71 protein-coding genes, 3 tRNA genes and 1 pseudogene (1 of these 75 cut by a window edge) are annotated in these 53,919 nt (G+C 54.5%); 22 read left to right on the forward strand and 53 right to left on the reverse strand.

The genetic code is table 11. From position 1 onward, the window contains the following. The first annotated feature begins 47 nt into the window (after window positions 1–47). On the forward strand, window positions 48–671 hold the full coding sequence (locus PHACT_RS12475) for a hypothetical protein (protein WP_070118537.1): 624 nt from the start codon (window positions 48–50) through the stop codon (window positions 669–671). Between the two features lie 8 nt (window positions 672–679). After that, on the forward strand, window positions 680–862 hold the full coding sequence (locus PHACT_RS16265) for a hypothetical protein (RefSeq protein ID WP_139141575.1): 183 nt from the start codon (window positions 680–682) through the stop codon (window positions 860–862). Between the two features lie 14 nt (window positions 863–876). Here PHACT_RS16265 and PHACT_RS12480 read toward each other — a convergent pair whose 3' ends face one another. Next, entirely contained in the window at window positions 877–1,506 is a 630-nt protein-coding gene (locus PHACT_RS12480; protein WP_139141576.1) for a hypothetical protein, read from the reverse strand. On the opposite strand from PHACT_RS12480, the gene PHACT_RS12485 reads away from it, so the two are divergent. After that, entirely contained in the window at window positions 1,489–2,229 is a 741-nt protein-coding gene (locus tag PHACT_RS12485) for a hypothetical protein (RefSeq protein ID WP_070118541.1), read from the forward strand. The genes PHACT_RS12480 and PHACT_RS12485 overlap by 18 nt on opposite strands. A 125-nt stretch (window positions 2,230–2,354) precedes the next feature. Here the strand turns inward: PHACT_RS12485 and PHACT_RS12490 are convergent, their stop codons facing one another. The 42 genes from PHACT_RS12490 to PHACT_RS16275 all read right to left on the reverse strand — a co-directional run bounded on the left by PHACT_RS12490 (window position 2,355) and on the right by PHACT_RS16275 (window position 31,932). Continuing rightward, window positions 2,355–2,606 carry a hypothetical protein gene (locus PHACT_RS12490; RefSeq protein ID WP_070118542.1) on the reverse strand — a complete coding sequence of 84 codons (252 nt, stop codon included), beginning with the start codon at window positions 2,604–2,606 and terminating at the stop codon, window positions 2,355–2,357. Between the two features lie 61 nt (window positions 2,607–2,667). Continuing rightward, window positions 2,668–3,048 (reverse strand): hypothetical protein, encoded by a 381-nt coding sequence (locus tag PHACT_RS12495; protein WP_070118544.1) that lies wholly within the window; start codon window positions 3,046–3,048, stop codon window positions 2,668–2,670. A 2-nt stretch (window positions 3,049–3,050) separates the two neighbouring features. Next, window positions 3,051–5,438: a phage head spike fiber domain-containing protein gene (locus PHACT_RS12500; protein WP_070118546.1), complete on the reverse strand. Its 2,388-nt coding sequence runs from the start codon at window positions 5,436–5,438 to the stop codon at window positions 3,051–3,053. Next, the gene (locus PHACT_RS16370) at window positions 5,410–5,598 is read right to left on the reverse strand and encodes a hypothetical protein (protein ID WP_070118548.1); all 189 of its coding nucleotides are present in this window, start codon (window positions 5,596–5,598) and stop codon (window positions 5,410–5,412) included. The genes PHACT_RS12500 and PHACT_RS16370 overlap by 29 nt, the downstream gene beginning before the upstream one ends. Next, on the reverse strand, window positions 5,595–5,888 hold the full coding sequence (locus PHACT_RS12510; protein WP_070118550.1) for a hypothetical protein: 294 nt from the start codon (window positions 5,886–5,888) through the stop codon (window positions 5,595–5,597). Before PHACT_RS12510 ends, PHACT_RS16370 begins: the two co-directional genes overlap by 4 nt. 13 nt (window positions 5,889–5,901) lie before the next feature. After that, complete coding sequence (locus PHACT_RS12515; protein WP_070118552.1) at window positions 5,902–7,059, reverse strand: hypothetical protein; 1,158 nt, start codon at window positions 7,057–7,059, stop codon at window positions 5,902–5,904. Beyond that, window positions 7,056–10,634, reverse strand: coding sequence for a host specificity factor TipJ family phage tail protein (locus PHACT_RS12520; protein ID WP_070118554.1), 3,579 nt, complete (start codon window positions 10,632–10,634; stop codon window positions 7,056–7,058). Before PHACT_RS12520 ends, PHACT_RS12515 begins: the two co-directional genes overlap by 4 nt. Beyond that, on the reverse strand, window positions 10,621–11,034 hold the full coding sequence (locus PHACT_RS12525; RefSeq protein WP_070118556.1) for an NlpC/P60 family protein: 414 nt from the start codon (window positions 11,032–11,034) through the stop codon (window positions 10,621–10,623). The genes PHACT_RS12520 and PHACT_RS12525 overlap by 14 nt, the downstream gene beginning before the upstream one ends. Then, window positions 11,031–11,537 carry a DUF1833 family protein gene (locus PHACT_RS12530; protein ID WP_070118558.1) on the reverse strand — a complete coding sequence of 169 codons (507 nt, stop codon included), beginning with the start codon at window positions 11,535–11,537 and terminating at the stop codon, window positions 11,031–11,033. The genes PHACT_RS12525 and PHACT_RS12530 overlap by 4 nt, the downstream gene beginning before the upstream one ends. Continuing rightward, entirely contained in the window at window positions 11,534–11,947 is a 414-nt protein-coding gene (locus PHACT_RS12535; RefSeq protein WP_070118560.1) for a hypothetical protein, read from the reverse strand. Before PHACT_RS12535 ends, PHACT_RS12530 begins: the two co-directional genes overlap by 4 nt. After that, window positions 11,947–14,118 (reverse strand): hypothetical protein, encoded by a 2,172-nt coding sequence (locus PHACT_RS12540; protein ID WP_070118562.1) that lies wholly within the window; start codon window positions 14,116–14,118, stop codon window positions 11,947–11,949. Before PHACT_RS12540 ends, PHACT_RS12535 begins: the two co-directional genes overlap by 1 nt. Continuing rightward, window positions 14,118–14,297: a hypothetical protein gene (locus PHACT_RS12545; RefSeq protein WP_083264623.1), complete on the reverse strand. Its 180-nt coding sequence runs from the start codon at window positions 14,295–14,297 to the stop codon at window positions 14,118–14,120. The genes PHACT_RS12540 and PHACT_RS12545 overlap by 1 nt, the downstream gene beginning before the upstream one ends. 16 nt (window positions 14,298–14,313) lie before the next feature. Then, window positions 14,314–14,802, reverse strand: coding sequence for a phage tail assembly chaperone family protein, TAC (locus PHACT_RS12550; RefSeq protein WP_070118566.1), 489 nt, complete (start codon window positions 14,800–14,802; stop codon window positions 14,314–14,316). 10 nt (window positions 14,803–14,812) lie between these two features. Beyond that, window positions 14,813–15,307 (reverse strand): phage tail tube protein, encoded by a 495-nt coding sequence (locus tag PHACT_RS12555; protein WP_070118568.1) that lies wholly within the window; start codon window positions 15,305–15,307, stop codon window positions 14,813–14,815. A gap of 18 nt (window positions 15,308–15,325) precedes the next feature. Continuing rightward, window positions 15,326–15,691 carry a DUF3168 domain-containing protein gene (locus tag PHACT_RS12560; RefSeq protein ID WP_070118570.1) on the reverse strand — a complete coding sequence of 122 codons (366 nt, stop codon included), beginning with the start codon at window positions 15,689–15,691 and terminating at the stop codon, window positions 15,326–15,328. After that, window positions 15,691–16,161 carry an HK97-gp10 family putative phage morphogenesis protein gene (locus PHACT_RS12565; protein WP_070118572.1) on the reverse strand — a complete coding sequence of 157 codons (471 nt, stop codon included), beginning with the start codon at window positions 16,159–16,161 and terminating at the stop codon, window positions 15,691–15,693. The genes PHACT_RS12560 and PHACT_RS12565 overlap by 1 nt, the downstream gene beginning before the upstream one ends. Next, the gene (locus tag PHACT_RS12570) at window positions 16,154–16,369 is read right to left on the reverse strand and encodes a hypothetical protein (protein WP_070118574.1); all 216 of its coding nucleotides are present in this window, start codon (window positions 16,367–16,369) and stop codon (window positions 16,154–16,156) included. The genes PHACT_RS12565 and PHACT_RS12570 overlap by 8 nt, the downstream gene beginning before the upstream one ends. Then, window positions 16,359–16,700 carry a phage head closure protein gene (locus tag PHACT_RS16800; RefSeq protein WP_070118576.1) on the reverse strand — a complete coding sequence of 114 codons (342 nt, stop codon included), beginning with the start codon at window positions 16,698–16,700 and terminating at the stop codon, window positions 16,359–16,361. The genes PHACT_RS12570 and PHACT_RS16800 overlap by 11 nt, the downstream gene beginning before the upstream one ends. Before the next feature lies 1 nt (window position 16,701). Continuing rightward, a complete protein-coding gene (locus PHACT_RS12580) occupies window positions 16,702–17,250 on the reverse strand; it encodes a head-tail connector protein (protein ID WP_070118578.1) in 549 nt (182 codons plus the stop codon). Between the two features lie 37 nt (window positions 17,251–17,287). Beyond that, window positions 17,288–17,548, reverse strand: coding sequence for a hypothetical protein (locus PHACT_RS12585; RefSeq protein WP_083264624.1), 261 nt, complete (start codon window positions 17,546–17,548; stop codon window positions 17,288–17,290). Between the two features lie 118 nt (window positions 17,549–17,666). Continuing rightward, on the reverse strand, window positions 17,667–18,959 hold the full coding sequence (locus PHACT_RS12590; RefSeq protein ID WP_070118582.1) for a phage major capsid protein: 1,293 nt from the start codon (window positions 18,957–18,959) through the stop codon (window positions 17,667–17,669). Between the two features lie 69 nt (window positions 18,960–19,028). Continuing rightward, complete coding sequence (locus tag PHACT_RS12595) at window positions 19,029–19,958, reverse strand: S49 family peptidase (protein ID WP_070118584.1); 930 nt, start codon at window positions 19,956–19,958, stop codon at window positions 19,029–19,031. Beyond that, window positions 19,946–21,214, reverse strand: coding sequence for a phage portal protein (locus PHACT_RS12600; RefSeq protein ID WP_070118586.1), 1,269 nt, complete (start codon window positions 21,212–21,214; stop codon window positions 19,946–19,948). Before PHACT_RS12600 ends, PHACT_RS12595 begins: the two co-directional genes overlap by 13 nt. Window positions 21,215–21,392: 178 nt before the next feature. Beyond that, window positions 21,393–23,105, reverse strand: a complete 1,713-nt coding sequence (locus PHACT_RS12610; RefSeq protein ID WP_070118590.1) for a terminase large subunit — start codon at window positions 23,103–23,105, stop codon at window positions 21,393–21,395. 6 nt (window positions 23,106–23,111) lie between these two features. After that, window positions 23,112–23,594, reverse strand: coding sequence for a phage terminase small subunit P27 family (locus PHACT_RS12615; RefSeq protein ID WP_070118916.1), 483 nt, complete (start codon window positions 23,592–23,594; stop codon window positions 23,112–23,114). 95 nt (window positions 23,595–23,689) lie between these two features. Further along, window positions 23,690–24,043: an HNH endonuclease gene (locus tag PHACT_RS16100; protein ID WP_083264625.1), complete on the reverse strand. Its 354-nt coding sequence runs from the start codon at window positions 24,041–24,043 to the stop codon at window positions 23,690–23,692. After that, window positions 24,043–24,243 carry a hypothetical protein gene (locus tag PHACT_RS12625; RefSeq protein ID WP_070118594.1) on the reverse strand — a complete coding sequence of 67 codons (201 nt, stop codon included), beginning with the start codon at window positions 24,241–24,243 and terminating at the stop codon, window positions 24,043–24,045. Before PHACT_RS12625 ends, PHACT_RS16100 begins: the two co-directional genes overlap by 1 nt. Then, entirely contained in the window at window positions 24,243–24,776 is a 534-nt protein-coding gene (locus PHACT_RS16705) for a lysis protein (protein ID WP_317622285.1), read from the reverse strand. Before PHACT_RS16705 ends, PHACT_RS12625 begins: the two co-directional genes overlap by 1 nt. Next, window positions 24,746–25,201 (reverse strand): lysozyme, encoded by a 456-nt coding sequence (locus PHACT_RS12635; RefSeq protein ID WP_070118598.1) that lies wholly within the window; start codon window positions 25,199–25,201, stop codon window positions 24,746–24,748. Before PHACT_RS12635 ends, PHACT_RS16705 begins: the two co-directional genes overlap by 31 nt. Continuing rightward, window positions 25,191–25,490 (reverse strand): hypothetical protein, encoded by a 300-nt coding sequence (locus PHACT_RS12640; protein WP_139141577.1) that lies wholly within the window; start codon window positions 25,488–25,490, stop codon window positions 25,191–25,193. Before PHACT_RS12640 ends, PHACT_RS12635 begins: the two co-directional genes overlap by 11 nt. 124 nt (window positions 25,491–25,614) lie before the next feature. Continuing rightward, window positions 25,615–25,890: a hypothetical protein gene (locus PHACT_RS12645; protein WP_070118601.1), complete on the reverse strand. Its 276-nt coding sequence runs from the start codon at window positions 25,888–25,890 to the stop codon at window positions 25,615–25,617. 135 nt (window positions 25,891–26,025) lie between these two features. Next, complete coding sequence (locus tag PHACT_RS12650) at window positions 26,026–26,610, reverse strand: hypothetical protein (RefSeq protein ID WP_070118603.1); 585 nt, start codon at window positions 26,608–26,610, stop codon at window positions 26,026–26,028. Next, complete coding sequence (locus tag PHACT_RS12655) at window positions 26,597–27,052, reverse strand: hypothetical protein (protein ID WP_070118605.1); 456 nt, start codon at window positions 27,050–27,052, stop codon at window positions 26,597–26,599. The genes PHACT_RS12650 and PHACT_RS12655 overlap by 14 nt, the downstream gene beginning before the upstream one ends. Beyond that, window positions 27,052–27,444 (reverse strand): DUF968 domain-containing protein, encoded by a 393-nt coding sequence (locus tag PHACT_RS12660; protein ID WP_070118607.1) that lies wholly within the window; start codon window positions 27,442–27,444, stop codon window positions 27,052–27,054. The genes PHACT_RS12655 and PHACT_RS12660 overlap by 1 nt, the downstream gene beginning before the upstream one ends. After that, on the reverse strand, window positions 27,434–27,925 hold the full coding sequence (locus PHACT_RS12665) for a hypothetical protein (RefSeq protein ID WP_070118609.1): 492 nt from the start codon (window positions 27,923–27,925) through the stop codon (window positions 27,434–27,436). The genes PHACT_RS12660 and PHACT_RS12665 overlap by 11 nt, the downstream gene beginning before the upstream one ends. Before the next feature lie 244 nt (window positions 27,926–28,169). Continuing rightward, the gene (locus PHACT_RS12670) at window positions 28,170–28,403 is read right to left on the reverse strand and encodes a hypothetical protein (protein ID WP_070118611.1); all 234 of its coding nucleotides are present in this window, start codon (window positions 28,401–28,403) and stop codon (window positions 28,170–28,172) included. Between the two features lie 2 nt (window positions 28,404–28,405). Next, entirely contained in the window at window positions 28,406–29,329 is a 924-nt protein-coding gene (locus tag PHACT_RS12675; RefSeq protein ID WP_070118613.1) for a helix-turn-helix domain-containing protein, read from the reverse strand. Beyond that, window positions 29,326–29,700 (reverse strand): hypothetical protein, encoded by a 375-nt coding sequence (locus PHACT_RS12680; RefSeq protein ID WP_070118618.1) that lies wholly within the window; start codon window positions 29,698–29,700, stop codon window positions 29,326–29,328. Before PHACT_RS12680 ends, PHACT_RS12675 begins: the two co-directional genes overlap by 4 nt. A gap of 396 nt (window positions 29,701–30,096) precedes the next feature. Further along, a tRNA-OTHER gene (locus PHACT_RS16375) sits at window positions 30,097–30,235 on the reverse strand. Between the two features lie 82 nt (window positions 30,236–30,317). Beyond that, on the reverse strand, window positions 30,318–30,653 hold the full coding sequence (locus PHACT_RS12685) for a hypothetical protein (RefSeq protein WP_070118622.1): 336 nt from the start codon (window positions 30,651–30,653) through the stop codon (window positions 30,318–30,320). 180 nt (window positions 30,654–30,833) lie between these two features. After that, complete coding sequence (locus PHACT_RS16270) at window positions 30,834–31,214, reverse strand: hypothetical protein (RefSeq protein ID WP_139141578.1); 381 nt, start codon at window positions 31,212–31,214, stop codon at window positions 30,834–30,836. Window positions 31,215–31,227: 13 nt separating this feature from the next. After that, window positions 31,228–31,932 carry a hypothetical protein gene (locus PHACT_RS16275; RefSeq protein WP_139141579.1) on the reverse strand — a complete coding sequence of 235 codons (705 nt, stop codon included), beginning with the start codon at window positions 31,930–31,932 and terminating at the stop codon, window positions 31,228–31,230. A 379-nt stretch (window positions 31,933–32,311) separates the two neighbouring features. On the opposite strand from PHACT_RS16275, the gene PHACT_RS12705 reads away from it, so the two are divergent. The 5 genes and pseudogenes from PHACT_RS12705 (at window position 32,312) to iteS (ending at window position 38,052) form a co-directional block, all read left to right on the forward strand. Continuing rightward, window positions 32,312–33,061 (forward strand): LexA family protein, encoded by a 750-nt coding sequence (locus PHACT_RS12705; RefSeq protein ID WP_070118631.1) that lies wholly within the window; start codon window positions 32,312–32,314, stop codon window positions 33,059–33,061. Window positions 33,062–33,203: 142 nt separating this feature from the next. Next, window positions 33,204–33,284: pseudogene (locus PHACT_RS16805) on the forward strand (YHYH domain-containing protein); the annotation flags it as partial. A 138-nt stretch (window positions 33,285–33,422) separates the two neighbouring features. Next, the gene (locus PHACT_RS12710; RefSeq protein WP_245730795.1) at window positions 33,423–34,295 is read left to right on the forward strand and encodes an HNH endonuclease family protein; all 873 of its coding nucleotides are present in this window, start codon (window positions 33,423–33,425) and stop codon (window positions 34,293–34,295) included. A 349-nt stretch (window positions 34,296–34,644) separates the two neighbouring features. Beyond that, on the forward strand, window positions 34,645–35,754 hold the full coding sequence (locus PHACT_RS12715; RefSeq protein ID WP_070118917.1) for an AAA family ATPase: 1,110 nt from the start codon (window positions 34,645–34,647) through the stop codon (window positions 35,752–35,754). Window positions 35,755–35,763: 9 nt separating this feature from the next. Continuing rightward, window positions 35,764–38,052, forward strand: a complete 2,289-nt coding sequence (iteS, locus tag PHACT_RS12720; RefSeq protein ID WP_070118634.1) for a S8 family anti-phage peptidase IteS — start codon at window positions 35,764–35,766, stop codon at window positions 38,050–38,052. A gap of 322 nt (window positions 38,053–38,374) precedes the next feature. On the opposite strand, the gene PHACT_RS12725 is transcribed toward iteS, so the two are convergent. The 3 genes from PHACT_RS12725 to PHACT_RS12735 form a co-directional block, all read right to left on the reverse strand. Then, a complete protein-coding gene (locus tag PHACT_RS12725; RefSeq protein ID WP_070118637.1) occupies window positions 38,375–38,737 on the reverse strand; it encodes a hypothetical protein in 363 nt (120 codons plus the stop codon). Continuing rightward, complete coding sequence (locus PHACT_RS12730) at window positions 38,734–39,222, reverse strand: Panacea domain-containing protein (RefSeq protein WP_070118639.1); 489 nt, start codon at window positions 39,220–39,222, stop codon at window positions 38,734–38,736. Before PHACT_RS12730 ends, PHACT_RS12725 begins: the two co-directional genes overlap by 4 nt. A gap of 234 nt (window positions 39,223–39,456) precedes the next feature. Then, window positions 39,457–40,146 carry a hypothetical protein gene (locus PHACT_RS12735; RefSeq protein WP_070118641.1) on the reverse strand — a complete coding sequence of 230 codons (690 nt, stop codon included), beginning with the start codon at window positions 40,144–40,146 and terminating at the stop codon, window positions 39,457–39,459. Window positions 40,147–40,384: 238 nt separating this feature from the next. Between PHACT_RS12735 and PHACT_RS12740 the strand changes: the two genes are divergently transcribed. The 14 genes from PHACT_RS12740 to PHACT_RS12805 all read left to right on the forward strand — a co-directional run bounded on the left by PHACT_RS12740 (window position 40,385) and on the right by PHACT_RS12805 (window position 48,739). Next, window positions 40,385–40,831 (forward strand): helix-turn-helix transcriptional regulator, encoded by a 447-nt coding sequence (locus PHACT_RS12740; protein WP_070118643.1) that lies wholly within the window; start codon window positions 40,385–40,387, stop codon window positions 40,829–40,831. A 10-nt stretch (window positions 40,832–40,841) separates the two neighbouring features. Further along, window positions 40,842–41,171: a hypothetical protein gene (locus tag PHACT_RS12745; protein ID WP_070118645.1), complete on the forward strand. Its 330-nt coding sequence runs from the start codon at window positions 40,842–40,844 to the stop codon at window positions 41,169–41,171. A gap of 8 nt (window positions 41,172–41,179) precedes the next feature. After that, window positions 41,180–41,611, forward strand: coding sequence for a hypothetical protein (locus PHACT_RS12750; RefSeq protein WP_070118648.1), 432 nt, complete (start codon window positions 41,180–41,182; stop codon window positions 41,609–41,611). Continuing rightward, window positions 41,608–41,847, forward strand: coding sequence for a hypothetical protein (locus tag PHACT_RS12755; protein ID WP_070118650.1), 240 nt, complete (start codon window positions 41,608–41,610; stop codon window positions 41,845–41,847). Before PHACT_RS12750 ends, PHACT_RS12755 begins: the two co-directional genes overlap by 4 nt. 120 nt (window positions 41,848–41,967) lie before the next feature. Further along, window positions 41,968–42,312 carry a hypothetical protein gene (locus tag PHACT_RS12760; protein WP_211284407.1) on the forward strand — a complete coding sequence of 115 codons (345 nt, stop codon included), beginning with the start codon at window positions 41,968–41,970 and terminating at the stop codon, window positions 42,310–42,312. Further along, on the forward strand, window positions 42,296–42,931 hold the full coding sequence (gene tmk, locus PHACT_RS12765) for a dTMP kinase (protein WP_070118654.1): 636 nt from the start codon (window positions 42,296–42,298) through the stop codon (window positions 42,929–42,931). The genes PHACT_RS12760 and tmk overlap by 17 nt, the downstream gene beginning before the upstream one ends. Then, window positions 42,928–43,383, forward strand: a complete 456-nt coding sequence (locus PHACT_RS12770) for a hypothetical protein (protein WP_070118657.1) — start codon at window positions 42,928–42,930, stop codon at window positions 43,381–43,383. Before tmk ends, PHACT_RS12770 begins: the two co-directional genes overlap by 4 nt. After that, complete coding sequence (locus tag PHACT_RS12775) at window positions 43,380–44,300, forward strand: hypothetical protein (RefSeq protein ID WP_070118659.1); 921 nt, start codon at window positions 43,380–43,382, stop codon at window positions 44,298–44,300. The genes PHACT_RS12770 and PHACT_RS12775 overlap by 4 nt, the downstream gene beginning before the upstream one ends. Beyond that, window positions 44,297–44,584: a hypothetical protein gene (locus PHACT_RS12780; protein WP_070118661.1), complete on the forward strand. Its 288-nt coding sequence runs from the start codon at window positions 44,297–44,299 to the stop codon at window positions 44,582–44,584. The genes PHACT_RS12775 and PHACT_RS12780 overlap by 4 nt, the downstream gene beginning before the upstream one ends. After that, on the forward strand, window positions 44,581–46,515 hold the full coding sequence (locus tag PHACT_RS12785; RefSeq protein ID WP_070118663.1) for a DNA cytosine methyltransferase: 1,935 nt from the start codon (window positions 44,581–44,583) through the stop codon (window positions 46,513–46,515). Before PHACT_RS12780 ends, PHACT_RS12785 begins: the two co-directional genes overlap by 4 nt. Continuing rightward, window positions 46,512–46,793 (forward strand): hypothetical protein, encoded by a 282-nt coding sequence (locus tag PHACT_RS12790; RefSeq protein ID WP_070118665.1) that lies wholly within the window; start codon window positions 46,512–46,514, stop codon window positions 46,791–46,793. The genes PHACT_RS12785 and PHACT_RS12790 overlap by 4 nt, the downstream gene beginning before the upstream one ends. Beyond that, window positions 46,790–47,047, forward strand: a complete 258-nt coding sequence (locus PHACT_RS12795; protein WP_070118667.1) for a hypothetical protein — start codon at window positions 46,790–46,792, stop codon at window positions 47,045–47,047. Before PHACT_RS12790 ends, PHACT_RS12795 begins: the two co-directional genes overlap by 4 nt. Before the next feature lie 106 nt (window positions 47,048–47,153). Further along, window positions 47,154–47,459, forward strand: coding sequence for a thioredoxin domain-containing protein (locus PHACT_RS12800; RefSeq protein ID WP_070118672.1), 306 nt, complete (start codon window positions 47,154–47,156; stop codon window positions 47,457–47,459). Continuing rightward, window positions 47,459–48,739 (forward strand): site-specific integrase, encoded by a 1,281-nt coding sequence (locus tag PHACT_RS12805; protein WP_083264627.1) that lies wholly within the window; start codon window positions 47,459–47,461, stop codon window positions 48,737–48,739. Before PHACT_RS12800 ends, PHACT_RS12805 begins: the two co-directional genes overlap by 1 nt. A gap of 86 nt (window positions 48,740–48,825) precedes the next feature. Here the strand turns inward: PHACT_RS12805 and PHACT_RS12810 are convergent. The 7 genes from PHACT_RS12810 to kdsB form a co-directional block, all read right to left on the reverse strand. Beyond that, window positions 48,826–48,899 (reverse strand) — tRNA-Cys (locus PHACT_RS12810). A 115-nt stretch (window positions 48,900–49,014) separates the two neighbouring features. After that, a tRNA-Gly gene (locus tag PHACT_RS12815) sits at window positions 49,015–49,090 on the reverse strand. Between the two features lie 134 nt (window positions 49,091–49,224). Continuing rightward, window positions 49,225–49,779 (reverse strand): CDP-diacylglycerol--glycerol-3-phosphate 3-phosphatidyltransferase, encoded by a 555-nt coding sequence (pgsA, locus tag PHACT_RS12820; RefSeq protein WP_070118919.1) that lies wholly within the window; start codon window positions 49,777–49,779, stop codon window positions 49,225–49,227. Window positions 49,780–49,984: 205 nt separating this feature from the next. Then, window positions 49,985–51,934, reverse strand: coding sequence for an excinuclease ABC subunit UvrC (uvrC, locus tag PHACT_RS12825; protein ID WP_070118920.1), 1,950 nt, complete (start codon window positions 51,932–51,934; stop codon window positions 49,985–49,987). 89 nt (window positions 51,935–52,023) lie between these two features. Beyond that, on the reverse strand, window positions 52,024–53,061 hold the full coding sequence (gene murB, locus PHACT_RS12830; protein ID WP_070118675.1) for a UDP-N-acetylmuramate dehydrogenase: 1,038 nt from the start codon (window positions 53,059–53,061) through the stop codon (window positions 52,024–52,026). Then, entirely contained in the window at window positions 53,061–53,561 is a 501-nt protein-coding gene (locus tag PHACT_RS12835; RefSeq protein ID WP_070118677.1) for a low molecular weight protein-tyrosine-phosphatase, read from the reverse strand. The genes murB and PHACT_RS12835 overlap by 1 nt, the downstream gene beginning before the upstream one ends. Next, window positions 53,561–53,919, reverse strand: partial view of a 3-deoxy-manno-octulosonate cytidylyltransferase gene (kdsB, locus tag PHACT_RS12840; RefSeq protein ID WP_070118679.1) — the 3' portion only. Its footprint extends 385 nt past the window's final position; the window shows 359 of its 744 coding nt (coding positions 386–744); the start codon falls outside the window, past its right edge — the gene reads right to left on this strand; its stop codon occupies window positions 53,561–53,563. Before kdsB ends, PHACT_RS12835 begins: the two co-directional genes overlap by 1 nt.

Below are 53,919 nucleotides of genomic sequence, written 5' to 3' on the forward strand. Positions count from 1 at the left end.
TTCCCGTAATAGCCGACACTAACAGCCCAAGCACAGCAACGCTCGGCATGTGGGCTTCATGGGCAGCTGTTGTGGCGACCGCCGCAGGTGTATTGGTTGCCGCCGTGGCAGCCTATTATTTGCGTAAGACCCTTCGGGAAACACAGGAAGGCACACGCCTTATGCGAGAACAGCTCTGGTCCAATAGAGCATATTTAGCCTGCATAGATATCAAATGCAATTATCACGGTACTTACTCGTCAGAGGATGGTTCAGACGCCTCTGTAACACTGATATCCGAATGGGTCAATTTCGGACTCTCCCCCGCTAACGCAGTCACCTTTGGTTTCCACGTCTTCTCGCAAGGAAACGTATATCCAGCAGAGGTAGAAGCCAGTTTCGATAAAATTCCATCGGGGGCCATAATCGGGCAAGGGGAGAAGAAACCGCTTGAGCAAAGAATTATTATTCCGCTGATCAATCTATCAGTGGAGCCCGATATCAAAAATTATGTACCGATGGTAGTTATTCTGTGGGCAAAGTATCAGGATATTCACAAACGTCAATTTCAAGTTCAGCAGGGAGTCTCTGTACGCTTTCAATCTAACCTTTTTAGCGGTGCATTGGAGAGGGTAACAGTGGAGCCAGACGACCCATCAAACGTAGAGACCACCCTTCAACTCCCAGCATAGAGCTGAGAATGGAAATTAAAGAAATTAGTATCTTCTCCCTCCTCCATAGACCAATCACTCAGCGACATGAGGTAAAATTGAGTCAGCCGGATTTATATTTGGAAATTTTTGAGCAAAATCCGAATAAACCAGCCATCTCTGATCGCCCAAGAGCGCATGCAAAACAAGCAAACGCATCAAATTTCGATTGAGGCTAGTCTTTGCTCTACCTAAGACAAGCCTTCATTAGTGCAGCATATCCAAGTACATGTGCCCCCTGGTGCCATTTCTCAGGATTCTCCTCAACATACTTGGTAATTATCGCTGCAACTTGAATATTATTCATGGGCTTAATGCACTCCAAAAGAGCTTGTACCTCTACTTCTGCCGCGCCGAATAGCGGTGCTAGAAGCGCACCTTCAATTAAACCGATAACATATATGGCTTTCTGCTCCTCGGAATAAGCAATATAGGTGTTTGCATCGATAAACCCGCTTTGCACAGTCACAGTCCGTGTATCGCTTTGCGCGTGCCCTGTGGTTAAGTAGAAAGAAAGAATGATCAATGAGGCTGAATATGCAAATATTCTCATTGTGCTACCCTCGATTTGAGTAAATCTGATTTGACCGACAACCATCCGAATACGTCCAGCTGATATTCTGCCTGCTGCTTCTGGCTGATATTGTTGCAGTTTTAGATCTTCAAGACCACACAGAAACACAGCAACACAGAGAATAGCGTTAAACCAACAAAGATATCGACAAATTTTCAATGCCAATGTTGCAGCCGCTTGAGTTATCGAGGCAACATAGTTCTCCACTAAAAATTGGACAAGCGCATGCTCAAGTATAGTCACTGGATCTTTCTGGCACTGTTTGCCGGTATGGTATATCCCGCAGTGGCGAAAGCTATGACTGGGCAGAACATTACTGACTGGATATCCGCAATCGCCAGTGTAGCTGGCGTGATTGTCGCTTTCTTTGCCTTAGTATTCCTGCGAAAAACTTACCAGCAGACCCTTGAAGCAAACATGATTTTGCAGCGCCAGCTAAAATCGACCGAAGCGAGGATTTCCGCAACAAAACCATCGGTGAAGCCAGAACAATTCGATAGTGCGAATTCGGCATTTAATTATTATATCCGTTGGGTCAATTCGGGTTTATCGATGGCACTGCAAGTAAAAACTGACATAAGAATTTTCGCTTCTACGGAAGATATTGTTTCGTCTTTTGACGTGTACAGTAAATTAAAAGAGGAGGTTGGGCTAACGATCGGACCTTCAGACTCAATCGATAACACGCTTTCTTTGTCTTTTGACGACTTTCAACGACTAGCGAGTAAGTTCAAGCAAGACGGCCCACACTCTCATGTGTTAATCGGAGAGAGTTTAGTCTTATATTGTGCGTGCTCCTATAGAACTCCCACAGGCGAATATTTTGAGGAGTTCACCTTTGGTTTTGAGTTTGCTAATAATTGGGGCCGCGCTCCAGGCGTGCTCAAATACAATTTAGGAGACGTTGTCATAAAGCCTATTGGAGAGCGGAGCGGACCTGTAGATATTGAAGCATTATCAAGTTAGCCCCCGGCTTAGAAGGCCGTTGTGCAAATCAACCTTTTCAACGACTTAACACCCCTCTTTCCTAATACAACCACCCTGTAAAGGCCAGTTAATGGGGGTTTAGCGGGATTTATATTAGGAAGCAATCACGGCATCCAGAGCGCTATTATCTGCAGAGTGAACCCGACTGTAATTAGCCATATCCCGGAACCAGCCAGGCGTTTTTTCCATGTTCTGCGATCGCTCGAGGACCCTTGCCCAATCATGTGTTCGGTGCCATCAGAATTGAATACTGGAATTCCTTTACCTAGATCGAATTTGAAGATGAACCAAACCCCTGCAATGTCCAGCAGTAGACCAATGGTAGCGATGTAGGCCGGATTTATCTCGGCGATCATGCGGGGCTATCCTTTTCTGTGGATGATGACCGATGATAGCACCTGACGAATGACACCTATATCATTGAATCAACGCTAAGATAGCCCCCGTCAATTCTGCCGGGGTAGTGTCCGTAGTGAATTCATAGTTCACCGCGCAGTCGCCCGGATACGGCCCATCAATCCACTTGAAATTGATCAGATTAACCATGAAGTCGATGTCAGTTATCTCGGCCTGCGGGTGTGTTTCAGATTCAAGATCAATTATCCAGCCCCGGCCGGTTGACTCTATTTCCAGCGGTTCATCATCAAGGAATGCCTCGATAGCCTCAACAGCGGCAGCCAAGCTGAAGCCGGTAGTCCATTCAAATGGCACCAAACCGACGCTGGTTTCGATTGTGTCTCGCACAATGTCGCCGCGATAAATATCAATTGATTGCTCATTGGCGGTTACTGTCAGCATGATCAGGCCTCCGCGCTGTAGTAGATTGCCGTTACCGAGATTGTTCCGGTGTAACTGGCGGTGGGCTTGGCAGTCAGCTTCTTGTTCGTCCCGTCACAGAAAGGAGTCGATGTCAGGGACACCCTGTTTTTTCCTACGACGAGCGCCTGGGCCGCGACATACCGATCCTGGTCAGAGCCATCCCCAATATCAAAGCTGCCGGTGGCGCTGGCCTCGATGTCGATATACATGACAGCCGCATCGCCCGGGACAACAGCCTGATTAACTTTGGCCAGATATTGAATCTCATTGGTGGCAGTCCAGCTATGATCATTTGATTGCACTTTGCGCTGTCGCGCCTGAGGTACTCCAATAACCTTAGCCCCGCTGGCCGGCAATAGAGCGTGATTGCCGTGCGCCCTGTCTAGCATCTGCCCGGTGTCTGACTGGGCGTCCTCTGTAGAGAGATGAGTCGTGATGCCAACCACCACAGTTTTGATTTCTGTAACTGCCAAACCTGAAGTACCGTCACCAACAAAAGACGTGGGGCCAATAAAACCAAAATTCGGTCCAGATAGGTACGGCAGCGTTGACTCCACAGACAGGAAAACCCACCCGTCATCAAGAGCATAAATTGTTGGTATTATTCCCGCTGAGACACTGGAAGCGGCCAGTGTATTCAAGTTAAATACTGCGCCTCCAGCACCAGGTGTGAGATGAAAACCACCCACGGTCACTTGGTCATATCCTTCAGCTTTGACCTTGCATCTGGTTCTGTATTTCTTGCCAACCACTGGGGGGATCACGTAACGAATATCAGCTTGATCAACCCCTACAGCTGGAACTATCACGTCTGCGGGTGTTACACCATCAGGCCCTGTGACTGCGCCTGCATCGATAGTGCATTGAAACTTAGACCAGGAAGCATTCGTAAGGTCAATTGGCTCAGGTATTAGATTTACCTGGCTGCCATAAATATCAGATGCAGCAGGACCATTCATGTACAGCGACAAAACCTCGGACGCCGCCAGTGCTCGGTTGTAGAGTATGGTTTCTCCGGTGTTTCCAGAGTGCCTTACTGTTCCAGTGAATTGGCCCGATACATAAAGTTTCTCCGCAGTATCGATATCACCGATCGCACCTGCAGCAATAGCAACTGGGGCGCCCAAAGGCACACCATTGACGTAGAAAGTGATAGTGCCGGCCGCGGACACGGTTTCTCGTTTTACAGTCGCGCAGACCTCGAAAAACTCACCAGCACTGAAGTCACAATCAACAGTAGAATAGTATGGGTTTTCTCCAATATCACCAGATAAACCCATCCGCAATCGCCGATAGTCAGAAGCGGTATTGGTTAAATACAGCCCGAAACCACGATTGCCCCCCGATGTGGTGAATTTCGTCACTGCGGTTATGAAAGAAGTGAGGGCTGCCACCGAGCCTTTCCATACGACAGAGAAATCACCGGTGTTGAAGCTGTTTTGGAGATTGCTCGCCTGACTGATACCGCCAACACTCGCGCTCTCTGTCATTGCAACTGCCGGGGCGCGGGCAAGTGGGCTTGTAAACGTCTGCACCTCATCGATATTCACAATCTCAGCAGCAAGCTGAGCCTGGCCTGTGGCAATACCAGCCTGGGTGGTGGCGTCATTCTTTGCCGCAGTCGCAACGCCAGCCTGGGTGGTTGCTGTCGCGGCCGCTGTTTCGGCCCCTTCCTCTGCATCCTCGGCCGACTCCTTCAGAGCAGTAACATCAACAATGGCACCACTGGCAAGTTCATTCTTCTGCGTCGGGGTCAGGTCATCGTATGTGAATGCCTCGCCCTGCAGAGTGCCTGCAAAGTCACGGATATCTGCGATGCGTGAATCTGGTATCCCGGTTACATCGTCCTCGACATAGATTCGAGCAACCGGCATGACCCCCACCGGCAGCGCAGCGTCAGTTCCGGAGTCATAGGGTGTGGTTACCAGGCCATCGTTATCATAAGCAGTCTTGACACCTTCAGAGGGTGTGCCCGTGGCCACCGCGAAGCCGGGCCCTGCCGGACCATTGAATATGTAGGCGATGTCATAACGCGCCAGCCCGGTACCCGGCACAGCAGCCAGAGTGGCTTCAAGATCACCCGAGAAGAAACCACCAGACTTTGTGAATGCGATGTTGGCGTATTCAAATGGGTAAGCCGGTGTTGCTGAAAGGTCCGGATTCAAGTTGTCGGTGTCGCCAGAGGCCTCGCCTTCCAAGGCGACGATCATGTCCGTGTCGTCAGAGCCCTCTGTGACCTTGCAGCCATAGCTGATTCGCTCACCAGTGGCGGCCAACAGATTAGGATCTGGAGACAGGCCGGTCAGGCGAGACTGGAGGCCGTTTATGCGGCGATACAGATCATTTAGCTGTTCGGTTAGACTTGCCACTTGGCTTACCCTCTTTTTCATCCACAATGAGAGCTGCAGCATCTTCCAGCACGCAGGCCATCAGGCCGGTCGCCAGCGCAGGTGTTAGTTTGCTGCCCACGTTATCCCCGAGCTCTGATTTGAGCGTCGCTGCCAGTTTTTCGTAATCTGATTTCGTCATTTCGATCTGCTCCTGCCCTTCGTAGCGTGTTTTTTATCGATAACATTGAAAAGATCGTCTTTCCTGAACTCGCCTCGGGGCTTGCCATTGTCGCCAGCGGCCATGAGCTCATCGAAGTCAATCATCTCGTAGGTTGCCGTGGTCATGTCCGGTACGAACTCACCGTCGATGATTTCACCCTGGGCGGTACCGACTTCAGCCGTTTTATTCACATAGGAAATGCTCAGGGCTATGATGTCCTCGGGCACCTCCTTGCGCCGGCGCGATGTGATGATTTTGGTTCTGGGCATGATGTGTATCCTGTTATGGTGAGCCGAAGCGGTATTCGAATTTACCGACATAGGTACCGTCTGAATGGTTCCAAATCTCTATGACTTGATTTGTCACGCGCACTTTCGCGAGCAGTCCAACAATGGTCAGGGCCGTACCTCCGTTGCCATCTGCAAGGATTGCCTGGCTTCCACTTGAACCACGGCTGGCATACAGACCGCTGCCGCCTACAGCGCCGCAAATAGCATGCATCGCGGCGAGCTGGCCTGAAACAGTTTCCCCGCCGCTCGCAACGACTCGCCCAACAGTTACAACGTCACCCGAGAAGGTGGCGCCACCGCTGGCCGCCAAAACGAACGTGGGGGAGCCCGCCTGGTACCAGCGCAGGCCGTTGACATCGATAATCCCGCCGTTTAACGGATTGCTGCCGCTGATAGCGATCTTCTGGGTACCGAGCGTGCGGATGTAATCGAATGAGCTGTCCAGAGCGCTGAAAGCCCGCCCCGCACCGTTTAGCTGGTTGATGTTGGCCCTGAAATACGTCGAGCCGTCAGCTATGTCGTCCAGATCGCCAGAAACCTGCGTCAGCGATGTACCGTGAGGGTTACCACTGGCGCCAGCGTGACTGGCACCGGTAGCTGAGTTGCTTTTGATGGTGCCCATCTCAACGCCATCGACGGTGACAGTGTTGGCTATAACCGAGTCGGCAGTGATCGTTCCGGTCAGCGTCAGATCGGTGCCATCGTACTCAAATGTAGGGCTATCGCTGCCACCGATGATGATCGTGCCATCGTTGAGGTTGATCGCAGTGCCTGCACTGGTGCCCCAGTTGTTCGAGACAATCGTGCCAGTGCGAATCACATCGCCACGGATCTGGGTGATTGCCAGCGGGACATTGCCGGTGGTGGTTCCGTTCTGCTCATCGATGATGGCAGCGACAGTAAACGTGCCCAGCACACCGACGTCCTTCGCCTCCAGCAGGATGGACTCGGGGGATATCCTGATGGCGGATCGGAGGGTGTCGTTATCCGCTTTGCGCTCGACCAGGGTTTCGAGGTTTTGGAACCTGGCGGTCAGGCGTGCAACTTCATCTGCCAGTGTCGGTATCTGCTGAGGCAGCGGCAACGTGGGCGAAGAGGCACGGACGCTGCTCATGCCGATAGACGCATTGCCTCGACCGATAGTCGTCATGCTGGTCCCGCCTGAATCAATTGAACAATGTTGCTGCGGACGTACTGCGTACCTGTGCTTTCAGTAGCGCGCCGCGCCAGGCAACAGCTGACCGAACCCCATACCATCTCGCTGGGTATGCTTACTGGGATGGTGCCGCTGTAAACGAATCTACCGTCAACCAGCTGGAAATCGCTGGCCATAATCTCAACAGTATTCGTCAACGGGCCCAGTGCAGGATAATAGTGCGCCAGTTGCCCACCCTGGTCTGACTGGGTGGTACCCTCTGCCCCGCGCTGCTGCGCCACGACATAATACTGGCCATCAAAATCGATGCCGCCATGACGTATCACTTCACCGTTTACCCATAGCAGGCTGAACTCGGGCAGACGACTATCGGCATACTCGAGTTCAACCACCTGGATCGTGTCTCCAGGCGCTGGTATGAAAGGGAACTCATCGGCTGCGGCTAGTACAAATTCAGTGGTGCTGCTCTCAGCTATTTTGAAAAAGCGGGTGTTGCCGTTACCTGGAGACTCGATTGCAATCCACCACATCCCGGACAAATCGATATCAATGCCGGTGTTGCTGAATCTCACTCTCTTTGCGGTACTGCCGGCGACCACCGACAGACTGAACGTGCCTGCAATGCTTGCATCGGGGTCGATGTAGAGTTTGTTGCCATCGTCCGATGTTATTTGCAGGGTGGCCGGAGCCTGTGCAGCAGAATAAAACAGGAGGAAACGGTCAGGTGCCGCGCCCTCTCCCTCATACCCCACGCTGATACGAATATCTGCAGTGGACTTCTCGGTATCAGTGGTGATGAACAGAAGCGGATCCACTGGGTCAGGAAGGCCGACAGCAGCGATTGAGTCGAAGGTTCCCAGGCTAGTGATCTGCGCCTCCGCCCAGTCGCTGAAAACCTCCCCCTGGACATAAACCGAACGCACCCTGACTTGGTGCACGCCGATCTCGGCGCTCTGCCACTCCCAACGTGTTTCCAATGCGTTATACAAAGGCTTCCAGTCGGCGTGTCGCGCCAGCTTATACTGGGCCTCAAACGTTTTGATGTGATAGTCGTCTTCTTCAGGGCTAAACGTGAATACCAAGTTCGTCACGTAATCACCGCTGGTAGACAGGGCCAGCTCAGCTGTGAGACTAAGTCCCGTTGGGGAGTGGATGTCATACTCTCCGACAGTCCCTGACCAATACTTCCAGGGACCCCGGGCACGACCAACACCGGCAACGCGAACGCTAAGGTCGCCCGTTGGTGCTGGCAGTGTTATCTGCGTGTTGGTGGTAGTAGTCCACAGGCTCCACGTGTCCCCATCATCAAGGCTGCGCTCTATAACGTATTCGGTGGCACCAGGCGCTGGGGACCAAGCAATGTGGAGTATGGCCGGATTGCTGGCGTTCTCAACCAGCAACGTTCTGATTACGGGGCCATCCGGATTACCTGCGATGGGCCCAGGCGTATTGTCCGGCGGAACCTCGGCCTCATCAACGCTATGGACTGAGTCCACAACACCCAGGCATACCAGCTCTACCTCAAGCCTCCCGCGTGGCCGCATCTCTTTAATCAGGAAATCGCTGAGCGTCGAGCCCAAAACGCCAAAATGATAAAGAGTGCGCACCATTGTGCCGTCAGTTTGCGGCGTCCAGTCCAGGGCTTCATTGAGCTCCACCTGATTTGGGTTCGGCCCAGCAAGAGCAAGGTGCGGACCATCGACACTCCCGTCGGCCTTGCGAAGACGGATTGCATGCGCCACGGACGGAGTCCAGGTCAGCGGCTCTGACAACGTCAGCACCAGCCCATCTACCTCTACGACCTCTCCGCCTTGGTCGTACCGGAAATCCTCGTTTGCGACGGCAACAAGCTCACCCTGCTGCGGGATGTACCCTTCCAACTCAGTGGTGAATTTACAGGTTTTGCGCTGCTTGCGTTCGACCTCGGCATCATAGATGCCCTCTCGGAAAGCCTGCTCGCGATTGATGATGCCGTTGTAGCGCACGCGTTTTGGATTCGTGCCCGCGCTGCCCGGGGGCTGGCAAAGGACCTGATGCACTTGCCAGCCAAGGTCGGGGGCAACATATTCAGCCAACACACTGTCCGGTGATTCCTCGTTTAGAAATTGGTACTCGACTGTAAAATCGCGCAGGTTCTTTCTGTTGAATATCGTGGCCGGAACACTCTGCGGTGCGGCGCGCATGAAGCTGATCACCTGGTTATTCATGACAGGTATCGCGCGGCCGGCACGGGCGGCAAGCTTCAGCGACTCCCACATGGTAGTGGTCACATCGAAGCGATAGTCGAACATGTCTCCTCGGTCGCTCCAGGTGGCATCCAGAGCCAGCAGCTTCTGCAGGTCAATCAAGTCATCCGCACGGGCTGCTCCATACTCAGCGCGTATGATGTCAGCCAACGCCCACGCAATGGATCGGGTGGCCGTCGGGGCGGACCATTGTGAGCCATCCCATATTGGCAGCTTGCGCGTGCCAACCAGGTTGAAACGCCGGCTGCTGTTCTGATTCAGGTTACCGGTGGCCCGGGCACGCACTGCGAGAACCGTGAGGCCCTCGTATGTCTCGGCATCATCCTCCAGGTAGGCGCGCAGAGATTCCCAAACGCAGCGGGTAAACATCTTCGGACCGGTCTGGCTTATCTCACCGCGGCGCAGTCTCACTTCATAACGACCAGGCGTTACGGCAACTGCCCGGGTAAGACGCTTGGGCACGCGGGTGGTATCGGTGATCACCTCGTTTAAGAAGGTCGTCCAGGATCCGGTAGGTTCGCCTAGGTCATCGATGGCTCGGTAATCGGCTATCAGTGTCGTCGTCGCTGGATCCGTGTCGCCTTCTGAGCGAGCTCGGAAAAGCCCCTGATCCCACACAATGTCAATCTCAAGCCGGTTGGCCTGGGTCCCGCCAGCGGACGCGATGAACGGACCGGTGAAATCAGTACCAAGTTCCTGAGCGCCAACCTCACTGGCCGTAACAACGTTGGTCGGGAACAGCGTCACCGGCGTGTTGTAGTAGTACTCGTAGTCAATCTCACTGAAGTTCTCGACGACTGTGTCATCGATCTGCAGATCTTCAGTGTCGTACTCGCCGGCACCGACACAAAAAAGTTGGTACAGGTACTGATCGTTGCTGGCATAGGTGCTGAACGGCTGCGACAGGAGATCCGGCCAGATCCGGTGTCGACCATACTGCACGGGCACCACAGCGCCCAGGCGCGCTTCATTGGACTGGGCATTGATTGAATACGTCGGGCTTTCTTCTGGAGTGTTTGGAGCGTTTGGCCGGTTGACCAGGGAATAGACAACGGAGCCGATTGCCAAGGCAGTATTGATGACCGTGAATACTGTCATCGGATCGCCGGGCTTGAGCATTATGTGGATCTGCTCGCCTTTCAAATCATCGCGCCAGCGCTCACGCGCCAGCGGCTCTCCATCCAGCACGACCAGAGCAACGCTGTATTCTCGACCACGGTAGTGTATCTCGTACCAGTCAGCGAAAGTCGTGCCTGGGGCTGGGCTGTAAAACGCGCGATCATGCTGCAGGTCGAAGCCGTTCTGGTACTCAGTGATCAGCATGGATATACCGGTAGAAAGTGATGTGCTGAAAGTTCATGCGCCGCAGCCCCGCCAGGTCATTGCAAAGAACACCTTGTGGTGTGGCATGCAGCACCTTGCCATCATCGACGCCAAGCCAACATCCAACGTGGTACGCCTCTCCTGCCCTGCGCATGACAACCGCGTCGAAGTCTTGTGGGGCGCTTACCTCTCGCCAGTCGCTGGAGAGAACGGCGCCGTCGATCGCGGCGTTTATCCGCGCCAGCTGACCGGCGTAGTCATCAAACCTTGGCAGCTCTATACCGCCATGATGCTTAGCAATGTGCCAGACAAGGCCGTAACAGTCGAAGCAGCCATCTTCCCCGTACGCGTCGTGACGGAACCGGGCGCCCATGTAATCGCGGATGTAGGAATACTTCATCTGGCCAGCCCTGGGTGGTCGAACGTGTTATAGACCCAGCCAGGGAATTTGCGGTTTATGTTGTCCGCATTCTTGGCCTTTGCTCTCAAACTGACATAGTCGGCGGCGGCACTCTCAATTGTGAGCCGTGTCGGCGGGTCGATAGCCGGGCCGGATGTGTCACTTGACAGGTACACGCGGAATATCAGGCTGACCGGCCCAGGGTTCGCCATCGCAATCTCCATGCGATCAGCCGCAACCTGGTCGATGTTCGTGATATTTACATCAATGATCTCGGTGCCACCGTTGTTAGCATTGGGCAATATGAGCTCAAAATATGCAGGCTGAAACGCTACCAGCTGCCCAGCATCATGTGGCGCCGTGTCCTCAAGGGTGGCGCTGAAAGCCTCGAGCTGATTAGTCACCCGGATCGGGGATGGGAAGCTGTCGTGAAGAACCTCAAGCGTCTCGACGATAACTATGCCGGACGGCGCCGAGGCGCGTACAGTATTCAGGTTACTCATGACAGAGCAGCATCCAGTGTAGCTTCAGCGGGGATGGAGTTCGTGCGCTGAACAATTGAGAAAGTGACCGTCACATACCTGTTTTGCTGGGGCTGTGCCTGGTATATGCCGGTCATCTTCACCTCTTCCCATTCAACCTCTGCGCCAGCTCGTACCTGAAAATTGAACCAGTCACTGCCACTGGCGATCTTGTGCTGGTGCCAGGACTGGAACAGCAGGTACTTTGCATTGGTCATCAGCAACGAATAAGAACCGGTGATAACTGGGGTGATAAAGCGCCGGCGCGATTTGAATCCGTCGTCCATGGGCGTGCGGATCACCGGATCAATAACGCCGACACCAGGGTCACGTAGCGGCTTGCCAAACAGAGCCGGCCATGTCTCCAGAGCTGAGTTCGGGTTTGCTGCCATCAGCTATTTCCCCCGGCTCGGGTTATGCCATAGGTAGCGGCAAGGTCCTGGTCAAGATCGCCCTGGCGCATGCCTGTGCGGACGGCTTCGATAACAACATCAATCATTGTCCGCCCGCCATCAAACCGAGTCTCACCCTGGCGCACATTGACGCCGGCGTTGTTTATCACATTGATGCTGACGTTCGCGCCCAAGGCGCGCGCCGTGTCGGTCCTGCTGGTTACCATCGCTGGGCCCCGAACAATCTCCGGCCCGATCTCGCCGGCGATGCCCCACTGGCCCGCGGGGATGTTCCCGCCGCTGTCAAATGCGCCAGCAAATGAATCTCCAAGTGATGACAACCAGCCAACATTGGAATTAGACATGCCACTGAACAGTGAGGACAGCAGCTTCTGCGACGCGATCTGGGTGGCCATTCGGCGGAGCGTGTCTCCCAAGCCTTTGAGCATGCCCTTCAACCCCTCATCGAATGGGTCAAACAGGTATTCTGCAAGCGAGTTCTGAACATTCCTGGCCGCCTGGATGGCGAACTGCTCCGTGACCTTTCGTTGCTGATCAAGCCGTTCTTGGCGCTCCAGATCGGCTTTTGTTTCCTCATCCATCGCATCAAGCTGTTGCTGCATATACAACAGCCGCTCTTTCATCATGGGGTTTAGTTCGGCCAACGAGCCCTGTTCCATCTCGTACATCAGGTTGGCAATGGCGGAGGTATCGCCATACAGAGTCAATTGACGGTGCAACGCTTCTTCCTGCGCTTGGTAGATCGCTAAAAGTTCTTCCTGATCCTCTGGCGGGAAGCCGTCAGGGCGACCATCACCCCCAGACGAGCCCGGTGGAGCGCCGCTTGAAAGGGTCTGCAAGCTGTCTGCAGCCTCCCTCAAAAAGCCTGAAAAGCCCTCTGCGGAAGATTCAGCCTCGCCAAAATACTTGTTGAAATCAGCCCAAGCAGCCGGACCCATAGCCTCCCTCAGCTCAGCTGCGGCGGCGACAGTTTCGTCAATTTTTGCCTGGAGTCCGTCTGGGTTAGGCCCGCGACCCATGACCGCAGCCGTTGCCTCGTCTTGAGATGCGAGACGCGCCTGTTGCGCGGTAAGCGCGGCAGCTCTCTCTTCCAGACGAATGAGTTCGGCTGCCTGCTCGTCTACACCGATACCCAAACGCGCCATGTTCATGCGCAGCTCAGAAAACAGGTAGCCAACTGCAGCGCCAATGGCAGCGCCTGCGCGGCCAGTTTTACCAAAAAACAGATACCCGATCAGGCCGAATGTGGCCATGTCGCCGCCGCGCAGCTCCATAAAGTCGACGAGATCAGCGGTAGCGTCGAGGGCGCCTGCCACTGAGCTTCGGAAACTCTCTTCGAATTCCACTGACGCCAGCCCAAAATTATCAGTCTGGATCCACGCCTCTTCGATGGACTCAGCGATGGACAGGATCGACGGGGCAACGGCGGTGGTCAGGCGGTTGGCGATCGACAGTTGCATGTCGTTGAAAATGCCCAGGGCATCATTCATCTGCTCCACACGCTGAGCGTCCAGATCATCCATGGACAAACCCAGGCCGTCGACTTCCTTTCGGTACCGGTCTACGGCATCAGAGCCATCGCGGAACAATTCGATCGCTGCGGCCTGCTCAAAGCCCAACTGCTGCAGGTGTCTGGCCGCCTCCTCGTTGGAGACATTCATCTCCCGAATACGGTCACCGATGTAACCTATCCGCTCGTCTACTCCCATATTGGCCATGGCCTCAAGGTCCAGGCGCAATGCCTTCACTGTCTTCACCGCGGGGCCTGCGTTCATCTCAACGGCGCCCAAGCGGCGATTCATCCTGTTAAGCGACGCCTCCAGACCATCGATGCCCGAATCACCAGCGCGCATCTGCAAAGCGGTCAGGGAGTCATATGTCGTATCGAGAGATCTGGCCAGCTTTGCCTGGGAATCAATAGACTGTCGGGCGCTGTTGACCATGGCTGCGGTTATCGCTGCGCCAGTAGCGACAGCGGCCGCTCCGACGGCAATAAAGTTCTTCACCCGCTTGGCGGTTTCATCAACGCTTTTCTGAATCTCACGCATGCGCTTTTTGGTTTCGCGCGAGGCACGTGACATGCCCTGCTCGAATCCACCCATCTTCACGATGAGGTCAACGGTTAATGTGCCCAGCGATCGTCGTGACATTACGTCCAACTCTCCATAGCGTCTTCGAATGAAATGGTGTCGTCTGCCTTTGTATGAGGCATGTAGTCAGCAAGTGTGTTGTGGCCGCCCAGGGCATGATTGATCTGAACCGATACCTGAGCCAGGCTGAACTCGATACGCCGGGACGGGTTGATGGAGCCGTACTGATTGACGTACATCACCCAGCTCGCAAACTCAGCTGGACTTAGATTTTGCTTGGCCTCTTGGACTGTTCTTCCCCCGACCCCGTTTAGCACCAGCTCGTGCCAAACTACTTCCTCTGGCGAGAGCTTTTTTTTTAACAGGCGTGGGATTCACCAGGTTGATCGCATCGAGCATTGCGCGCGCCAGGTTTGGCTCAAGCTGCCTGGCTTGGTCGTAAGTCAGCTCCTCACTGGCGTCGTCACCCAGGCGGATAGCAACGCAGATAAGAGCAGCGGTCGTGCTGTCATGCTGAGCAGGCTGAACAGCATCTTCATCATCATCCGATGCATCTCGGCTGCTCCTGAATGCCATGCGCAGCATTCGTTCCTGATCGATATATGCCAAGCGCCGGACGTGCACGTCAAAGACATCTACCAACTCATCGCCCGAGGATTCATCTATTCGGGCCCAAGTGATCTCTTTCTTGATCAGTTCCGTCGGGCGGACCGCGCCCGAGGCTATAAGTTGTTCAACGTTCACTGGCTACTCCTTACGCCGGCACCTTCCGGCTGACGATCAGCTTGCTTGCACGGCGAATAGAAACCGGTACCGGCACGCTACTGTTGAGCTGAAAATCAATCGGCCAGTCGATTACCCAGCCTTTGATTGCCATGAATGTGCGAGTGTCCGGGTAGGTAAACTCCCCGGTAGTGATTGTGGGAGGCGCGGCGCCGTCATTGAAGCCAACAGCAAATGTGGTTTGCATGCTGTCGTTGGCGTCGTCCATATCCTTGAGCAGCTTGTGGGAAGCTTCTCCCACGCTGTGCAACACGTTCAGTGTCGCTTGGCCCGGGTCCTTGAGGCCAGCAATGCGTGTCATGACCTCCTCGTTGTCCCACGTGGTGTCATCAATTTCGGTTGCAGGCGCACCGCCGAAGTTGAAGCTGGTGACTTTCTTCAGCTCGACGACAGCGCCAGCACCATCATTGGCCGCCGGATCGATCATGTAAACCTTCATGCCTTTTGTGATATCAACCTTTGACATGTCTGTGCTCCTGTAGAGTTAATTTGCAATTAGCCATTCAATATCGAACTGGTAACTGTAGTGCCTGGTTTTCGCACTTCGGGATTCACGGCCGACTGAGTCAACGTCCGCAAAGTCTTGTACTGCGGCGCGCAGGGCGCCAGCGACAGCTCGTGCTTCAGTAAGCGTTTTGGCGTAGCTATCGATCTGGATCAGATAACGATCGGTCGCCGACCCACCGGAAAGCTGGTTCTCGGTTGGTCCGCCGATTTGCGTGATGACTGCATATGGCACAGGCGTGCCCTGGTCGGCCTCGATGGGGTACAGGCGCATATCGGCACCAGAGCCCAGCAATTGCGCAACCTCTGCCGAGGCGGAGAGCGTGGCGAATACTGGTGCGAACATCAGTTATCCCTCTCCAATCGGTCGAGCCGTTTATTGAACTCATCCGCCATCGCGCTGAACACCGCCTGCTGCGACTCAGCGGCGGCCGGGCGGAATATGGGCTGGGCTGGCATGTGCTGCGTGCCGAACTCCAGCATTCTCCAGTGCTGTGTTGAGCCACCGGGGTTCGCGTCGGTACCGGACTCCGAGCTGGGACGGGCGCCGCCCAGGACACCGACGCGCATTGCCACCCCGCCGTTCTCACGGCCAAGCCGGGCGGCGCTCTGGGCAACAATGTTCAATGAGATGTTGCGTGGCGTATCTGGATCGTCGAGTTTGGACGCGCGCAGCCGAGCGGCATCTCGTAACACATTGGCACCCTTGCGTGCTGCAGCTGTAGCCACTCGCTTTTGTACCCGGTCAGGGTATTGACTGAGACGATCAACGACATCGTCAATGCCGGCGATACTATGTGTCAGCCCATCAGTCACGCAGCGTAACCTCTACATTCCCCCGCAGTGTGCGCGTCAGCGCCCGCTTGCCATGTTTGTCCGTCTGAAACGGATCGCGAAACGCGCGCACTACACCCCGGCGCGTATCTGCATAAATTACTTTGGGAACCGGCACCCCGTTAACGCGGACCTCTTCGACACGTCGGCTTTGCGGATCACCGGCCTGGTAAATGTGCTTAGCTGCCATCAGAAACTCCTGTCGACGCCATTATCAAAAGGTACTTCCGCCCTGACCTGGGATCGGGCATGGGCGGCCCTTCGAATTTGTAGATTGTGCCCTTGTGTTCGCCTCGCCAATTTGCCGAGTCCAGCCCTGGGCGAAAGCGTATTGTGATCTTTGCTGTGATCTGCGCCTGGGTCGCAGATGATTCAATGAACTCGCTGGCATTGGCCGGTTCAATTTCAGCCCATACGGTAACTTGAGTCTGCCAACTGTCGATGAACTCACCAGAATCCAGATCTCTGGTCTTTGCCTTTTGCTGAAGCTGCAGTCTGTGTCGTAGTCTTCCAGCCCTCACGTCAGCCCACCGCCGTTATCACGTAGTCCGCCAAAAGAGCTTTCACACCAAAAGGCAATTCAACTGCAGAGCTGCCAATAACAACGCTCTCACGGTTTTCATACAGGTGCCCTATGGTCAACAAGATCGCGGCTGTAATGTCCGCCGGCTCATCGTCTTCTGCGAATCCAACATCGAGCGTTATCGTCACGCTCTCTGGCTCAGCTATTGCCACGGGCCAGCTCGTACCAAATTGCGGATAGATACTGGCGTAGATTGATCGTGAGTCTAGACGCAGAGTCTCTGGATCAAGCGATTGCTCCTGGCCATCCTGGTCGATGTACTCCAAACTGGAAATCGCCCGCACCGGAGTCCATGGAACTTCGATAGGGTTGCTATTGACCGGGAACCTGTCCAAGACCAAAACAACTTGCGTAGGCGCAATCCGGGTCTGCGTGTGCGCTTCTGCAAACCGGTACGCAGCGCGTATCAATACGTCGAGCAGCGCGTTCTCCGCTGTGTCCTCAGCCTCCAAATGGACCTGAAGTTTTGCAAATTCGAGATCAACCATAATTCAGCTCAGTAAGTCGCCGTCCTTGGCGATGGCGTTACACCTTGTCGGCGCCCTCGGTGCCTTTAGCGCCGGCATCGGCAGCAACTTTACCGTCGTCTTTCTTGCCGGCGCCAGCAGAGCCTGCTGCACCTTTGCCGGCACCGCCTTTGTCCGGGTCAGCTGGGCCAGCGCCACCCTTTTTTAGCGAAGCACTGGGCACTGCAATCTTGCGCTCCTCCAGCTGCTTGGCCAGATCCGCGTTGAAGCCCGCACGATCACCGGCCGCGTGACGGCCCCACGATTTCCTGAATGTCATGGAAATCGTTTTTTCCTTTCCTGCTTTACTTTTTGGCATGGGTAAAACCCTCAGTTTATGTAGCGGTGTGTGTGAGAAATGGCGGGCAGCGCCCGCCTATTTCACGGTTTATGCACGATTACCAGGGGATCTCGGTACCCAGCACCAGGCCTTCCGGATGACGGAAACCGACATCGTGTTCCTTGACGACGCGGATCAACGACTGGTTGCGACTGAAAGCACTGACCATGTTGCCGCCGGCGTCCTTATATGCCGCCTCGTTTGAGAATGCGATCGACATGGTGTCGCTTTCACCGATTACGACATCCGCCCAGTCGGCGAAGTAGATTTCGGTTTCGTCGTTGTTCGCCGCTTCCGATGTATCCAGATTCACGGGGATGGTTGTAGAGTGCTTGATGGGCCAGCCCTTCAGCATGTTTTGCGCCATTTCCGGGTAAACCTTGTTCCCATTGCCATCACGCAGACCAAACAGCTTCATGAACGTGCGAGGCGCCAGCGCCCAGCCAGGTGACACCAACAGGCTGTCGCTTTCCATCAGCTCAAGAATCAAGCTGTCCAGGTAGGCATCGATTGTTGCCAGGTCAACCGTACCGCTCCAGGCCACGACCCGACCTTCGTCGAGACACACTTTTGCAAAACCCGTTGGGGTATCACTTGCGCCTGTGTCACGCAGGAAGGCCTTGTCTTCGCGAACCGCCATGCTGGCCAGTGCGTCATTCAGGAAGATCTGCTCAACCTGGAAGCCGGCGCGACCGATAAGCTGGTTCGAAATAGGAACCAGAGTGATCATGGTCTTGGCTGTCAGCGCGACATCGTCTGTGGTGCCCCCGCTGGCCAGCACGTCACTACCCTCACCAACGTAGCTGGACGTTGCGCCAGAGGCCATGCGAGGCAAGCTCAGGTTGCCGTTGGGCAACGGCATTGTGCGCGCTCCCAGGTTGCGCACCACCGTACGGGGACGCAGCAGTTCGATAACCTCATCGTGCAGGTTCTGAGGAATCAATGATCCGCCGCTGTTGGCAGAAGTTTCCACCGCCATTGCAACGGACTCATCACCGATCTCAGCGCGAGCGAACTTAACAGCCTGGGACAGATCACCCTTGCCTGCAGCGATCGACATCGCAACTCGCGCGAAGCCGGCGCCAGGATATTGCTGCAGCTCTTTCTTAACGTGAACGGCAGCAGAAGTATTGCCCAGAGTGGACACCGGTACCGCAGCGGCAGCAGCTGTGCGCTCGGCAGTTTCTTTCCGAGTGAGGCTGGCTGTCAGTGCATCGAACTCGGTAGACAGCTTGTCAAACTCAGCAAGCTGCTCTTCATTCAGACTGCCTTGATCGTTCTCGGTAGTAGCAAGCGCCTGAATCTGGGCGTTAACCTCTGATCGCTTGCGGCGAAGTTCTTCGATAGTCATAGCGTATCTCCTTTCGGGTGGCATAAAAAAAGCGCCCGAAGGCGCTGTAAAGGTCGCTCCGCCGCGTGGCTAGAAACGACAATTCAGGTCAACCGCCTTGGCGCGGGCTTGCACTCGCCGGCCATTGGGCTGAGTTGATTGGGTGTACTTCTGGGCAATCGCGTTGACTGCCTGCTGACCAGGCGCGATCTCGTCAATAAGCTTCAAGGCCAGGGCTTCTTCGGCACTGAAGCAACGGGCCTGGGTATCGATCACGGCCTCTGCAGACAAACCCCTATAGGAGGCAACGGATTCAACAAACATGTTGTAGGAGTAATCCAGGCGAGTGTTGATTTGCTCTACGGCTTGATCAGTGATCGGCTCGTGCGGAGAGAAGTCGTTCTTGTGGTCGCCGCGGTAGAAGGTGTTGTACTTGATGCCGATCTCTTCTTCCCACTTACTTACTTCGTAGGTTTCGATGATCACTCCGACTGATCCGACACCGCCGGTTGGGCTACAAACAATCCGGCTGCAGGCGCTGGCCAGATAGTACCCGGCGCTGTAGGCGGCGAAATTCACAACCGCAGTAATCGGTTTGATCTGACTCCATGCACGGATGTTATCTGCGAGCTCTTTGCAGCCGATGGCCTGGCCGCCGCCGGTGTGGAAGTCCAGCACGATCTCCTCGACCAGGTCGTGCTTTACTGCAGCATGAATGACTGTAGCCAGGCGCTCGTACGAAATCAGCTCCTGGCACGCGGCATCGATCTGCCCGCGGCGAGCAACCAGAATCCCGTGCACCGGGATGATCGCAACTCGACCATGGATCTCAACGTCCTTGATCGCACGCTCCTCATCACGAGACAGCTCCATCAGCTCGGTTATCATGTCGCCGGATGCGGATTTACCCAGCAGTCTCGGCTCCAGCGCAGCGCGCACCGAACGCACAAGATCAGGCGTTGCATACAATGGCGTGTTGAACACCATCATGGCGATGTGGGGGTAGTTTATTGCAGGCATAGGATTCCCTCGATCTCTTTGATTTGCTGGGGAGTAGCGTTCAGGGTTGCGCCCACATCACCGGTAGCGGTCATGTTCAGGGGCGTCAGATATCGATCTCCGCCGGCAACCGGCGGCATATTTTCCAGACGGCGAATATCATTCACCGACAACCATCCCCACTGCCTGGCAATGGCATAGGCTTCGTAGCGCGACTTCAGGTCCCCGCGCAGCAGCCCACTGACATTGAATTCAATGTAGTGCTGCTTGCGCTCACCTGGTAACAGCAGGTCGCGCATCATCGCTCCCTCGATGCGCTTGATCCATGGCAGCAGCGTGTAGATCACGAACTGCAGACCGAGGTGTTCGATGTTATTAAACGTCGCTTTCTCCAGCTCCTGGATCATGTGAGGTGGGATCTTGTACAGCCGGCATATCTCCACCACACCGAGTTTGCGCGACTCGATCAGCTGCGCCTTCTCGTTGTCCATCGAGAGCTGCTTGTACTGCATGCCTTCCTGCAGCAAAGCCACCGAGAACAGGTTGCGCAGTCCTGCGTGACGCTCAGCAAACTTTGCCAGCAGGTTATCGACCTTGGCCTGCTCGCTAATTGGCGCTGCTTCTCTGGGGCGCTCGATGACACCAGACATTGTGGCACCGCGGCTAAATACGGCGGCCGCGTGTTGCTCAGTCGCCAGCGACAGGCCGATGGTATCCGGATTGGTGTAGATCGGTGACAGGCCTACATAACCGTCAATCGAAAATGCCCGCACATGGTGGACCTGGCGCATCGACAATATCTCGTTGCCCATCTCAGGGAACTGATAGTAAGGGAGCGCATCAGGGCCCTTGAGGACCACTACCTTCTTCGGATGTATCGGGATCAACTCTGTCGGATAACCGGCCCCATCGCGCTCTATCAGCGCTATGTGGTTTCCCTCCAGTCCGAGGGCGCCCTGAGCCTGCTCGTAATACTCGAACGCCGTGTCCTTGCGGTTGGGCTGCGAGTGAATCATGTCGTAACAAGGATGGTCGGTGGCGCGCTCCCGCCCGCCTTTGTCGTCGCGCACATACAATTCGCACGGCAGCTGAGCTACCGACTCTGCCAGCAGGGTTACACAACCGCGCAGAGCTGCCAGCCCCATGGCTGTTTCAGTATTGACCATTGTGCCGGCAGAGCTCTGCCGACTACCCCAGGCTGATATGGCCGTTGTCCAGTCCGCGCCTTTGACCTGCTGTCCGGTCGCTGCGCTCTGAAACATCCGTGGAAAGAACATCAGTGCTTACCGCCTGCGTCAGTCGGTGGTTGCTGGGACGCCACGGCGCGCGACACCAGCCACGACCAAGCCAGGCAAAGGAATCCTCCAACAATCAACCCAAGGCCCGGGTAGATCATCCAGAAACCGGTGGCCATAAGTACAGCGCCTGCCAGGCCGATTAGAAAAGATATTGCATTCAGCATGTCACATCCGAGGTGTCGTAAATGGATTCTTGAGGCTCTTCAACGTCAACGGTTATCGCGCGCCCCATCGCCATCAACAGCGACAAGATGCCGTCTATCTTGTTTTCCGGTTTCTCTTTCACCGGGTAGATGTTGTCTTTCTTGTCAGCCCTGGAAACTACGTTCGAGGCCATCCAGGTCAACACCGGATCGCATGAGTGGATGAACCTTTTCCCCGTGATTGCTGCCTCAAACTCGCGCATCGCAGGACTCATGTTCTGCACCGTGTTCCGGTACTCGACCACTGTCGCCCCATCCTTCATCAGCTGATGCGCCAGCTGCGTCGCGCGCCACGGGTCGTACGCCACCTCTTTGATGGCGAACTGCGAAGCCAGGTCTTTCACATCCTCGCGAATCTCGTCGAAGTCGATCTCCTCACCGTCGGTGATGATGAGGTGTCCGCTGTTTATCCAGGTCTCGTAAGCGGCCTTATTGGTGCTGGCCCGCTCGATCGCTCCCTCTGGAAGGTAGTTGCGCACGAAGCCCGTCCAGCGAATCTTCTGTTTTTTGCGTACCAGTATCTCTTCTCGGAAGAGAAGCCCGACGCTGGCAATATCAGTCTTGCTCGCAAGGTCGATGCCGAGCCAACACTCCATGCCCAGAAACTGATCCAACGTGATACGAGGTTTGCCGCACGCCTGCCAGTCGGCAATGTTCAGCCAGGCGGTGCGCGCGCTCACCCAGATATCCAGGTGTTTGGTCAGGAAACTGTTCTGGCGGCTTGGGTACCGGATAGCATCGCGCTGCTGGCGGATCAGGTAGTCTTTGGCTACCGATACCCCGAAGTTCGGGTTGGCTTTCTTCAGCGCCTCGAGCGACTTCCAGTCGTCGCCAACATCAATCGTGTAGATGATCCCGAACAGCTCATCATTCGGCAGGGTGTTATCCAACATCTGCTGGACCTGCCGACGCTTGTCATAACAGGGCCCGGCAATGTTGGAACCGGCCGTCGTGATGATGAAGTTCAGCGGCTGGTCGCGGGCGCCCATCCCAGACACCATGGTGTCGTAAAGGTTCGGGGTCTTGTGCTCGTGAAATTCATCAATCACCGAGCAGCTGGGACTTGACCCGTCTCCAGGGTCACCGATCAATGGCTCCAGTCTGGATCCGTCTACCGGGACAGAGACGTTCTTCGCCATCACCTCGATGCCGGCAGCATTGATTAGCGCTGGCGATTTCGTGAGCATCAAACGGGCCGGGCGGAAAACCTCCCAGGCCTGTTTCTCAGTGGTTGCACCGCAGTACACCTCAGCACCATATTCACCATCAGCACAAAGCATGTAGATCGCGATGCCGGCAGCCAATGCGGACTTACCATTCTTCCGGCAGACCTCGATATACACTTCCAGGAAGCGGCGCATCCCGGTCTTCTTTTTGAGCCAGCCGAAAATGCAGCAGATTATGAACAGCTGCCAGGGCTCAAGTTTGATCAGCTCACGCTTTCGTGCCCAGGCACCTTTGACGTGTGGCAGTAGTTGAATAAACCTGCAGGCCTTCTCCGCCGCCTCTCGGTCGAAGCGGTACCGGAAGTTTCGGTTTCGTTCAGACTTCAGATCATCAATGTGCCGCTGGCAGGCCTGCCGAACCTCTTTGCACGCTATGACACGGCCAGCCACCACGTCGCGCGCGTACTTGTTCGCTGCATTGACGTTCGGGAAACTGGCCATTTAATCTCATCGCTGTTTGCCCACCAGATCCCGGAAAGGGTTCGCCGCATCTTTCGCACCAGGTACCGCGAGTCGGCTTCGTGTAGCAGGATCAAGTCCGAGCGCCGCGCCGTATGTGCTCATTTGCTTGGTTGCCTCGTTTGCCGCTGTGCACGCTGGATTCTTTATATCGTTGTTCATGCCGGGCACCGTCACGCCATTCTTGGCAATGTTCTTCTCGGCCTCGCGCCAGCGACTGTAGGCGCAACAAAATACCTCGAGGTTATGCAAATCGCTGGCAGCGAGAATCTTGGCGCTGACCAGCCAGGGCGCCAGCTTTTTCCATGCTTCCTTCGCAAGTTCCGGCATCCACGTCGGTGGGGGCGGAACTTGAGAAAGCGTGTCAGCCAATGGCTCGTCCTGATTGATCTTCCGCTTGCCTGCATTGCCCTGAATCACCTTGAGCTGGGTGGGCTTCGGCTTGCGGCCACTGCGTGAGGTGCCTGGCATTTTGCCTCCCGGGCTGAATTTCATTTTTCGCGGCTGTAAAAATTAAATGGGGGCTGCGGTGTCCGTTTGTCAAAGGCTGTAGGGATTCACCCCCCCTACCCCCGGGCGGCGCTGGCCGCTGCCGCCGTCTTGGCTTTGTGGCATGTGCTGCAGATCGATTCCAGATTGCTGTCCGCATCCGTGCCACCACTGGCGAGCTCGATGATGTGATCAACCTGGCTCGCGGGGCTGACCCGTCCCGTGCGCCGGCACGGCTGGCACAAGCCTTTGTCGCGCTGCAGGATCCGATCACGCTTGCGCCGCCAAGGCCTGCCGCCCCGCCCCTTGCCAGCGCTGCCGGTGGACCAGGGCTTGTGTAGGTGTTCGTGCTTATCGCAATAACCATGAGGCTTGATCGTCAGGCCGCCACACATCGGCGACCGGCACGGGCGCGGCGGCTTACTCGGCATCAGGCATCTGATCCGTCGAGAAACATTCCGCTACCATGCTCCTCCTGCTCATCCATCTCTCCAGCAACCACGATGTCCAGCAGCTGGTGATTGATGTGCAGCAGCTGATCAACCTGAGCAGTGAGTCGCTCCGTCTGCCTGGCACTTCGCTCGATCGCCTTTACCATGCGGTCGAACTGTCGATTCGAAATGTTGACCACTATCGCTCCACCACACACGCAGTGTTTATGTATGCCTGCAGGCCCTCCACCTGGGCGGTGACGGTCGCTATTCGATCTCTGAGGGTGAAATAATTCCGTTCAGCGGCCCGAGTAAGTCCGGGGCCGGCTGCATCATCCATGCCGGTGGTGGCGGTGGCGCTTCGCACTTCACCGCGACCGGGATCTGGACAGGTGGCCTGGACGCGCAGCTGGCGTTGATTGTCAGCAACAGCACTGCGCAGCCTATCGCTCTCAGCGCGGGCATCGGTAAGCTCCTGGGTATATTGGTGGTCAATGACTGACAACGCGGCCTGTGCCTTGCGCTGGCGCTCCAGGGCATCACTTGCAGCCGCAGAGGCCACTGACACAATGTCGGTGATCTGGGCAGCGTGATCAGCCTTTATGCTTTCCACTCGGCCGCCAAGGCGCCAGCCGTTGACAGTCGCGCCCACTATGAAGCCGAGCGCCAGCACCAGTGCATACTTGATAAGCGCCGGGTGCATCACGGACCGAATAGCGGCGGGGATAAGCACAGCTTCATCTCTTGGGCTCTGCGCCGCTCGAGGCCTCTCAGCTTCTGACCGTCGGCGAACACCCATCGCGACAGCTCCTTACAGGCTCCTTCGTAATCGCCGGCATTGAGCTTCTTGAGCAGCGTCGAGTCTCTGTATGCGCCCTCGCCCACGTTGTAGACAAACGATGTCAGGGCTGCCAGCTGATTGTCATTGAGTGGCACCTTTGCATACTTCAGGACAATTGTCTGGCGCTCTCTCACATCATTGATCAGCAGGTTCTCGCAGCCAGCCAGGTCACGCTGGGTACCCAATGAAGCAGTCTCTGTGTGACCAAAGCAGGCCGTGGGAATGCCTACCGGGTCTGAATAATCTATCTGACGATAACCCTCAAACAGCGCCAGCACAGCAATGGAAATGCCGACGGCTGCTGTTCTAACTTTCATTGCCACTGTCCCGGATCGACATGCGCTGGCGATGGAAGATTGTCTCTCGGCGATCGCGGCGATAGGCAACGACTACCTGAACAATAAAGCCTGCCAGGCCTATGACGATCCCGCAGATAACACCGATATCTGCCCAGGCCATGGCATTGTTGGCAATTTCTGGATTTTCAGTAGTGATCCGCAAGGTCTTGCCGGCGACGCCTGAACCAACGGCAGTAACGCCACCGCCCGCAGTCATCTTTGTGCTGACGCTGATAATCGTCTGTTCGGTAGTGGATCGCATAAACACGTGTTATCGGCTCCTTAACCGGCCAAAAAGAAAGCCGCTGGATTGTTGGATCGCAGCGGCTCGAAGTTTCCCTGGTAGCGGAAATAAAAAACCCGCTCAAAGGCGGGCGAAAGTTCTTACTGTTTCAGGCTGATGCATAGCCCCTGGACTTCAGCATCGATACATGACCGGCTGCAATTGATACCCTGCTGGTCGTTACTTTACGCACCGAAGCGCAAACAACCGCCTTGAACGAGTGCGCGCTGGCAACAACGCGATCGACTGCATGCTCTACAGTGACCTGCACCACTTCCATAGCGGTGACGAAAAATGATTCAATTTGAGCAATGCACGTATGAGCCATCGACAACATCAGTGTCGAGAGCGCTCGCCACAATCCTACTGTTCTGGGGGTTCGCATTTTTGTTCTCCTGGGGAGTTAAGAAAGTGCTACGTCAGAAACGCAAAAACCCAGCTTTTGAGGGCTGGGCTTCTGGCTTAGTTACCAATCGGTAGTATGGGGAAATATACCCTGTTTTTGGGGGGGTCACAACATCTAGGTAAATAATTCTATTTTTCGCACAGCCACGTCATCAAGCTCGGCGACGACCCGGCGCAGATCACTATACCTCCGTGCCCAGCGATCCGACCAACCCTTGTGATCCTTCAGGCCGATTCGGCGCGCCCATTCCCTGCCGGACATGTCGATAAACAGATGCGGATTGCACACATCCTCAATGACAACTTCGCAGCAGGCGCTCAACGTTCCTCGAGCATCGCTGACCTCTGCGCTTCTGGCCCGACCATCCGGCATCTCAGCTACCAGTTGCGACACCATAACTAGGCGCGTCCAGTGGAAAAGCTTTCTCCCAGCAGCCAGGTCAAGCTGATACTTCCTGAACACCAGGAGCGCCATCATGTCCATACAATGCCTGTAGTCCAGGTGGCGGGCGCACTCCAGCCTGGGCGGCTCGCCAAAGCGCAAGGCTGCCAGCACATCACCACCGCAAAGCCGGATGCTGGATCTGGGGCCGCCTACGCCAGTGAGATCGCAGGACCTGAGATTCATCAAGGCAGTACGGGACTCCAGCTTGCTGGGCCGATCGTACGTATAGGCGTCAGTCGTTTTATTTTGAGGCATGTCTGCTCCTGGCCGATAAGGCTACCCAACCGAAGAACGCGGCCGATCGGGTCTCAACGTTACTGCTGCCCTTCCATCCAGTCTGCTTTGCAAACTGGTCTTTGTTCTTTGCCCAGTTATAGCCAGTCGGCGCATGCACCTCGTAAGCTATCCCCATGAAGTCCAGTTCACGCATAAGCTCTGCCTGGGCCTGCTGACAGCGGCCGACACTGAGGGCAACCTTAGCGTGAGCTGCCTTCTTCCCGAGAGCGTTGCGCGAGTAAACAAAATTCTGCGCCAAGACGTTCTCGATGCTGAAGATCAAATTGTTAGTCGACTCCAGCGCTGCTATCCATTGCCGGATCTGCGGCAGACTGAGCTCAGCGAGCTCCGTGAGCTCACCATCTCGGTAGACCGCCACGCCATGAGCCGTGCTATCGGGATCGATACCTACAATGATCATCAGGAAGGCACTCCCTTTTCGACGTGGCGCGTCCAGTCATAGCCCGCCAGAGTGAATAGATCGATGCCAAGCTTGAGCTGCAAATCAATGAGATGATCCAGCTGGGCGCCATGCTCTGCCTCCCATGACCTGACGCCTTTGCCGCCATCGATGCCCTGGGGGCCGACATGCAGGTCCATGATGATTGGTATCACCAGCCAGTCAGAGGGTCGTTGGCTCATCCCGCGGGTGATACCTATGTCAGCCAGGCTGCCCCCATGGCAGTGGTGCAACGTCACCGGCCTCTTCCCAGTGACCACACAAGCCATCTCAGCCACTAATGCATGATATTTTTCTATAGCTTTCTTTTCATCCTTTGGGATCCGCTTCCACTGTTTGGTACTACGCGCCATATTCAGCTCCGACCGGGCCTTGATAGATTTCTGGCAAGTAACCACGAATAGTGAGCCGGCGCAGGGCTGATACCAGCATCATGTTTTCAGCTACTTTGTTCCCCTGAAATGGCTTTCCCCGGTGGTAATGACAGTTGCGCGGGAATCCAGTCACCCGTTCCACTTTTCTAGGATGAACCCACAACAAACCCCAGCCGGCTGGAAGGTCCTCGGGCATGATGACGTTTGGCGGACACATGTAGAACCGCCAATCGCCCATGCCGGTCTCCGGTGCTGACCGGAACTTCTTCTTCCTGTCAGCGAGAAAGTCAGCCCGACTCGCTTTAGCCTCAATTAGAAAAGACAACCCGTCACGCCAGCCGATCGCGTCAGGCTGTTCGCCGGTGTGAGTGTGGGCTCGAAACGGGTCTCGGATAACGACTTTACAGTTCATTGACTGCAGGAATCTCTCAGCGCGCTGTACTATTTCATCGTGAGTCATGCCGCCCCCATCTGCTCGGGTGGTGGTAATTCCTGCATCTGCTGCAGGGCAGACATGACTCCGATGCCGGTCAGAGGAAAGCTGGCCAAAACGTTACCCAGACGCATATCGAATGGTGTGTTGTACTCGCGTATTTGGCAGCGGAAGTCACCGAAGCGGCAACGATTACAGATGTCAGAATCAGATTGGAATATCCCGATAGGTCGGATGAACTGGCACCGCTCACAGGTTTTGTGTCCACGTCTCATGCACAGGCCCTCGAGCGATAGTCAACTACCGGATCGATCGCCGGAGTGGCCAGTTGCAGATTAAGCCGCTCTCGCGCGATCTGGTACAGCCATTCGGTTTGCGCCGGGCTCAGGCGCCAGTGGCTGGGCTGGCGCGACAGTTTCATCACAAATTTCATCTGATTGGTGGTCAGCAGGCCTGGGTGATCCAGTGCCTGGCAGATTATGACTCGGTCTTTTGTGCGTGACATGCTCAACCCTCCGCCCATGATCGATCACCCAGGCGATCCATGATATTGCGCGAGTCACGGCGCACCGAGACGGCAGAACCGGCCTGCGGCGAAATATCCTGTTGTTCAGTGATCACCCAGGAATTGTCAAACTCAAGAGATGGGCCAAAAAAGCGCTGACCCTGCATCACAAAGGCCGTGCCTAAGATCCCCTTCATTCGGCAGTAGTGGAAATATCGGTTAACGCCTGCAGAGATTTTCTCGGGCTTGATGCCATCGCGCAGTCGAGCGCGGTATGCCTGGAAAGCTTGGCGTTTTGAATTGCTGCCCTCGCGCTGTGGATAACTCTTCCAGATCACTTCGAATTGCAGTGGGTAATCAACAACGTTTTTCTTTGCTGACGACTCATCCGATTCGTCGGATGGGTCATGATTGTTTTTACTGATCTGTTCCTGATCTGTTCCTGATCTGTTCTTAGCCTCTACCCGATTCGGTAACTGTTTAGTTCCTGATTCGGTAACTGTTTCGTCACTGATTCGGGAACCGTTACTGATCTGGTTACTGTTACCGATTCGGTCACTGTTTTCATTGCTGTTATCAGTTCCTAAATCGGGCACTGCTTTGGCGGCAGAATCAGTTACTGATTCGGGGACCTCTTTCGACTCTGAAACAGTTACTAAATCAGGAACCGTTATTCTGTAAACGCAGGATCTGGATCGGCCTCGCTGAACCTTCTCCAACCAGCCCAGTTTTTGCAGTTGCGTGGTTGTAGTGCTGACCTTGTTCACTGGATATCCGCATCGCGCCGCAATTTTCTCGCGGCCTGGCCAGATAGTGTCGGTGTTCTTCTGGCGAAAGCTCAGCAACCCCAGCAACACACGCGTTTGCATCAGTGTGAGGCGCTGATCCTGCAGGACTTCAAGCGGTGTGATGATAAAAGTGTTCATACAACACCGCCTTGAGCATCCTGCCTGCGCGCCAGCTCACTGCGGATGAGATCCATGGTCTGAGGAGCGCCAGCACGCAGCGCACTGAGTAACCGCAAGTAGCCCGGCAGCAGCGTGACGACAATGCTGAAGCCTGGCGGGCGCTCAATTGCCCTGGTGCGGAACAGGTATCCGTAGCTGCGCTCCGCTGTGATGAACTCCACCAGGCAGCGCTGCTCTGCGCGCGTCATCAAACAACCTCTGGCAGCGTCAACCAGATCCTGGACAGCCCCATCATAGATGCTGTGATCAAAAGAAAGTGGCAACATCTCACGACCCACCATGCGCACCTCCAGCTGCTGGCGCAGTAAACTGACCAGCACAAAAGTCACATAGGTCGGTGCCGGGGTTTTTAAGCTGGTGAGCGCTGGGGATCAGTCCACCGCAAGTTTCACAGCAGTCCGGTGGCCGGCGGCTTAGGTTTGTTTCCAGCGCCCGCTCAAGCGGGTCGAGTTGATCTTCTTTTTGCATTGCGGCTCCTGCTACCTGTACCGGGCATGTTTTTGTAATCGGGGCCGGGTTACCTTCGTCCCGGCGGTGGTCATTGCCGCGTGCCCATTCGTCGAGGCCGGCTACCACGGGTGGCAGATAATCCACTTCTGCTGTGCCAGGCGCCTGTCGCGAAGACAGCCAGGTCGCTATTGCGGGGCTACCAGGATGGATCGTCGTGACGTCACCATCCTGGATTCCGGCGATAATGCTGCCGGGCGCCCCTCTCGGGTTGTATATGGCTGCAATGGCGGGAATCAAACCCGCTCCGATCAACTCCTCATTGATCTACACATTTCCTGCGCTAGCGTGGGATGGACTGGCGCAGTGTGTGTCGCCGGGGGTCACCCAGCCGCTCTACCGGTGAGCTTCATCACATACTGCTGACCGCCCTGCACAAGCAGAAATGGGGAGAATTCCCCGCAGGACGATCAGCGCTATGCGCTTTCACTTCTACCGATCACTTACCTTTCACGAGCCTCAGACTGATTTTGTAGCGCGAGGCGATGTTTGAGAGATTGGCCATGGAGATGCCTACCCTGTTTGCAATATCTACACTCGGCACCTTTCCTGCGAGCTGCTTAATAAGAACCACCCTTTGCTCCATGTCTGCGCCTACCACCCTTTTCTTCTGACGCGCACCGGTGTTCAGGTTTTCTTGTTTTCTCGGACTGACACTGCGTGCGGCCTGCTGGGCATCCCTGAACGGATCCGGCCTCAGAACTGTATAGCCATGGCGCCTGAGCAGATCACTGGCTTGATCCAGCTTGTCCTCTGATGCTTGTGGTTCACTCATGCGCTAGCTCCCGCTCACTATAAATTCTTGGCTTCTTCGACCAGGTTTACTCCCAATCCTTGAGGGCTTCGGCCTTTGCCCTATCCCGTGCTAATTTGGCGGTCACCACAAACAACAAACCAACACGGAGATTCTTCATGAACGAACCATATGAAAACGATGTAAGCTCAGTCCCCTTGGCTAAAGTCGAGGTTTTGAACAGCCACCTCCACGGCGTGATCGTACTTCGCGCCTCGTTAATTTCTTCACCAAGGCGCGGAGAGATCCCAGAAAAGCTTTCAGTGACAGCCTTTCACATGGATTCTTCTCAATGTCTGGAAATGGTTCGACTCCTTCTTGAGGCAGTTCAATCGATTGAATCTGAACAGAGCCCACCAACTCAAGGTCTCTCCCATTAAAAGAAACAGCAATCAGCGATCGAGTTAAATCAGCATCCGCCGGATGGATGGCCTTGATCAGCTCGTCATCCAGCCGCCGGCGCAGCGAAGCGATACATTCAGCGATGGTGGACACCCCATCACCAATGAGGCGGTCTCGGGCTTCAATTTGCATGTTTTCCATCTGATCTACCCCGCTATGAAAAATACCAGTTCAGATAAACTGACTGATCTGGATGGCTGTATCGGGTTTTAATAATCTGAGAAATGGGCTCACCGCTCTCCCGATGAGATGCCTCAATCTCCCGCACCCACCGGCTTCTGATGGCCCTGCGAGCAATCTCATTGCCAAGGTGTGCACCAATCATTCCGGCGAAGCAGACAACTACAGCCCAAATGAATAAAATCAGCGCTACAAAAACAATATCTGGCGCTGTCGCCAGGCAACGAACGAGGCCTCCATGTACGACTTCGTAGTAGCAAATCCCGAAGCCGCTAGTTACATCGCTCTCATAAGTGCGTCTGTCAGCGCCTTGGTCAGCATGATTTTCACTGCCCTGATCAATCACAAATTCGCTTTGTGGCGCCAGCGAAGAGAGGAATTCAACGAAATTGCCGATCGTATCGATGCTCGGATCCAAGTTAGCCCAACCATGGCGTGGCTGACCTTCGCCCAGAGCGATATAAGAAACTTCGACAGGCGTGCCGGGTTCATACGGCGGTGGCGCTTCCATCGCATACACGGCCTGTTCAACGAAGAGCAGCAGAAAGGGAAGAAAGACCCAAGAAGCGGCGAACACACCCTTGAGGGATGCGATCTGGCAAAGATGCGCCAGCTGGCACTTGCACTGAGAAAGCAGGTGCGTCGCAAATAACGCGATGTTGTGATATTTCCAATTCATGCTCGTCTTAACCTACCCCGCTATTACTGTATGGATGCACATATAGGTTTACTGACTGATTGGGCGACGCTCTCATGAGAAGATTCTGCTATGGACCCAGCAACAGGCTTTTCTTCCACGAGAATAAGGCGACCACCAGACTCAATAACGAATATCTGCCTTCGCCGGAGGATCATTTTGCTTATAGCTCCCTGAGTTAAGCCGACGGCTGCCGCCATTTCGGATTGACTTAGTTTCTTGTCCTGCATGTATTTATCAATCGGTGTGCGAGTCATTTGAGAATTCCCATCGAAGATTTTTTCATAATAGTACCGCCGGTATTTGTTTGTCAATACCGGCGGTCTTAGGATTTTATGACCGCTCGTAATATCATGTGCATATGGATAGCAAAGGGAAAAAAGTCGAACCAACCGAATTAGAGAGGCAGGAAGCTGCCTCTCTGAAGAAACTGTACGACTCGAAAAAAAGAACCCTGAAATTGACCCAAGAAGCGATAGCGGACACTTTGCAAATTACGCAGGGCGGCGTAAGTCACTATCTAAATGGAAGGAATCCACTAAATCTCAAAGTCGCTTCAGTTATTGCGCGACTCCTGCAGGTAGATATCTCGGAATTCAGCGAACGGCTTGCCGATGAGCAAAAACAGATGCAGGCGTTTTTAAGATTCGCAGACACAGTCGAATATATAAAGCCTTCAGAGCGAAACGTATTAGAAATCTCCGAACCCACAATAGCCTTTATACCCCTAATATCGTGGGTTCAAGCTGGGCAGTGGTGCGAATCACCGGATCCATACCAGCCAGGTGATGCAGAAGACTGGATGCCTGCGCCTCCCAACGCAGGACCGCGCACCTTTGCTCTGGGCGTAGTGAATGACAGTATGACCAGCCCGTACCCCGGGCAACGCTCCTACCCTCACGGATGTATTATTTACATTGACCCAGATCGGCAAGCAACCAATGGCGCCCGAGTAGTAGCCAGAGTTGGTGGCGAATACACGTTCAAGGCTTATGTGGAAGACGCTGGTCGCAAGTACCTAAAGCCAATCAATCCCACATACGACAAGATTGAAATTACCGAAGATGTGCATATTTGCGGGGTGGTGATTGGCAGCTATATGCCGGAGTAAGACATAGCCATTTGGGTATGTAAGGTTGTAACGCAATTTGCTGCAGGATTGTTGCGATGCTGCCATGACCCTAAAAAACAATAAAGGACACCCAATGAACGCCGTCTCAATGCTTGGACTTACCGTTTTCTTTGTCGCAGTCATGTTGCCAACAGAGGGCGACGCCCACCCGGGCCGCACGAATGCCTCTGGGTGCCACAACGTCACGGCTACCGGCAGCTACCACTGCCACAATACCCCAGCCCCGACGCCCACGCCGACTCCTACTCCGTCTCCCGGGTCCGGTGCGCCCGGCTCTTTTGTGCCTGCGTACAATCGGGATGAATATATGACATCCTGGCGGGACTCCGACGGCGACTGCATGGACACAAGGCATGAGGTCCTATTAAGCGCCTCGCGCATCCCTGCAACGCTCGATGCCGGCGGGTGCAACGTACTCTCCGGGGAGTGGTATGACCCGTTTACTGGTCAGGTGTTCACGGACCCCGGCGAATTGGACATTGACCACATGGTTCCGCTTGAAGAGGCCCATGGCAGCGGGGCTCACGCCTGGGGATCGGATAGGAAACGTGCTTATGCCAATGACCTGCTCAATGCCAAGTCGCTGATTGCTGTCTCGGCGAGTGCCAACCGATCCAAGGGATCACGCGGCCCCGCCGAGTGGTTGCCGCCTAACACGGCCCATCATTGCGAATATGTGCGTAACTGGACAGAGGTGAAGCACCGCCATGGGTTAGATGTCGATGATGCAGAGAAAGCCGCTGTAGAAAGCGTGCTAGGAGCCGATATTGCACTGGCAGTCAGAGCCGAATCATCTGGATGGGATGAAATCCAGCGTGCACCCTCACCCGCCGTGTTTGGGCTGGGCATCAGAAAGCAGGATCAATGTAGCTACACCCGCCAGGCGCTGCCCTCAGACCAAATTGAAGTAACTGTATCCATCCTGCCCGATCCGAACCACATCGAGCGGAAGTTTGATATCTTCCTGGTGGCAGATCTGCCAGCGGGTCTTTTTTCGTTGGATATGTGGGGCAATTTCATTCCGTTCAATGGTGACATAGCCACCCTGGTACCGCATCGAGAAAATATCTACCTAGCTCAAAGCCACGAAATATCCGTGTTCACTGGAGCGCTCAATGATGAACTGGTGATGAACCTGTTCATTGGATACGGTACGGATAGTGGCGATTTCGTGTACACCAGTGCACCCCTGCCCCTGGCCATTAAAGAGTAGGCAAGCAGACACTAAGCGATAGGGTAAACAAGTGATCGGCTACATAGCGGTTTGGGCGGATGCCGGGCCCCCCCCACTTTTAAGGGCCCTGCATAGGGTGAAATGAGTATGGATCCCCCCCACTGAGGTCTCCTTCGCCGCCCTTAACATGTGGATTTCACTCTCTCCCAACGAATAGTGTGTGGCCAAACGGCGGGAAAAACTGAACATCCTGAATTAACGCGGCTGACAATGGACGCCTACGATACAGTTTATAGCCAACAAGCTTAATTTGTTATTTTATGTTCACTTATTGATATCTATGTTCATATATGGCCTAATTTGTTCATATTTTACGAGCGCCATTATTATGAACCATTTGCCATTATTTTTGAAAATCATCGAGAGTGGGATATTAGCGAACCCTGCTAAGGTTGCTTCATACACTAGAACCTTGGCGGCAAAATTGGCCGACGACGGGGAGACTAAAGCAGCTGAGAAAATACTTCGAGCAGTCGAAAGCGCTAATTTGCCAAAAACCCGGACAACCGGACAAGTGTTGAGCCCACAATCTATGCCTGTGGACCGAGATAGCCGCTTTTCACTAGCAGATGAATCGAATCCAGAGATGTCTGAGCTAAACATTTACCTGGAGCCACTGATACAAAAATCTGTATTGGAATTTATTTCTTTTGTTGAGAACGCATACCTGCTCACCCAGGCAGGCGTGGGCGTAAGCCCATCTATGCTGATATATGGGCCGCCGGGTTGCGGTAAGTCTTACTTAGCGAAATATGTTGCAGCAAGATTGGAATTACCACTTTTAACTGCACGCTGTGATTCCCTCATATCCTCCCTACTGGGGTCTACCGCGAAGAACATAAGGAGCTTATTTGAGCATGCATCGAATAGACCATGCGTCCTATTTCTGGATGAATTTGATGCTCTCGCAAAAGCGAGAGATGATCAGCATGAGGTCGGCGAGTTGAAACGAGTAGTTGTAAGTCTTTTGCAAAATATTGATAGCCTACCTTCGGGCACTATATTGCTTGCAGCCACTAACCATGAAGACTTGCTAGATCCTGCCGTATGGAGGCGGTTCGCCTACAAGATGAATATTCAACTACCCTCCAACGAGTCCCGTGAAAAATTAATAAAACAGTCTTTAGGCCACTTCTGTTCATCTAACGTTAAAGCGATCACAACTGCTACCGATGGAATGAGCGGGGCTCTGATCAAGCAAGCCTGCGAAGCATCTGTTAGAGCTGCCCTCATCGCGGGGAAGGAGGCGGTAGACGATAACAAATTGCTCTCAAAAATTGCTGAAATTCAATACCACGATTTAATCCATGCGAAGATTCCGGACGAAGAGAAAATAAAGAAATTAAAAGAAGTTAACAATCGTTTGTTTACCACTCGCGTGTTAAATGAGCTGCTGGGCGTGTCAACAGGGAAAATATCTAAAATCCTTAACAGCTAGGACAATAATATGAATAAAAAAGATTATCCAATTAAAGTCGTTGAGATTAGAGGCACTGACCATCGGCCGCCGCGAGAAAACCAGGGAGGGAGTCCGAAATCGTTTTGTGTGGTAACTGAAGATTTGCGCGAAAATTTGTCTGAGCAAGTCATCGCTGCGCACGACTATTTTTCAGAGCAATTTGAAAGATGGCCTGATATTCCAGCTGTTGTGAAAATTACTCTTAAAGAAGAGGCTTTGGCAAAGTCGCATCGACCGACGTCACTTCTCAGGAAAAGGACATGTCCAATTATCGGTGTACTAAGTTTTGGCGAGGTTCTGGTTAGTGCATCACCGGATGGTTTAGAGAAACTGGCGGATGAAATAAACAACACCACCAGCGAAAAGCCGATTGCGAATATTTCTGCCATCGAAAAAATTGAACCTTATCGCGTCCATGAAAACAGAATGGGGAGTGATATCGAGGATATTAATGCGTCCATTCAAGAGAATATCCCTCTAAAAATTCATACGTTCGATCATGGGGACGCCGAAGTCAACCGCCGTATCAAGAGGGCATTGGTGGAGTTTGCTCAAGAGCAGGGCGTTGGGCTTGAGGAGCTTAAATACGGCACAAGATTTTCTGAGTTCAAAACCGATCCTCAGACTAAGAAAATCAGCGAGGCGTTTGAATCATTCATGGGATTGCAGTCTTTAACTCCTATGCCTACATATCGGCCATTAGACTTGGAGCTACAAACCACTCCAGTTGGATTAGTCGACCAGTTTCAGCTGCCTCCTCCTTCGAGCGAGGCCGACTATCCGATCGTTGGTGTAGTGGACTCTGGAGTTTGCCCGCATAGTACTCTGATAGCGCCCTGGGTCGTTGGTAGAGAAGAATATGTGCCTCAAGAACTACAAGATCACTCTCACGGAACTATGGTGGCTGGCCTTATTGCAGGGGCCTATACGCTAAATAACCAAGACGATCGCTATCCCCGTTCACAGGCAAAGATTTTGGATGTGCCGGTTTTCGAAAAAGGTGCTAACTTGCGCGAGGATGTATTAGTCGCGATTTTGGAAGATGTCATACCTAAGCACCCGGAGGTTCGTGTTTGGAATCTGTCAATGGGCGGCACCAAACCTTGTATAGATTCGGCATTTTCAGACTTAGCATGTTTTCTTGATGAGATGCACGATGCGCATAAATGTTTGTTTGTAATAGCTGCCGGCAATCACTCTCACGTTCAGAAGTGGCCGCAGGTGACAGATATGGGAGGAGCCGACAGAGTCTCATCACCTGGCGATTCAGTACGAGCGTTAACGGTAGGTGGCTTAGCTAGTCTTCACAATGCAAACTCTCTCTCCAAGTCGGAAGAGCCATCACCTTTTTCCCGCAGAGGTCCGGGCCCGTGCTTTATTCCCAAGCCGGAAGTAACTCACTATGGTGGCAATTGCACGGAGCGACTTGCCTTTGCCCAAACCGGAATATTGACTACAGGGGCAAATAATACTCTTTGTGAAACTCTTGGCACTAGCTTCGCAACCCCGTTAGTGAGCGCCCAAGCAGCAGTTCTTTGGCAATATTTAGATACGCAAGAATCGCCTGTTACCCCCGAGCGTATTAAAGCGCTACTGATCCACTCAGCGCTACTACAATCCCGCAAAATTACCTCGGAGACGGTACATCACTATGGCTTTGGAAAGCCAGGCGACGTTATAGACTCGTTATATTGCGAGCCTAATGCCATAACGCTGATGTTCGAGACCGATCTTCGCCATGGCGGACACGAATTTGAGCGCTGGCCCTTTCCGATAGCTGACTGTTTAAATACAGAAGATAGAAAATTCCGCGGCCAAATGTTGATGACTGTAGTTTATTCTCCCATTACCGATAGCAGATACAAGTCCGAGTATTGCAGGACCAATGTGGATGTCGGCCTCGGCAATTATGCGTTAGTGGAGGATGAGGATGGGACTAGAAAGTACAAATTCGACAGCTTTGTTCCGGTCGCCCCAGAAGATATCCGGAAATTGTATGAAAAGCATCAGATTGAAAACGGATTTAAGTGGTCGCCCGTAAAGGCCTATTATGCGAGATTCCCGCAAGGAAAGGACGTTGAGACTTGGCGATTAAGGATGAAGGTAACTCGCCGTGCAGAGCTACAAATGCCTGACATCCCTCAGAGGGCTACGCTGCTGCTTACAATGCGGGGAAATACCCCGGAACTACCTGTATATAACGAAGCCATACGCACGATGAATCAGGCTGGGTGGATAGTAACCGATATAGACCAACATATAAGGGTAGGCGTTTAATCGAGCAGCAGGAGCTGTCGCTAATGATGCATTCCAAGACTAGAAGGTTTTGCTAGCAGTTCTCGGCAAAGCTGAAATCCGGAGGTCTTGTCTGGATAACTGTCTGAGAATGCGATTGCTCTCGGGCAGTTACAGCGCCTTTCGCGCTTGTCGCCACCCATCCAGACGCATTCTTTTTTATAAATTCAGAGCAGCCACCGCTTGTCGCTGCTATAACCCTATTACAACCAGCAGGAAGCAGCAGTACCAAGCCCACTTCAGTAGGATTTAGAATCATAGACGATGGAGGATGAGTCAAAGATCGGATTGTATTGGCGCTGGTCTAGAGGAATTTAGATTGTGCCAAAAAGCCGAATACTAAGCCGACAATCACGCTAGTGATTGTGTCTTTGATGGTCGCCACCTCAGCGACACTGAGCCAACGCCACTCAGCTGGCAAGATCATGTGGGCAACTATAACAAGTGTGGCAATTATGGCGAGGACGAAGGCCGCTATGATTCCCCAGTGCAGGCATCCTGCAATAAGATCTCGAACCGTCTCTCTGCGCCCATGCTGGCTCTTGTCAGCCTGACGCTGGAGGTCTTCGCCCTCATCTAGCGCCAAGGCCTCTCTTTTTGCAAGACTGTCTGTATGAGAAGACGGTTCGGGCAACCCTTGAGCCGGGATCCTTTTAGTTTCTGTCATTGGCTCGCAGCGCTTTCCGGTGCCGTCGCGTAAAGCGATCTATAGTGATCGGAAATTATATCGTTGGATATCGAGCTATTTTGACCTTTGAGCTTCCAGACAACATCCCAAGGCGAGCCGCTCTCATGCGTAAGGTTGGACAGGGCCACCCCACTATAGCGTCCATAGATCTCGAATACCTGGCTAATTAAGTCGCTCTCTTGTTCGTCGAACGTCTCATCCGGAGCGCTAATCCTCAATCCTTGCTTTAGAGGGCCTTTGACAGGGTTATCTCGAAAATCTTTGACTTTTGCGTAGAGGGATCTAATTACGGGCCCATAACGCCATGCTTCTATATTTTCTGCAAGCAAAGGACGCCCATAAAGACCGAGCATCCAGCCGTGGCATAAATAAACTAACTTAATCAACTGCATAGGAGTTACGCTGCGACCATTTTCAGTTGCAAGATCTAGTATTTTGTTAGCTACAGCGATAGCACTGTGCATATATCTCTCCTCAGATGCATAACTCTCCGGATAATTAGACCACCTTAATATGGTAATTATTCCAATAGTTAGCAGAATGGCGCAGGATTTTACACCTTTTGACGATATTCCTCATTAAGTTCTGAAATAATCTCGTGCTTAGTACACTGGCATGCTATACCAAATATAACGCCAGCAGGAAGCAAGCAGTACTAAGCCCACTTCGGTGGGCTTTTTTATGCTCTCGTGCCTTTGTCACAGTTCGGCTTCGTTGAAGTTTCGGAGCACACGGTATCGAATCTGTTCATTTGTCGCCTCGATTATCTCCAGGCGCGCACCTCGATAACCGATGGTACTGGATTCGGACAGGTCATATTCAACGTCATTGTTGAAAGCGGGTCGAGCCGCGTTGGATGAGAATTCTCTGTAACCGATATTGACTCTGTCCCCTACTCGACCACTGTAAATCAATGTCTGTTGAAACGAGTCGTCAGACAGCAATGGCAGCTGGCGGCGCTCATATGAAGCAGTGTCTGTGCAGCTCCTTACATTGAATGTCGTAATTACACACAGGCGATTATCAGTCTTGTAGGTGATCATTGCTCTCCAAGGATCGGCGAGTAACGATTTTTCAATTCTTCCAGGCTCGTTCCCACCAGGGAGGTAAGTTTCCGTGTTTTCATCCTCACCTTGTTTCAGGTAAGTACCAGGATGTAAATCATAGGCAAAGCCAATATCTACTTTGACTGGCAGATAAATCGCATCCCGCTCGGTGTATCTTCCCTGCCTAAGCATTGGTTCGCCGACAAATGCCGTGACCAGCTCTTCCAAAGGCGGCTCAGAGAGCGCAACAGACTGGGGGACATAATTGAAGCTTGGGCTGGCGCAACTGATCAACGCGATACCCAGTGCCAAAATAGTAAACACACGTGTAATGGCTTTCATGAAACCCTCTTTTTGTAGTTGTTCATTGCACCTACTGCCATCAATGTTTTACCCGCTAGTTGGCTTCAGCGCAACAAAAGATCCTCTACCCGACCATTTGGCTCTTATGTGAATCGTCCTTTTCGGAGATAGACATTCGCGGAATTTTTTGGCCAGAGAATTAATAATACCGGCGGTATTGACTTACTAATAATACCGGCTGTATTATTTAACCAAGTCGAAATTACTGGAAGCAACTATGAATCTGATTGCAGAAGGCCTGCCAGATAAACAGCGAGAAATTTTAATTCACACCGCAAACGGCCTTACTAGGAAAGAGGCGGCAAGGAAGATGGGTTGCAGCCCACAAAATGCATCGCAGCTAATGGACGCCGTTTGTTTCAAGTTGCGTGCTCGAAACGCGCCTCAGGCTATAGCCATTGCTTTCCAGCAAGGCCTGCTTCGCACTCTGTGCCTGCTGGCGCTCATCACTGCCGGAGCAGTTACCTCCATACCAGTTGCCCAGGCCGACGATGATCCTCTGATCCGTCGCGCCCGATCTCGCCCTAACCCGCGCCTGACACGCCGCGTGCGTCGCACTGTCTGCGGGGTGGCGATTATGCCAAACGACCAGGGCTTTATTGATTACTTCGGCCTGTCTCACACGCTTGTGTGGGATGACGCCCTCTATGTCGTTTACCAATAGGAGCGCGGGCATGAACCAGACAGCACTGGATTTCACATCAGGCCAATCACGCCGCGATGCCGGCATGAACGCGGCCCTGGATAACGCTGATTTTGATTCAAAGGGTTGGTCAGACAAAGCCCTTGGGTTCGTTCGATCGTTCCCATCTGCGCAGTTCCAGACTGAGGATGTTCGTCAGTACGCCACCAATCACGGGTTGCCAGTACCGCCCAGCGCCAGAGCCTGGGGCGCCGTTATCACCCGGGCTGCTCGGTTGGGAATAATTCGCCGGGTGGGTTACCGCCCTGTCAGTAATGCAAACGCACACTGCACACCTGCTGCAGTGTGGGAGCGGGTTTAGGAGGCTATATGTCATTCGCACAACCAATACAGAGCGTTGATTCAGGATTGGAAGAAAGCCAGGTGTCGAGGCACTGGTGGAAAGGCTCTGCCGCCGTCGGCGGGATTAAGGGTGCCTTCTTTGCCCGCACCCGGGGCGAGCTGGTGTTTAAGTACCGCGAGTGGATGAAACAGTTCCAGCGCCAGCCAGTGACCAGCGAAGAGCGTGCCACGTTCCGAGATCGGCACGGCTTTGGCGCCGGCGACCAAGTGCATTACACACCAGATTACTCAGGCCTTGGGTACACGGTGCAATCCCTGCGCCAGCCCCACCGTGTTTACACGATTGCACTGACTGCGCACCAGAACGATGGAACTCCAGTGGCATGGCTTAACGGTGTGCCCGGGTGCGTGCCGGTGTCCCGCCTTTCTCACTCAGCCACCGGGGGTGACGCAGCATGACCGTTAACTCTGAAAACGTTACCGAGAAAACAGAATTCTTGCTCCGTCACTGGCTCGAGCGCGCGCTCAAGGAAATGGACAGCGGGGATCGGGTGTTGATGTCGTTGATTGCCAACTCGGCCAACGGCTGCCTGATGTTGTGGGAATGCCTGCATGAAAGCATCAGCGACGAGCAGAACAGAGCCAAGTTAAGGGCGATTGTTAAACAGATCGAGGACTTGGCGTGGCCGGTTTAATGGGCGAATCAGTCGATATGGCTCTATTCGAGCGGCAGTTCCAGTCAGTGTTCGACCCTGCTGGCGCCAAAACAAAAAATAACGTGAAAGGAGAAAGTTCTCATGTACGCAGTTTTCGGAATGACAGAGATGCTGGCGCGCAAAAGAGTGAAGGTCGATGGCTTCGAGAAGGGCAAGCCCAAACCGCTCTCGCAGATCCGGTCAGAGATTAACACCAAGGTTGAGCGGATGATGGCCGGTACCCGCACAGAGCAGCTGAGCACCGTGTATGGCGTAACCAGCTGTGCATTCCAGTTCGCTGAGCTGGCCTGCCGACAGGGGGGGGTCCGGATAGAGGTACGCAGGCGAGTTGCCGACGGCGAGCCCGTCTTCGACAAAAAGAAGAAGGCCTATGTCCAGCGCTACACATGGGAACAGGTAAAGGCCTTTGCGCCAGCGGGGAAACAGCATGCTGATTGTGCTTGAGGGAATCGACGGCTGCGGAAAGACCACCGTTATTGAGGGTGTCCGCAAACACCTTGCCGATCTGGGGTTCGATGCGCTGGCCACTTCAGAGTTCGGGCATCAACATCCCTGGGCAAAGCGCCTGCGTCAGGAGCTCATGGATAACGTGCGCGATCCCATTGAGCAATACCGCACTGTACTCAAGGCGCGGGATGAGCACATGAACGGCGTTCTGATCCCAGCTGCAGGACTTCAAAAGATTGTCCTGATGGATCGTTACATCATGTCGACCATGGCCTACCAGGGTCAGTCTGAGTTCACGCCAGTGCGCCAGATCATGGATGACCACGCCAACGTTTTCAACTTCCCCGTGGCAGACCTGACCATTGTTCTGAGCTGTACGGTAAGCACCGCTATCAAGCGCCAGCAGGCCAGCGGCAAAGCCATGGATGCCATTGATAGCGCTGGCAGAGAGTTCTTTTCCCGGGCGTCAGAGATTTACATCAGTAGCGCCAACGCCATTGCCAGGCAAAGACCAAACAAGATCCGAATCGTAGATGCAGAGCAGCCCCTGGACGATGTTCTGCATGAGGTCATTAACGCAGTGTCCGGACTGATTATGACGAGGGACGTGGCATGAGCACTTTCAAACGAGAACCCCGGTACTTGGTATTCAAGATCAAAGACCTGAACCCGCAGCCCAATGAGGCTCCCGCCACCCAGCGAATACGCGAATGGCTGGGTAGAGCTGTCAACGCTGATGCCCGGCACTATTCTGAGCTGCGCACAAACATCATGGGCAAGCCGGAGCTGGAATGCTTAGTGATCGAGAAGGATTGGCCAGAATACGAACTGGCCTGGCACCTGATCGAGGCGCGCATGTCTGGCAACCCCGGCCACCTGGTGGATGCGCAAGAATTTGCCGAACTTATCTCAATGGCGGCTGAGGTCATAGACACAGTTACCGGCTCGGTGCCAGTCACTGATGAATACAAGCGCAATGCGAAAGCTGCCGTCGCGAAGCTGTACGATCTGGCTGAGAACTTACAAGCGCCAGCGAAAAACCAAAACGCAGTCGAGATAAGCGCGTGAGAAAGAAATACACAGAAGAGGACTTCCACCGGTTAGCGAAGCAGACGAATCGTGCCCGCTGGGGCCTGACCATTGGCTTTATTACCTGGTGCATTGTGGCAATCATCATTGAAAGCCGTGGCAGCGAACCAGAATGGATCGCCCTGCCCGAATACACCGAGGACGGGCGGCAGATCGTTGCTCAGACAGAAGGCCCACTGCATTGGCCAATGGACAAGGTTGATCTGTACTACAACTCAACAGGCGCACCACTGGATGCCGGCACCCTTCTGGCCTATTCAATCTGGACATGGGGTCAGCGTGTCGGGCTGGAGATCACTTACAAAGGCCTGACTTACGAAACAGCCGTCGATGGCGCCATAGTCATCAACTGGCAATCATTCTTTGCCATGTGGGCAGAGCACGGCTCCTATGAAGTCAAAGGCTACGCTTCATCCAGGTACTACCCTTCAACCGGGGAACTGGCCAGCTCTTCCATTTACCTGCGCGATGACCTGATAGGCAGCCCGCTGCTGGCTGTATCCGTACATGAGCATGGTCACGCTCTCGGCATCCGTGGCCACAACACAGACCCGAACGGCGTCATGTATGACACTGCCCCACGTTATGCGCTCACTGCCTCTGACGCTGCGCTGACGGCATACGATTACAGTCCCTGTCACGCCGAGCTGTCACCCGCTGGTGATGTGTACCTGCCAGGCGTGGGCGGCAAAGGCTTCACCCTCTCCCCTGTTGACGATTACTACCAGATCACCCATGAGCACGATACCGATCTGTACTGCACTGGTTTTTCTGGCGATGGAACGGTGACGATCACTGAGGTTCGCGGCATGGACGAGACTTATCACGATGCCGTGCTGGCACCTATCAATAATGATTCAGGGTGGCAGGTTGTCGCCGTGGGAGAACAGCCATGACCTTCAAATCATACCGTGACGAAAGCAGAAAAAACTACGGGGCCACTGTTAATAGTGACGCAGGCATAACACGCGACCAACTGGATGCTGGCTCCTTGATGCGTATAGCAGATGCCTGCGAAAAGATGTGCCTTGACCGTGAAAAGCTGGAGCGCGATTACAAATACATGAGGTCTGAGCGTGACCGTTATCGGGAACACTTCTATCGATCGGAGCGCCGCCTGTCTGCGACGAAGGGCGTTGTTACCAAGCTGAAAAGGAAACTGGCGGAGGCGCTGTCATGACAGGCATGGAATTCAAAACACAATACGGACTGTCATTCGACGGCAAGATCAACGTCGATTTGTTCGCCGGCGGCGGTGGCGCCAGCACCGGTATTGAAATGGGTACCAATCGACCGGTGCACATTGCGATCAATCATGACCCTGATGCGATCAGCATGCACCAGGCCAATCACCCTGCAGCAAAGCATTTTGTCAGCGACGTCTATGACGTGGATCCGGTTGAGGCCTGTGAAGGTCGTCCAGTGGGTCACCTTCATGCCAGCCCCGATTGCACCCATCACAGTCAGGCCAGTGGCGGGCAGCCTCGCAAGGCGGCTATTCGCTCCCTTTCGTGGGTTGTGCACCGCTGGGCGGGAAAGGTTCGCCCGGACGTCATCACGCTGGAGAACGTCGCGCAGATCCTGCAGTGGTCGCCACTGGTCGCAAAGCGTTGCTCCAAAACGGGCCGGGTAGTAACTCTGGACACTGTTAAGTGCGCAAAGACCGGGCGGATGGTTTCGCGCGTCGCCGGCAAAGGAGAGCAGGTTCCTGTTGATCGACAACACCTGGTGCCCAACAAGCGAAAGCGTGGTCACAACTGGCAACATTTCGTTGGCGGCCTGCGCGCAATGGGCTACCAGGTTGAATGGAGATCACTGAAAGCATGCGAGTATGGCGCGCCCACTACCCGGGAACGCCTGTACCTGGTGGCGCGATGCGACGGCAAGCCAATTGTGTGGCCTGCCCCTACACATGCTCAGAAACCGAAACGCGGCCAAAAGAAATGGCGCACCGCGGCAGACTGCATTGACTGGAGCATTCCGGGCAAATCGATCTTTGGACGCAAGCGGCCGCTGGCTGATGCCACCATGCGCCGGATCGCCAAGGGCGTGAAAAAGTACGTACTGGATACGGCAGAGCCTTTCATTGTCACCTGCAACCACGGCGGCGAACGGTTCCGAGGTCAGTCGATACATGAGCCCATGTGCACAATAACCGCTGCGCATGATGCGCACGGAGTTGTCGACGCGACACTGGCACCCTTCCTCACTGAGCATGCCAACAGCAGTAACCAGCGAAGCATGGCGGCTGACGAACCGCTGCGCACGATCACCGGTTACCCGAAAGGTGGATCGTTTGCTATGGCTTCCGCTGTCATGGCCCCGTGCATTATGGTGAACCAGACCAATAACGAAGGTGGTCCAGTAACAGCCCCCGTTACCACAATCACAACTGGCCAGCACCATGCAGTGACTACTGCATACCTCGCTCAGATGAACGGCGGGTTTAACACCAACCCCGGGCACGATGCGCGCGATCCCATTAGCACGATCACCAACACTGGCAGCCAGCAGCAGCTGGTGACTGCGCACCTGGCACACCTTCGCGGAAACTGTGATGCACGGGCGGCTGACGAGCCAGTGAGAACTATCAGCGCTGGTGGTGAGCATCACGGCATGGTCACTGCGTTCCTGTCCCGGCAGTTCGGCGCCAGCGTTGGCCAGGGTGTCGACCAGCCATCCCCGACGGCCACCGGGAGAGAGAAAACGGCGCTGATCGAGTGCCAGCTGTCGCCAGAGGACGAAGCTGGCGCCATGCGGGTGTCCGGGTTCCTAATGCAGTACTACAGCGAGGGTGGCCAATGGAGCGGGCTGGATAAGCCCACCAATACCATCACTACAAAGGAACGGCTGGCGCTGGTCACCGTGTACCTGCAAGGCGCTCCGTATGTGATCGTGGATATCCGGCTGCGCATGCTCACGCCGCGCGAATTGTTCAGGGCCCAAGGTTTCCCCGACAGCTACATCATTGATCGCGGTCACGATGGCCGTGTGTTTCCGAAATACAAACAGGTGCGCTTCGTCGGCAATTCGGTCAGCCCTTTACCTATGAAAGCGCTTTCCCGTGCCAATCTGGATCCGGAACCGGTTCGGATGGAGGCTGCTGCATGAATATTGCACTCAGCCCCAACCACCCGCTGCGCACCGATCCGCTCAAGCCATGGCCCTATGAGGTCACCGTCTGGTATCGAAAGCCAGGAAGCAGGAAATTGATTCACTGTCGTCGGCTATTCGTGAAAGCCCGGGGCACAGCCGCAGCCCTGCGTGCTGGTATTCGGCTGGCGCGTGAGCAAGGGTCAATACCCTATGACGGTAAACGGGTGATCCCATCGAGGCCGACATCAGCCAGGCCATTTGATCTGCAGGATCGCATAGGTATACCGGCATGATTGTCGTCATCGATGCGAAGGAGAATTGTGTTTGGGGTTTGGGTAAAACCGAAGATGAAGCCTGGGCGGATTCCAGAGAAGAGATAGCCGGGAAAATACCCGTGGTTAGGCCGGATATTTCAGCGCTGACCACGGCACAGCTATCGCCTGATGCAGATCTTGATGCTGACGGGGAATCAATGTGGCAGTGGGTTGTCCAGGACACCGCGCCAGCAAATTCAGAAGCAGTAAAACAGATGGGGTTGTTCTCATGACAAAGGGCAACTGGCAACAATACAAGCGCCAGCGTCGGTTGGATTTCATACTCAGAATGAAGTACGGCCGGTGTATGACAATCATGCAGGCAGCGAGGGTTATGACGTGAGTGCTACAGCAGCAGTAAATGACAGTATCGTTCCTCTGGAGGACTACCCTGCCCTTCGCAGGCCTCATGAGAAAAAACACTCTTCATCATGGATTCGGGATGCCGCCGGCGGGAAGATACCCGGTGCATTCAAATTCAATGGCAAGGGGAAATGGTTCGTGCACCTTGACATCCATGATACCGAGGTGCGAAAAATGGCATCCCCGTCACGAAAAGAGATGACATCTATCGAGAGCCTGGCCAGTCGCCTGGGTCTTGATCAGGATGACATCCGGACGGCCATGGAAGCTGCGAGCCGATAATGCCGAGACCGCGCAACAGTGAAAACTCACGCCTGGGGAATTATCCCGGGCTGGGTCGTTATTCTGACGGCAGGTATTACTTCAAGAATCCTTTCACCGGTCGGCAGGCCAGTCTGAAGACCCGAGACTTTGAAAAGGCTGTCGCGCTGTGGGCGCTATCGAAGGCAATCTGCGAGAAGGCCTACGGGGCCCAAGACACAGAGAAGCTGATCGCCACCATCCAGGGCACCAACACACCGGTAAGCAAGGGCGCCAACATCCATCTGCGTGACTTCCTCAAACAGTGGCGCACCGAGATGCTGGAGCCAGGCAAGGTCATGATCAAGATCAAGCGTGGCCAGGGCAAACCATTGGCACCGCGCACCCAGTCGGACTACATCAAACAGTGCAAACAACTTGAGCGTGAGAGCGCCGGCAAGTTCGCGATGTCATCACCAGACCTGCTCAGAAAAATACGAGCGCTGCTGGCGCCATGGGCAACCAGGGGAACGACCTACAATCATCTGAAAGCAATGCTGGGCCGGGTGTTTGATCACGCGGTTATTACTGGCCTGATCGACAGAAACCCGATGCGCGACATCGACAAGGTGCCAGTCGCAAAACGTGAGGTACTGGTACCGGACAAAGCCTATATCGGAATCACTGACCAGTTGGTCGTCCACAACTACCAGTCCAAAGAGTTTGATGGTCAGTGGCGCGTCGAGATCTGCGACTTGCTCTACATGGTAAGCCAGCAGCCGGTCGACTTCTTCAGTTTGCGAACGAACCAAGTCGATCTAAATGCGGTTGATAAATCCGATCCGGATCCGGCGAACTGGATATGGGGCGAGATCAACCTGGCACGCTCGAAAACATCCGTTGCCGGCATCATCGGCATGAACCGCGAGATGCGTGAGAAAGTTGAATGGCTACTCCGATTCCGGGATGAGCAGTTTAGGATGAATGGCAACGTCTTCCAAAAACCAGAGCACGATCGCCTGCTGATTTATCCAATGTATATGGATCGCCGGTACCGGCTCAAACCGCTCACGCACAGAACGTTTTCAAAGTGGTGGGCCGAGGCATCAGAGCGTGCTGGTTACAAACAAATGGGGGAGCCTGGTCAATACTGGATAATGGATATGAGGAAAAGAGGTCTGACTGACGAGTTCGTTTCACAGGGTGATAACGACAAGGGGCTACACTCAACCGAGGCTATGAAAGCTCACTACCGGCTGATCAATCCACCGAAGCGATCACGCAATACTCTGGTGTCGATCAGGGGTCGAAAGGCTGTTTGATAGTTGCGGAATTGTTGCGGAATTGTTGCGGGTTCCCGGGTTGGGAAATTCAGTCTTCGTAGGGTGTTGATCTGTCGCAGGAAAATTGGAGGCTGGGGTCGGAATCGAACCGGCGTACGCGGAGTTGCAGTCCGCTGCATGACCACTCTGCCACCCAGCCTTTATTGTTGCAAATTCACCTGTCTGGTCGCAAAGTCCCGTGCAGGTAATTTCCGGACTGGCCAACGCTACCCCGAGGGGGATGTTGCGCTGTGAATGGCCTGTGGCCGTAAGTTTGGAGCGGGAAACGAGACTCGAACTCGCGACCCCGACCTTGGCAAGGTCGTGCTCTACCAACTGAGCTATTCCCGCTTAACTTGGTACTACTGAACAGGCCCGGATCATGTGGTCTGTCAGCTCTTTTGCAGTGCGTTTTTGCTCACTCCGAAAGAGGCGCTTATTCTAATGCCATTCGGTGTGAAGTCAAGCGCAAATCGTCAAAAATTTCACTGTTTTGACATCAAAACCGGCAGAGCCTTGATCAGGTATTGCGCCATTGACCAGATGCTCAAGGCGGCGGAAAGATATATCAAAGCATAGCCGGTTTGCAAGAAAAATTGTGGCCATTGCGGCGTATAGGCGAGCAGCACAATGATGGCGATCATCTGTACGGTGGTTTTCACCTTGCCGATGTACCCCACCGCCACGGCGTCGCGCTGGTTGTTGCTGGCCATCCATTCGCGCAGCGCGGATACAAAGACTTCGCGGCCAATAATGATGGCGGTTGGCACCACAAACCAGACACTGGGATAGATGGCGGTGAGCAGCACCAGGGCCATCACCACCAGCAGCTTGTCGGCCACGGGGTCCAGGAAAGCGCCAAAGGGCGACGTCTGGTTCAGGCGCCGGGCCAGGTAGCCATCCAGCCAGTCAGTGAGACTGGCAATGGTGAACAGTATAGCTGCGACCAGCTGGCTGTGCGCGAAACCACTGTAATACACGACCACAATGATCGGTACCAGCAGCACGCGGCAATACGTCGCCATATTGGCGGCATTCAACATGCAAACACTCCCTGATTCAACGATCTATCCTCTTTATTCCAGTGTACAACTTAATTGGGCTCAAATGCGTTTGAAAAGCGTCATTGAGGCAGCCAGTGCGAGGCAAAAACAAGCGCGAAAGCGCAGTTTACGAATAGTAAATGAGCATTTTAAGTTTGTTTTTAACGAAGCAATGGCAACGCAAATAGCTTTTCATAGCATTTTACTCGTTGTGGAGGGCCTCATATATAACCCCTGCCAGTTTTTTACTGATCCCCGGTGTTCTGGCCAGATCGGACTCGCTGGCCCGCATGATCTCCTGTTGACCACCAAAGTACTTCAACAGTTCACGACGTCGTGACGGGCCCAGCCCCGGGATCTGCTCCAGCGGCGACTGCTGGCGGGTCTTGGCGCGACGTGCGCGGTGGCCGGTGATAGCAAAACGGTGGGCTTCGTCGCGCACCTGCTGCAGCAGATGCAGCGCAGGCGAGTGCCCGGGGATGGCGAGTTCCTGCATGCCATCAACGGTGGCAACAAACAGGGTCTCCTGCCCTGCCCGGCGGCTGATGCCCTTGGCAATGCCAATCAGCATGATTTCGGGCAGCTGACAGCCCTTAAGTACGTCGATGGCCTGCGCAAGCTGCCCTTTGCCACCGTCAATCAGCAGAATGTCGGGTACTTTGCTGGCGAGTAGCTCCTGGTCTTTGACGCTGCCGATGTGTTCCGCGTCTGCACTCTGAGCCTCAGCTTCCTCGCCCGGTCCCAGCGTGGGCGCGTCCTGCAGTGCCTGCAATTGACTGCTGAGCTTGCCGTAGCGCCGGGTCAGGGCCTGATCCATGGCGGCATAGTCGTCGCCGCCCTGGATGCCTTCAATATTGTAGCGGCGGTAGTCGGATTTGAGCGGGCCGTTGTGATCAAACACAACACAGGCCCCGACCGTGCTTTCACCCATGGTATGGCTGATATCAAAACATTCGATGCGTTGCGGCAGCGCGTCCAGACTCAGTTCGGTCTGCAGCTGTTCAAAACGTTTGAACATGCTCTGGCGGTTGTTGATATGGCTCTGTATCGCCAGTTGAGCATTGGACAGGGCCAGATCACGCCAGCGCGCGCGGTGACCGCGGACATTGCCACGCACCGACACCGCTTTGCCGGCGGCGGCGCTGAGCGCTTCCTGCAGGCCCTTCTGCTCCTTGATCACGGGAAACACCACGACCTCGGCAGGAATCGCCGCGGCGGCCAGTTCGCCGCTATCGCGCAGATAGTATTGCGCAATAAATGCCGTCAGCAGGTCTGCCGGAGTCTCCGCCATCCGGTCTTTGGGAAAAAAGTTGCGACTGCCGATGATGCGTCCGCCGCGAATGACAATAACGTGCACACAGGTGTAGGCGCCTTCCAGTACTGCCGCCAGCACATCGGCATCGTTACCGTCGCCGGAAATCACCTGCTGACTCTGAATACGGCGCAGGTCGGAAATTTTGTCACGGATGCGGGCGGCCTGCTCGTACTCCATCGCTTCCGCCTTCTGGTCCATGCGCTGACCCAGCGACTGAATCAATGTGTCACTGCGCCCCTGCAGAAACAGGCTGGCGTCCTGCACGTCCAGTGAATAGTCGGACGGTGAGATGTAACCGACACAGGGCGCGGTGCAGCGTCCAATCTGATATTGCAGACAGGGCCGGCTGCGGTTGCGGAAGTAACTGTCTTCACACTGACGTACCCGGAATACCTTCTGCAGCAACGACAGGCTTTCGCGCACGGCACTGGCGCTGGGATAGGGCCCGAAGAAGGTGGCATCGCGGCGACGGCTGCCGCGGTAGAACGCCAGCCGTGGGTAGGCGTCTTTATGGGTGAGCATGATGTAGGGATAGGTTTTGTCGTCACGCAGCTGAATATTGTACGGCGGCTTCAGCTTTTTGATCAGGTTCTGTTCCAGCAGCAGCGCTTCGGTTTCGCTGTTGGTCACCGTGACATCGATGGCGTCTATGTGTGACACCAGCGCCATGGTTTTGGTATCCAGACCACTGGCACGAAAATAGTTACTGACACGTTTCTTCAGGTTGCGCGCCTTGCCCACGTACAGCACGTCACCGTCGCGGTCGAGCATGCGATAGACACCGGGGCGCTGGCTCATCACAGCGAGCACGGATTTGGCGTCGAAAGCGGACTCCATAACCTTGTCGGCGGCAGACTTTTTGTCTTTGCCGGCAGGCTTGCTCTGAGCCTTGTCCAGAGCTTTATTTGAGTCGTCGCCAGCGCCAGTCATAACCCACCCGCCGGCGCCGGAATCAGACAGACTTCCGGTTGCAGTCGCACATTAAATTTTTGCTGCACGCTGTTCATGATCTCCCGGGCCAGCGCCAGGATCTGTTGACCATTGCCACCGCCGTGGTTGACCAGCACCAGCGCCTGCTGATCATGCACACCGACGGTGCCACGCCGCACGCCTTTCCAGCCGGCCTGATCAATCAACCAGGCAGCGGGGATTTTGACATCCGTGGTCGCGGTGGCAAAGTGCGGAATCTGCGGCCACTGTTGCTGCAGACTGGCAAAGGCCTGAGCACTGACGACAGGGTTACGAAAGAAACTGCCGGCATTGCCCACCACGGCCGGGGCGGGCAGTTTGCTGCGACGAATAGCGCACACGGCATCAAACACCTGTTGCGGACTCATGTCGGCACTGGCGCCGGGATGTTGCAGCAAGGCGGGATAAGTGACCACCGCACGTGGCGTTCGGCTGAGTCTGAACGTGCATGACAGAATGATCGCGGTGTCTTTTAAGGCGCGTTTAAAAATGCTGTCACGGTAGGCGAACTGACAGGCGTCGTTGTCCAGTTCTTTTACCTGCACGGTGCGGGTGTCGAAGTAGCGCAGCGACTCCAGTTTATCGGCCAGTTCAACACCGTAGGCGCCAATATTCTGCACCGGGGCAGCGCCGACACTGCCAGGAATCAGGGCCAGATTTTCCAGCCCGTGCCAGCCGTGCTGCAGGCAATGCTGCACCAATTGATGCCAGTTCTCGCCTGCGGCCGCCGTGACCAGCACCGCGTCATCATCCAACGGATCAGGTCGATGACGAATACCCAGCAAACGCATGCGCACCACCAGCCCAGGCACATCAGCCAGCAGCAGCAGGTTGCTGCCGCCGCCCAGCAGCGTCACCGGCAGATCTTTCTGATCGGCCTGCTGCAGAGCAACCGGCAATTGATCTTCCTGATCAATGTTGCATAACCATTGCGCGCGTGCCGGCACACCGAAGGTAGTCAGCGTGCTCAGATCGGCTTCAGCCTGCCAGGCCATTAACGCTCACCCGTAACTTGCTGTCGCCGACCTGATTGCACAACTGCCAGCAATGCATCACAGGCCTGTTCAACAAGATCCAGCACCTGTTCAAATCCGCCGTCACCACCGTAGTAGGGATCCGGCACATCCGTTGTACCTAATGACACATGCGACAACAACAGACTGACTTTGTCGGCCGAACCATCAGGCGCCATGCGCTGCAGATGCAGCAGATTGCTGTTATCCATGGCAAGGATGTAATCGAACTGATGAAAATCGTCGACACTGACCTGACGCGCCCTTTGTGTGCTCAAATCGTAACCACGACGAACGGCAGCGCTGGTTGAGCGTGGATCCGGCGCCTTGCCAATGTGATAGGCAGCCGTGCCGGCGGAGTCGACCGTCATGTGATGTTGCAGACCGGCATCGGCAATGCGTTTTTCCATGACAGCCTGCGCGGTCGGCGAGCGACAGATATTACCCAGGCAGACCATCAGGAAACGTGTTTGCGTGCTCATCAGAATTCGCTTTCACTCAGAAATGCGCGCACGGCCTCAAGGTCTTCCGGCGTATCAACGCCGGCCGGCACGTGTTCGCAGGCTTCATCCATGATGATACGTACGCCATGATGCATGGCACGCAATTGCTCCAGGCGCTCACTGACTTCCAGCAGCGATCGTGGCCAGGACACAAAACGGTTCAGGGTTTCCACACGGTAGGCGTAGATACCGATGTGGCGTTTGCCATGCACGTCATCCGGTGTGGCACCCTGCCAGGGTAATGGCGAGCGACTGAAGTACAGGGCATATCCGTCAGCGTCGGTGACCACTTTAACGGCACTGGGATTGATCAACTCAGTGCCATCGTGAATGGCGT

The sequence above is a fragment of the Pseudohongiella acticola genome, from assembly GCF_001758195.1.
Taxonomy (GTDB): domain Bacteria; phylum Pseudomonadota; class Gammaproteobacteria; order Pseudomonadales; family Pseudohongiellaceae; genus Pseudohongiella; species Pseudohongiella acticola.

Bases quoted from the DNA above. Each gene is read 5' to 3' on its own strand.
- PHACT_RS12735 (WP_070118641.1), bottom strand. From the start codon at position 40,146: ATGAAAGCCATTACACGTGTGTTTACTATTTTGGCACTGGGTATCGCG.
- PHACT_RS12835 (WP_070118677.1), bottom strand. From the start codon at position 53,561: ATGAGCACGCAAACACGTTTCCTGATGGTCTGCCTGGGTAATATCTGT.
- PHACT_RS12745 (WP_070118645.1), top strand. From the start codon at position 40,842: ATGAACCAGACAGCACTGGATTTCACATCAGGCCAATCACGCCGCGAT.
- PHACT_RS12650 (WP_070118603.1), bottom strand. From the start codon at position 26,610: ATGCCTCAAAATAAAACGACTGACGCCTATACGTACGATCGGCCCAGC.
- PHACT_RS12475 (WP_070118537.1), top strand. From the start codon at position 48: ATGTGGGCTTCATGGGCAGCTGTTGTGGCGACCGCCGCAGGTGTATTG.
- PHACT_RS16265 (WP_139141575.1), top strand. From the start codon at position 680: ATGGAAATTAAAGAAATTAGTATCTTCTCCCTCCTCCATAGACCAATC.
- PHACT_RS12510 (WP_070118550.1), bottom strand. From the start codon at position 5,888: ATGCCCAGAACCAAAATCATCACATCGCGCCGGCGCAAGGAGGTGCCC.
- PHACT_RS12535 (WP_070118560.1), bottom strand. From the start codon at position 11,947: ATGGCAGCAAACCCGAACTCAGCTCTGGAGACATGGCCGGCTCTGTTT.
- PHACT_RS12725 (WP_070118637.1), bottom strand. From the start codon at position 38,737: ATGACAGAAACTAAAAGGATCCCGGCTCAAGGGTTGCCCGAACCGTCT.
- uvrC (WP_070118920.1), bottom strand. From the start codon at position 51,934: ATGGAGTCCGCTTTCGACGCCAAATCCGTGCTCGCTGTGATGAGCCAG.
- PHACT_RS12660 (WP_070118607.1), bottom strand. From the start codon at position 27,444: ATGGCGCGTAGTACCAAACAGTGGAAGCGGATCCCAAAGGATGAAAAG.
- PHACT_RS16370 (WP_070118548.1), bottom strand. From the start codon at position 5,598: ATGACGAAATCAGATTACGAAAAACTGGCAGCGACGCTCAAATCAGAG.
- PHACT_RS12635 (WP_070118598.1), bottom strand. From the start codon at position 25,201: ATGAAAGTTAGAACAGCAGCCGTCGGCATTTCCATTGCTGTGCTGGCG.
- PHACT_RS12525 (WP_070118556.1), bottom strand. From the start codon at position 11,034: ATGAAGTATTCCTACATCCGCGATTACATGGGCGCCCGGTTCCGTCAC.
- PHACT_RS16270 (WP_139141578.1), bottom strand. From the start codon at position 31,214: ATGGAAAACATGCAAATTGAAGCCCGAGACCGCCTCATTGGTGATGGG.
- PHACT_RS16275 (WP_139141579.1), bottom strand. From the start codon at position 31,932: ATGAATTGGAAATATCACAACATCGCGTTATTTGCGACGCACCTGCTT.
- PHACT_RS12670 (WP_070118611.1), bottom strand. From the start codon at position 28,403: ATGTCACGCACAAAAGACCGAGTCATAATCTGCCAGGCACTGGATCAC.
- PHACT_RS12615 (WP_070118916.1), bottom strand. From the start codon at position 23,594: ATGCCAGGCACCTCACGCAGTGGCCGCAAGCCGAAGCCCACCCAGCTC.
- PHACT_RS12545 (WP_083264623.1), bottom strand. From the start codon at position 14,297: ATGTACGTCAATCAGTACGGCTCCATCAACCCGTCCCGGCGTATCGAG.
- PHACT_RS12730 (WP_070118639.1), bottom strand. From the start codon at position 39,222: ATGCACAGTGCTATCGCTGTAGCTAACAAAATACTAGATCTTGCAACT.
- PHACT_RS12685 (WP_070118622.1), bottom strand. From the start codon at position 30,653: ATGAGTGAACCACAAGCATCAGAGGACAAGCTGGATCAAGCCAGTGAT.
- PHACT_RS12520 (WP_070118554.1), bottom strand. From the start codon at position 10,634: ATGCTGATCACTGAGTACCAGAACGGCTTCGACCTGCAGCATGATCGC.
- PHACT_RS12540 (WP_070118562.1), bottom strand. From the start codon at position 14,118: ATGTCACGACGATCGCTGGGCACATTAACCGTTGACCTCATCGTGAAG.
- PHACT_RS12750 (WP_070118648.1), top strand. From the start codon at position 41,180: ATGTCATTCGCACAACCAATACAGAGCGTTGATTCAGGATTGGAAGAA.
- PHACT_RS12675 (WP_070118613.1), bottom strand. From the start codon at position 29,329: ATGAACACTTTTATCATCACACCGCTTGAAGTCCTGCAGGATCAGCGC.
- PHACT_RS12490 (WP_070118542.1), bottom strand. From the start codon at position 2,606: ATGATCGCCGAGATAAATCCGGCCTACATCGCTACCATTGGTCTACTG.
- tmk (WP_070118654.1), top strand. From the start codon at position 42,296: ATGCTGATTGTGCTTGAGGGAATCGACGGCTGCGGAAAGACCACCGTT.
- PHACT_RS12495 (WP_070118544.1), bottom strand. From the start codon at position 3,048: ATGCTGACAGTAACCGCCAATGAGCAATCAATTGATATTTATCGCGGC.
- PHACT_RS12530 (WP_070118558.1), bottom strand. From the start codon at position 11,537: ATGAGTAACCTGAATACTGTACGCGCCTCGGCGCCGTCCGGCATAGTT.
- PHACT_RS12560 (WP_070118570.1), bottom strand. From the start codon at position 15,691: ATGTTCGCACCAGTATTCGCCACGCTCTCCGCCTCGGCAGAGGTTGCG.
- PHACT_RS12595 (WP_070118584.1), bottom strand. From the start codon at position 19,958: ATGCCTGCAATAAACTACCCCCACATCGCCATGATGGTGTTCAACACG.
- PHACT_RS12705 (WP_070118631.1), top strand. From the start codon at position 32,312: ATGGATAGCAAAGGGAAAAAAGTCGAACCAACCGAATTAGAGAGGCAG.
- murB (WP_070118675.1), bottom strand. From the start codon at position 53,061: ATGGCCTGGCAGGCTGAAGCCGATCTGAGCACGCTGACTACCTTCGGT.
- PHACT_RS12780 (WP_070118661.1), top strand. From the start codon at position 44,297: ATGACCTTCAAATCATACCGTGACGAAAGCAGAAAAAACTACGGGGCC.
- PHACT_RS12655 (WP_070118605.1), bottom strand. From the start codon at position 27,052: ATGATCATTGTAGGTATCGATCCCGATAGCACGGCTCATGGCGTGGCG.
- PHACT_RS12570 (WP_070118574.1), bottom strand. From the start codon at position 16,369: ATGGCAGCTAAGCACATTTACCAGGCCGGTGATCCGCAAAGCCGACGT.
- PHACT_RS12710 (WP_245730795.1), top strand. From the start codon at position 33,423: ATGGACACAAGGCATGAGGTCCTATTAAGCGCCTCGCGCATCCCTGCA.
- PHACT_RS12555 (WP_070118568.1), bottom strand. From the start codon at position 15,307: ATGTCAAAGGTTGATATCACAAAAGGCATGAAGGTTTACATGATCGAT.
- PHACT_RS12740 (WP_070118643.1), top strand. From the start codon at position 40,385: ATGAATCTGATTGCAGAAGGCCTGCCAGATAAACAGCGAGAAATTTTA.
- PHACT_RS12770 (WP_070118657.1), top strand. From the start codon at position 42,928: ATGAGCACTTTCAAACGAGAACCCCGGTACTTGGTATTCAAGATCAAA.
- PHACT_RS12585 (WP_083264624.1), bottom strand. From the start codon at position 17,548: ATGACATTCAGGAAATCGTGGGGCCGTCACGCGGCCGGTGATCGTGCG.
- PHACT_RS12785 (WP_070118663.1), top strand. From the start codon at position 44,581: ATGACAGGCATGGAATTCAAAACACAATACGGACTGTCATTCGACGGC.
- PHACT_RS12805 (WP_083264627.1), top strand. From the start codon at position 47,459: ATGCCGAGACCGCGCAACAGTGAAAACTCACGCCTGGGGAATTATCCC.
- PHACT_RS12755 (WP_070118650.1), top strand. From the start codon at position 41,608: ATGACCGTTAACTCTGAAAACGTTACCGAGAAAACAGAATTCTTGCTC.
- PHACT_RS12790 (WP_070118665.1), top strand. From the start codon at position 46,512: ATGAATATTGCACTCAGCCCCAACCACCCGCTGCGCACCGATCCGCTC.
- PHACT_RS16100 (WP_083264625.1), bottom strand. From the start codon at position 24,043: ATGCCGAGTAAGCCGCCGCGCCCGTGCCGGTCGCCGATGTGTGGCGGC.
- PHACT_RS12590 (WP_070118582.1), bottom strand. From the start codon at position 18,959: ATGACTATCGAAGAACTTCGCCGCAAGCGATCAGAGGTTAACGCCCAG.
- PHACT_RS12600 (WP_070118586.1), bottom strand. From the start codon at position 21,214: ATGTTCTTTCCACGGATGTTTCAGAGCGCAGCGACCGGACAGCAGGTC.
- PHACT_RS12760 (WP_211284407.1), top strand. From the start codon at position 41,968: ATGACAGAGATGCTGGCGCGCAAAAGAGTGAAGGTCGATGGCTTCGAG.
- PHACT_RS12515 (WP_070118552.1), bottom strand. From the start codon at position 7,059: ATGACGACTATCGGTCGAGGCAATGCGTCTATCGGCATGAGCAGCGTC.
- PHACT_RS12665 (WP_070118609.1), bottom strand. From the start codon at position 27,925: ATGACTCACGATGAAATAGTACAGCGCGCTGAGAGATTCCTGCAGTCA.
- PHACT_RS12645 (WP_070118601.1), bottom strand. From the start codon at position 25,890: ATGCGAACCCCCAGAACAGTAGGATTGTGGCGAGCGCTCTCGACACTG.
- PHACT_RS12715 (WP_070118917.1), top strand. From the start codon at position 34,645: ATGAACCATTTGCCATTATTTTTGAAAATCATCGAGAGTGGGATATTA.
- PHACT_RS12485 (WP_070118541.1), top strand. From the start codon at position 1,489: ATGCTCAAGTATAGTCACTGGATCTTTCTGGCACTGTTTGCCGGTATG.
- PHACT_RS12795 (WP_070118667.1), top strand. From the start codon at position 46,790: ATGATTGTCGTCATCGATGCGAAGGAGAATTGTGTTTGGGGTTTGGGT.
- iteS (WP_070118634.1), top strand. From the start codon at position 35,764: ATGAATAAAAAAGATTATCCAATTAAAGTCGTTGAGATTAGAGGCACT.
- PHACT_RS12610 (WP_070118590.1), bottom strand. From the start codon at position 23,105: ATGGCCAGTTTCCCGAACGTCAATGCAGCGAACAAGTACGCGCGCGAC.
- PHACT_RS12580 (WP_070118578.1), bottom strand. From the start codon at position 17,250: ATGGTTGATCTCGAATTTGCAAAACTTCAGGTCCATTTGGAGGCTGAG.